The organism is Rhizobium sp. RHZ01, from assembly GCF_014851595.1.
Taxonomy (GTDB): Bacteria; Pseudomonadota; Alphaproteobacteria; order Rhizobiales; family Rhizobiaceae; genus Rhizobium; species Rhizobium altiplani.
Genome location: NZ_JACUZZ010000034.1, coordinates 1 through 56,280 on the forward strand (window position 1 = coordinate 1; position 56,280 = coordinate 56,280).

Annotated in this window: 57 protein-coding genes; 28 read left to right on the forward strand and 29 right to left on the reverse strand. The window is 60.7% G+C overall.

Going from position 1 to position 56,280, the window contains the following annotated elements:
• Positions 1-121: 121 nt before the first annotated feature.
• Complete coding sequence (locus IB248_RS26695) at positions 122-1,369, reverse strand: ubiquinone biosynthesis hydroxylase (protein WP_348648626.1); 1,248 nt, start codon at positions 1,367-1,369, stop codon at positions 122-124.
• Between the two features lie 53 nt (positions 1,370-1,422).
• On the opposite strand from IB248_RS26695, the gene tesB reads away from it, so the two are divergent.
• The 6 genes from tesB (at position 1,423) to IB248_RS26725 (ending at position 8,971) form a co-directional block, all read left to right on the forward strand.
• Positions 1,423-2,307 carry an acyl-CoA thioesterase II gene (tesB, locus tag IB248_RS26700; RefSeq protein WP_018855841.1) on the forward strand — a complete coding sequence of 295 codons (885 nt, stop codon included), beginning with the start codon at positions 1,423-1,425 and terminating at the stop codon, positions 2,305-2,307.
• A gap of 211 nt (positions 2,308-2,518) precedes the next feature.
• A complete protein-coding gene (locus IB248_RS26705) occupies positions 2,519-2,869 on the forward strand; it encodes a P-II family nitrogen regulator (RefSeq protein WP_018855840.1) in 351 nt (116 codons plus the stop codon).
• Between the two features lie 28 nt (positions 2,870-2,897).
• On the forward strand, positions 2,898-4,331 hold the full coding sequence (locus tag IB248_RS26710) for an ammonium transporter (RefSeq protein WP_192241916.1): 1,434 nt from the start codon (positions 2,898-2,900) through the stop codon (positions 4,329-4,331).
• Positions 4,332-4,572: 241 nt separating this feature from the next.
• Complete coding sequence (locus tag IB248_RS26715; RefSeq protein ID WP_192241917.1) at positions 4,573-7,233, forward strand: DNA translocase FtsK; 2,661 nt, start codon at positions 4,573-4,575, stop codon at positions 7,231-7,233.
• 136 nt (positions 7,234-7,369) lie between these two features.
• The gene (locus tag IB248_RS26720) at positions 7,370-8,041 is read left to right on the forward strand and encodes an outer membrane lipoprotein carrier protein LolA (RefSeq protein WP_025658123.1); all 672 of its coding nucleotides are present in this window, start codon (positions 7,370-7,372) and stop codon (positions 8,039-8,041) included.
• Positions 8,042-8,167: 126 nt separating this feature from the next.
• Positions 8,168-8,971, forward strand: coding sequence for an exodeoxyribonuclease III (locus IB248_RS26725; protein WP_192241918.1), 804 nt, complete (start codon positions 8,168-8,170; stop codon positions 8,969-8,971).
• A gap of 4 nt (positions 8,972-8,975) precedes the next feature.
• On the opposite strand, the gene IB248_RS26730 is transcribed toward IB248_RS26725, so the two are convergent.
• Both IB248_RS26730 and IB248_RS26735 read right to left on the reverse strand, forming a co-directional pair.
• A complete protein-coding gene (locus tag IB248_RS26730) occupies positions 8,976-9,431 on the reverse strand; it encodes a cyclic nucleotide-binding domain-containing protein (RefSeq protein WP_112655454.1) in 456 nt (151 codons plus the stop codon).
• A gap of 1 nt (position 9,432) precedes the next feature.
• The gene (locus IB248_RS26735) at positions 9,433-10,116 is read right to left on the reverse strand and encodes a response regulator transcription factor (protein ID WP_018855834.1); all 684 of its coding nucleotides are present in this window, start codon (positions 10,114-10,116) and stop codon (positions 9,433-9,435) included.
• Positions 10,117-10,286: 170 nt separating this feature from the next.
• Here IB248_RS26735 and IB248_RS26740 point away from each other — a divergent pair, with 170 nt between their 5' ends.
• Entirely contained in the window at positions 10,287-10,808 is a 522-nt protein-coding gene (locus IB248_RS26740) for a L,D-transpeptidase family protein (protein ID WP_192241934.1), read from the forward strand.
• 138 nt (positions 10,809-10,946) lie between these two features.
• On the forward strand, positions 10,947-11,777 hold the full coding sequence (locus tag IB248_RS26745) for an aldo/keto reductase (protein WP_169683148.1): 831 nt from the start codon (positions 10,947-10,949) through the stop codon (positions 11,775-11,777).
• Positions 11,778-11,833: 56 nt separating this feature from the next.
• Here IB248_RS26745 and IB248_RS26750 read toward each other — a convergent pair whose 3' ends face one another.
• From IB248_RS26750 to rplS, 6 genes are all read right to left on the reverse strand, one after another.
• Positions 11,834-12,370: a histidine phosphatase family protein gene (locus IB248_RS26750; RefSeq protein WP_018855832.1), complete on the reverse strand. Its 537-nt coding sequence runs from the start codon at positions 12,368-12,370 to the stop codon at positions 11,834-11,836.
• Positions 12,371-12,481: 111 nt separating this feature from the next.
• Positions 12,482-13,891 (reverse strand): 3-isopropylmalate dehydratase large subunit, encoded by a 1,410-nt coding sequence (leuC, locus tag IB248_RS26755; protein WP_018855831.1) that lies wholly within the window; start codon positions 13,889-13,891, stop codon positions 12,482-12,484.
• A gap of 245 nt (positions 13,892-14,136) precedes the next feature.
• On the reverse strand, positions 14,137-14,958 hold the full coding sequence (locus IB248_RS26760) for an amino acid ABC transporter permease (RefSeq protein WP_192241919.1): 822 nt from the start codon (positions 14,956-14,958) through the stop codon (positions 14,137-14,139).
• 22 nt (positions 14,959-14,980) lie between these two features.
• Complete coding sequence (locus IB248_RS26765) at positions 14,981-15,778, reverse strand: transporter substrate-binding domain-containing protein (RefSeq protein WP_018855828.1); 798 nt, start codon at positions 15,776-15,778, stop codon at positions 14,981-14,983.
• Between the two features lie 154 nt (positions 15,779-15,932).
• Positions 15,933-16,802 (reverse strand): aldo/keto reductase family oxidoreductase, encoded by an 870-nt coding sequence (locus IB248_RS26770; RefSeq protein ID WP_169683145.1) that lies wholly within the window; start codon positions 16,800-16,802, stop codon positions 15,933-15,935.
• Between the two features lie 201 nt (positions 16,803-17,003).
• Positions 17,004-17,540, reverse strand: coding sequence for a 50S ribosomal protein L19 (rplS, locus tag IB248_RS26775; protein WP_018855826.1), 537 nt, complete (start codon positions 17,538-17,540; stop codon positions 17,004-17,006).
• Positions 17,541-17,767: 227 nt separating this feature from the next.
• On the opposite strand from rplS, the gene IB248_RS26780 reads away from it, so the two are divergent.
• Positions 17,768-18,625, forward strand: coding sequence for a cytosine permease (locus IB248_RS26780; RefSeq protein WP_348648625.1), 858 nt, complete (start codon positions 17,768-17,770; stop codon positions 18,623-18,625).
• 39 nt (positions 18,626-18,664) lie between these two features.
• Here IB248_RS26780 and trmD read toward each other — a convergent pair whose 3' ends face one another.
• The 5 genes from trmD to ffh form a co-directional block, all read right to left on the reverse strand.
• Positions 18,665-19,345: a tRNA (guanosine(37)-N1)-methyltransferase TrmD gene (gene trmD, locus IB248_RS26785; protein WP_192241921.1), complete on the reverse strand. Its 681-nt coding sequence runs from the start codon at positions 19,343-19,345 to the stop codon at positions 18,665-18,667.
• Between the two features lie 8 nt (positions 19,346-19,353).
• Entirely contained in the window at positions 19,354-19,923 is a 570-nt protein-coding gene (rimM, locus tag IB248_RS26790) for a ribosome maturation factor RimM (protein ID WP_018855823.1), read from the reverse strand.
• Positions 19,924-20,040: 117 nt separating this feature from the next.
• Positions 20,041-20,409, reverse strand: coding sequence for a 30S ribosomal protein S16 (rpsP, locus tag IB248_RS26795; RefSeq protein WP_018855822.1), 369 nt, complete (start codon positions 20,407-20,409; stop codon positions 20,041-20,043).
• A 49-nt stretch (positions 20,410-20,458) separates the two neighbouring features.
• Positions 20,459-20,779 carry a chorismate mutase gene (locus IB248_RS26800; RefSeq protein WP_016556656.1) on the reverse strand — a complete coding sequence of 107 codons (321 nt, stop codon included), beginning with the start codon at positions 20,777-20,779 and terminating at the stop codon, positions 20,459-20,461.
• A gap of 16 nt (positions 20,780-20,795) precedes the next feature.
• Complete coding sequence (gene ffh / locus IB248_RS26805) at positions 20,796-22,364, reverse strand: signal recognition particle protein (protein WP_018855821.1); 1,569 nt, start codon at positions 22,362-22,364, stop codon at positions 20,796-20,798.
• A 303-nt stretch (positions 22,365-22,667) separates the two neighbouring features.
• Here ffh and IB248_RS26810 point away from each other — a divergent pair, with 303 nt between their 5' ends.
• Positions 22,668-23,672, forward strand: a complete 1,005-nt coding sequence (locus IB248_RS26810) for an MBL fold metallo-hydrolase (protein WP_018855820.1) — start codon at positions 22,668-22,670, stop codon at positions 23,670-23,672.
• Here IB248_RS26810 and IB248_RS26815 read toward each other — a convergent pair whose 3' ends face one another.
• On the reverse strand, positions 23,673-25,625 hold the full coding sequence (locus tag IB248_RS26815; RefSeq protein ID WP_018855819.1) for an elongation factor G: 1,953 nt from the start codon (positions 25,623-25,625) through the stop codon (positions 23,673-23,675).
• A 206-nt stretch (positions 25,626-25,831) separates the two neighbouring features.
• Between IB248_RS26815 and dapF the strand changes: the two genes are divergently transcribed.
• The 5 genes from dapF (at position 25,832) to IB248_RS26840 (ending at position 30,909) form a co-directional block, all read left to right on the forward strand.
• Positions 25,832-26,737, forward strand: a complete 906-nt coding sequence (gene dapF / locus IB248_RS26820; protein WP_018855818.1) for a diaminopimelate epimerase — start codon at positions 25,832-25,834, stop codon at positions 26,735-26,737.
• Positions 26,734-28,008 carry a tRNA (N(6)-L-threonylcarbamoyladenosine(37)-C(2))-methylthiotransferase MtaB gene (gene mtaB / locus IB248_RS26825; protein WP_192241922.1) on the forward strand — a complete coding sequence of 425 codons (1,275 nt, stop codon included), beginning with the start codon at positions 26,734-26,736 and terminating at the stop codon, positions 28,006-28,008. The genes dapF and mtaB overlap by 4 nt, the downstream gene beginning before the upstream one ends.
• 15 nt (positions 28,009-28,023) lie before the next feature.
• A complete protein-coding gene (ftsY, locus tag IB248_RS26830; protein WP_018855816.1) occupies positions 28,024-29,616 on the forward strand; it encodes a signal recognition particle-docking protein FtsY in 1,593 nt (530 codons plus the stop codon).
• A gap of 64 nt (positions 29,617-29,680) precedes the next feature.
• Positions 29,681-30,325: a septation protein A gene (locus IB248_RS26835; protein ID WP_018855815.1), complete on the forward strand. Its 645-nt coding sequence runs from the start codon at positions 29,681-29,683 to the stop codon at positions 30,323-30,325.
• Positions 30,322-30,909 (forward strand): DUF2585 domain-containing protein, encoded by a 588-nt coding sequence (locus IB248_RS26840; RefSeq protein WP_169683141.1) that lies wholly within the window; start codon positions 30,322-30,324, stop codon positions 30,907-30,909. The genes IB248_RS26835 and IB248_RS26840 overlap by 4 nt, the downstream gene beginning before the upstream one ends.
• Here the strand turns inward: IB248_RS26840 and IB248_RS26845 are convergent, their stop codons facing one another.
• From IB248_RS26845 to ccmA, 5 genes are read right to left on the reverse strand one after another with little or no spacing between them, the layout of a single operon-like run.
• Positions 30,910-31,515, reverse strand: coding sequence for a DsbE family thiol:disulfide interchange protein (locus IB248_RS26845; protein WP_169683140.1), 606 nt, complete (start codon positions 31,513-31,515; stop codon positions 30,910-30,912).
• Entirely contained in the window at positions 31,512-31,679 is a 168-nt protein-coding gene (ccmD, locus tag IB248_RS26850; protein WP_062374100.1) for a heme exporter protein CcmD, read from the reverse strand. The genes IB248_RS26845 and ccmD overlap by 4 nt, the downstream gene beginning before the upstream one ends.
• 2 nt (positions 31,680-31,681) lie before the next feature.
• Positions 31,682-32,443: a heme ABC transporter permease gene (locus IB248_RS26855; protein WP_169683138.1), complete on the reverse strand. Its 762-nt coding sequence runs from the start codon at positions 32,441-32,443 to the stop codon at positions 31,682-31,684.
• A gap of 48 nt (positions 32,444-32,491) precedes the next feature.
• On the reverse strand, positions 32,492-33,151 hold the full coding sequence (gene ccmB, locus IB248_RS26860) for a heme exporter protein CcmB (RefSeq protein WP_018855810.1): 660 nt from the start codon (positions 33,149-33,151) through the stop codon (positions 32,492-32,494).
• A complete protein-coding gene (gene ccmA / locus IB248_RS26865; protein WP_192241923.1) occupies positions 33,148-33,795 on the reverse strand; it encodes a heme ABC exporter ATP-binding protein CcmA in 648 nt (215 codons plus the stop codon). Before ccmA ends, ccmB begins: the two co-directional genes overlap by 4 nt.
• A 258-nt stretch (positions 33,796-34,053) precedes the next feature.
• Here ccmA and acnA point away from each other — a divergent pair, with 258 nt between their 5' ends.
• The 3 genes from acnA to IB248_RS26880 all read left to right on the forward strand — a co-directional run bounded on the left by acnA (position 34,054) and on the right by IB248_RS26880 (position 38,484).
• Complete coding sequence (acnA, locus tag IB248_RS26870; RefSeq protein ID WP_192241924.1) at positions 34,054-36,744, forward strand: aconitate hydratase AcnA; 2,691 nt, start codon at positions 34,054-34,056, stop codon at positions 36,742-36,744.
• Positions 36,745-36,979: 235 nt separating this feature from the next.
• Positions 36,980-37,717, forward strand: coding sequence for a thioredoxin family protein (locus IB248_RS26875; RefSeq protein WP_018855807.1), 738 nt, complete (start codon positions 36,980-36,982; stop codon positions 37,715-37,717).
• Between the two features lie 365 nt (positions 37,718-38,082).
• A complete protein-coding gene (locus IB248_RS26880) occupies positions 38,083-38,484 on the forward strand; it encodes a DUF2794 domain-containing protein (RefSeq protein ID WP_018855806.1) in 402 nt (133 codons plus the stop codon).
• Positions 38,485-38,491: 7 nt separating this feature from the next.
• On the opposite strand, the gene IB248_RS26885 is transcribed toward IB248_RS26880, so the two are convergent.
• The 4 genes from IB248_RS26885 to IB248_RS26900 all read right to left on the reverse strand — a co-directional run bounded on the left by IB248_RS26885 (position 38,492) and on the right by IB248_RS26900 (position 43,313).
• Positions 38,492-39,049 (reverse strand): GNAT family N-acetyltransferase, encoded by a 558-nt coding sequence (locus tag IB248_RS26885; RefSeq protein ID WP_026371597.1) that lies wholly within the window; start codon positions 39,047-39,049, stop codon positions 38,492-38,494.
• Between the two features lie 109 nt (positions 39,050-39,158).
• Positions 39,159-39,887, reverse strand: coding sequence for a Bax inhibitor-1/YccA family protein (locus IB248_RS26890; protein ID WP_018855804.1), 729 nt, complete (start codon positions 39,885-39,887; stop codon positions 39,159-39,161).
• 178 nt (positions 39,888-40,065) lie between these two features.
• The gene (locus tag IB248_RS26895) at positions 40,066-42,609 is read right to left on the reverse strand and encodes an ABC transporter permease (RefSeq protein WP_192241925.1); all 2,544 of its coding nucleotides are present in this window, start codon (positions 42,607-42,609) and stop codon (positions 40,066-40,068) included.
• On the reverse strand, positions 42,606-43,313 hold the full coding sequence (locus tag IB248_RS26900) for an ABC transporter ATP-binding protein (protein WP_018855802.1): 708 nt from the start codon (positions 43,311-43,313) through the stop codon (positions 42,606-42,608). The genes IB248_RS26895 and IB248_RS26900 overlap by 4 nt, the downstream gene beginning before the upstream one ends.
• Before the next feature lie 53 nt (positions 43,314-43,366).
• Between IB248_RS26900 and IB248_RS26905 the strand changes: the two genes are divergently transcribed.
• Positions 43,367-44,011: an arylesterase gene (locus IB248_RS26905; protein WP_192241926.1), complete on the forward strand. Its 645-nt coding sequence runs from the start codon at positions 43,367-43,369 to the stop codon at positions 44,009-44,011.
• 68 nt (positions 44,012-44,079) lie between these two features.
• The gene (thpR, locus tag IB248_RS26910) at positions 44,080-44,673 is read left to right on the forward strand and encodes an RNA 2',3'-cyclic phosphodiesterase (protein WP_083929825.1); all 594 of its coding nucleotides are present in this window, start codon (positions 44,080-44,082) and stop codon (positions 44,671-44,673) included.
• Here thpR and IB248_RS26915 read toward each other — a convergent pair.
• On the reverse strand, positions 44,580-45,080 hold the full coding sequence (locus IB248_RS26915; protein ID WP_192241927.1) for a low molecular weight protein-tyrosine-phosphatase: 501 nt from the start codon (positions 45,078-45,080) through the stop codon (positions 44,580-44,582). The two genes, thpR and IB248_RS26915, sit on opposite strands and share 94 nt — an antisense overlap.
• A gap of 34 nt (positions 45,081-45,114) precedes the next feature.
• Between IB248_RS26915 and IB248_RS26920 the strand changes: the two genes are divergently transcribed.
• Positions 45,115-45,420, forward strand: coding sequence for a 4a-hydroxytetrahydrobiopterin dehydratase (locus IB248_RS26920; RefSeq protein WP_018855798.1), 306 nt, complete (start codon positions 45,115-45,117; stop codon positions 45,418-45,420).
• Positions 45,421-45,471: 51 nt separating this feature from the next.
• Complete coding sequence (locus IB248_RS26925) at positions 45,472-45,861, forward strand: YkvA family protein (protein WP_018855797.1); 390 nt, start codon at positions 45,472-45,474, stop codon at positions 45,859-45,861.
• Positions 45,862-45,868: 7 nt separating this feature from the next.
• On the opposite strand, the gene IB248_RS26930 is transcribed toward IB248_RS26925, so the two are convergent.
• Entirely contained in the window at positions 45,869-46,429 is a 561-nt protein-coding gene (locus IB248_RS26930) for a sigma-70 family RNA polymerase sigma factor (protein WP_018855796.1), read from the reverse strand.
• Between the two features lie 333 nt (positions 46,430-46,762).
• Between IB248_RS26930 and IB248_RS26935 the strand changes: the two genes are divergently transcribed.
• From IB248_RS26935 to IB248_RS26955, 5 genes are all read left to right on the forward strand, one after another.
• A complete protein-coding gene (locus IB248_RS26935; protein ID WP_018855795.1) occupies positions 46,763-47,332 on the forward strand; it encodes an invasion associated locus B family protein in 570 nt (189 codons plus the stop codon).
• 226 nt (positions 47,333-47,558) lie between these two features.
• Positions 47,559-48,791 carry a 23S rRNA (adenine(2503)-C(2))-methyltransferase RlmN gene (gene rlmN / locus IB248_RS26940; RefSeq protein WP_018855794.1) on the forward strand — a complete coding sequence of 411 codons (1,233 nt, stop codon included), beginning with the start codon at positions 47,559-47,561 and terminating at the stop codon, positions 48,789-48,791.
• Between the two features lie 95 nt (positions 48,792-48,886).
• Positions 48,887-49,840, forward strand: coding sequence for an ABC transporter substrate-binding protein (locus IB248_RS26945; RefSeq protein WP_169683132.1), 954 nt, complete (start codon positions 48,887-48,889; stop codon positions 49,838-49,840).
• 122 nt (positions 49,841-49,962) lie between these two features.
• Complete coding sequence (locus IB248_RS26950) at positions 49,963-50,844, forward strand: ABC transporter permease (protein WP_016556625.1); 882 nt, start codon at positions 49,963-49,965, stop codon at positions 50,842-50,844.
• Entirely contained in the window at positions 50,841-51,635 is a 795-nt protein-coding gene (locus tag IB248_RS26955) for an ABC transporter ATP-binding protein (RefSeq protein ID WP_192241928.1), read from the forward strand. The genes IB248_RS26950 and IB248_RS26955 overlap by 4 nt, the downstream gene beginning before the upstream one ends.
• 42 nt (positions 51,636-51,677) lie before the next feature.
• Here the strand turns inward: IB248_RS26955 and IB248_RS26960 are convergent, their stop codons facing one another.
• Both IB248_RS26960 and IB248_RS26965 read right to left on the reverse strand, forming a co-directional pair.
• The gene (locus IB248_RS26960; protein ID WP_018855791.1) at positions 51,678-52,319 is read right to left on the reverse strand and encodes a LysE family translocator; all 642 of its coding nucleotides are present in this window, start codon (positions 52,317-52,319) and stop codon (positions 51,678-51,680) included.
• 81 nt (positions 52,320-52,400) lie between these two features.
• Positions 52,401-53,255 carry an SDR family NAD(P)-dependent oxidoreductase gene (locus tag IB248_RS26965; RefSeq protein WP_192241929.1) on the reverse strand — a complete coding sequence of 285 codons (855 nt, stop codon included), beginning with the start codon at positions 53,253-53,255 and terminating at the stop codon, positions 52,401-52,403.
• Positions 53,256-53,441: 186 nt separating this feature from the next.
• Here IB248_RS26965 and IB248_RS26970 point away from each other — a divergent pair, with 186 nt between their 5' ends.
• Positions 53,442-54,665, forward strand: a complete 1,224-nt coding sequence (locus IB248_RS26970; protein ID WP_018855789.1) for an argininosuccinate synthase — start codon at positions 53,442-53,444, stop codon at positions 54,663-54,665.
• Positions 54,666-54,926: 261 nt separating this feature from the next.
• Here the strand turns inward: IB248_RS26970 and IB248_RS26975 are convergent, their stop codons facing one another.
• Positions 54,927-56,111, reverse strand: coding sequence for a multidrug effflux MFS transporter (locus IB248_RS26975; RefSeq protein WP_113469734.1), 1,185 nt, complete (start codon positions 56,109-56,111; stop codon positions 54,927-54,929).
• Positions 56,112-56,280 lie beyond the last annotated feature (169 nt).

A 56,280-nucleotide genomic window follows, 5' to 3' on the forward strand; every position in this document is an offset into this window, starting at 1 on the left:
CACGAAGATCATTCGAATAGGGTCGTGTCATGGATGCTGGCCTCCATTCCAGCATCCATGATGAATCACAAATCTGCTGATTTGGGAATCGCGCACCGATTCCGATAAGCAATGATCCGCTCTAGATCGTCTGTCCTGCGAGCAGGCGAGGATTGTCCTTGGCTGTGGTGCCGGCCGCCTGGCCGATGAAGAACGACTTCAGGCCGGGAAGCCGATCGACGATGCCGAGGCCGAAATCGCGGGCGATGCGCAGCGGCGCCAGGTCATTCGAAAAGAGCCGATTGAGTACGTCGGTCGTGACGCCCATACGGAAGGTGTCAAAGCGGCGCCATGCCTGATAGCGCTCGAGAATGTTGATCGAGCCGATATCAAGGCCAAGCCGGTCGGCCTCGACAACGGTTTCGGCAAGGGCTGCGACATCCTTGAAGCCGAGGTTCAGGCCCTGGCCGGAAATCGGATGGATGCCGTGAGCCGCATCGCCGGCGAGCGCCACACGCGGAGCGACGAATGCCCGCGCCAGCGTCAATCCGAGCGGGAAGGCGCGCTTGTCACCGACAGTTCTCAACGTGCCAAGCTTGTGACCGAAGCGGCGCTCCAGTTCCTCTTCAAAGATGAGATCGTCGGACGTGACCAGACGGTTTGCTTCCGGCGTTGGCTCCGTCCAGACGAGCGAAGAGCGGTTTCCTTTCAGCGGCAGGATCGCAAACGGGCCAGACGGAAGGAAATGCTCTTCGGCGCAGCCGTGATGCGGACGCTCATGCTCGACCGTTGTGACAATTCCCGACTGACCATAGTCCCAGGACACGGTCTTGATGCCTGCCAGATCCCTTAAGTGTGAGCGGACGCCGTCGCAGGCGACAACAAGTCGGGCTTCCAACACGCTGCCATCCGAGGCGGTGACGGTTGCGTGCGTATCTTCCACGGAGAGACCGGTTGCGCTGAAGCCGTGGTGAATTTCGATGCCAAGACGCTCGCATGCGCCCCGCAGCGCCCGGACGAGCGTGACATTCGAAATCATGTGCGCGAAGGGCCGTCCATCCTCCACTTCGCCATCGAAGGTTAGGAAAACCGGCCGTACGGGATCTGCGGTTTTCGAATCGGTAACGATCATCTTGGTGATCGGCTGCGCCTCGGGCTCGATCTCATCCCAGATGCCGAAAACCTCGAGCATCCGGGTGGCGGCGGCGATAATCGCCGAGGCACGCATGTCCTTCTGCCAGACGCCCGCAGGTGCTGCCTCGACGACCGCGATATCGAGATGAGGTGCTGCCTGCTTGACCGCTACGGCCGCGGAAAGACCGACATAACCCGCGCCTACAACCAGCATGTCCCGCATGGAGTTCCGTTCCGTTTCTTGTGAATATCGTATTGATCTATATAGATCATCGCTGCCGCACTTCCTACCGTCCGGAGCTATACAAAATGACGCGTGACACCGAAAAACCGACTGCGATGGAGACGCTGCTTTCCACGCTGGACCTTGAACCGATCGAGGTCGACATCTTTCGTGGACGCAGCCCGCAGGTTGGTTGGCAGCGTGTTTTTGGCGGTCAGGTGATCGCGCAGGCGCTGATGGCAGCACAGCGCACGGTGGCGCGCGACCGCATTGTACATTCGCTGCACGCCTATTTCATGCGCCCTGGCGATCCTTCGGTGCCGATCGTCTATCAGGTCGAGCGGATTCGCGATGGGTCGAGTTTCAATACACGCCGCGCCGTCGCCATCCAGCATGGAGAGGCGATATTCGCTCTCTCTGCCTCATTCCAGATCGAGGAGCCCGGCTTCGGCCACCAGATCCTCATGCCGGATGTTCCCGCTCCTGAGAAGCTGCTCGATGAACGGCAGATCGCAGCACAGTTTCTTGCCAACGCGCCGGCACCGATTCGCAAATATTGGGAGCGTGAACGGCCGATCGAGATCCGGCCGATATCGCTGACGCATTATTTCTCGGATGAGAAGCTCGATCCGGTTCAGCATGTCTGGGTGCGGGCGACGGGGCCGGTTCCCGACGATCGCTATTATCAGGCGGCGATCCTGGCTTATCTTTCCGACATGACCCTGCTCGATACATCGCTTTATCCGCATGGAACGTCGATCTTCGATCAGACGATCCAGGTTGCGAGCCTCGATCACTCGATGTGGTTCCATCGGCCAACCAAACTCGACGATTGGCTTCTTTATACGCAGGACAGTCCTTCGGCTTCCGGCGCGAGGGGCCTCACTCGCGGTAGCTTGTTTACGAGGGACGGTACCCTGATTGCGTCGGTGGCGCAGGAGGGGCTGATTCGTAAAAGGGCAAATGAATAAATTGTAGGCACATTTGTTCATTTGGGTATTTTTTGAGCGATTATTGGGCAGTCATTTGCCTGTTTATTAGTGCCGATTTATATAACCATTATATTTCAATGTGTTAGATTCCTCGTGGGAATCTGGCACGCTCCTTGAATGTATATCCCCGGTCGCTGTTCGTGAACGTCAGCGGCAAGGAGAGTCGGCTCCGCGCCGAGGATAACGAAGGATGGGAAACCAGATGAAAATTGTGATGGCCATTATCAAGCCGTTCAAGCTGGACGAGGTGCGCGAAGCCCTCACGGCGATCGGCATCCAGGGCCTGACCGTGACCGAAGTGAAGGGCTACGGGCGCCAGAAGGGGCATACTGAGATTTATCGCGGCACGGAATATGCGGTGAGCTTCCTGCCGAAGCTCAAGATCGAAATCGCGGTTGCTTCCGAACTCGTCGACAAGGCTGTTGAGGCCATCGTGTCATCCGCCAAGACCGGCCAGATCGGCGATGGCAAGATCTTCGTTTATTCGATCGACCATGCCGTGCGCATCCGCACCGGCGAAACCGACACAGAAGCGCTGTAAGAGCGGCAGAGCAAGGGAGCCTCTTTCAATGTCAATCTCGAAATTTTCCTCCACATATGCGCGGCTTGCTGCTGCGCCTGCCGCGCTGCTCGCGCCGGTTGCCGCCTTCGCGCAGGATGCCGCCACGACCGCTGCGCCTGCTGCCGTCGCTGCTGCTCCTGCGATGACGGTCGACAAGGGTGACAATACGTGGATGCTCATCTCCACCGTGCTTGTCCTGCTGATGACAATTCCGGGCCTCGCCCTGTTCTACGGTGGCCTCGTCCGCGCCAAGAACATGCTTTCCGTTCTCATGCAGGTCTTCATGATCACGGCCGTGGTCATGATCATCTGGGTTACCTACGGCTATTCGCTGGCCTTTACGGACGGCGGTTCGCTCAACAGCTTCGTCGGCGGCTTCTCGAAGGCATTCCTTGCAGGCGTCGACACGACCACCCTGTCAGAGACCTTTACGAAGGGCGTTGCAATTCCCGAGCTGACCTTCGTTTGCTTCCAGATGACCTTCGCCTGCATCACGCCAGCCCTGATCGTCGGCGCCTTTGCCGAGCGCATCAAGTTCTCGGCCGTCATGCTGTTCGTGGTTCTGTGGGTCACTTTCGTCTACTTCCCGATGGCACACATGGTCTGGTTCTGGGGTGGCCCAAGCTCCTACACTTCGCCGTCTGGCCTGATCTTCTCCTACGGAGCGCTCGACTTCGCCGGCGGCACGGTCGTCCACATCAATGCCGGTATTGCCGGTCTGATCGGCGCCATCATGCTCGGCAAGCGCACGGGCTATAAGAAGGAAATCATGGCACCGCACTCCATGACCCTCACGATGGTCGGTGCTTCGCTTCTGTGGGTCGGCTGGTTCGGCTTCAATGCCGGATCGAACCTCGAAGCAAATGCCTACGCCTCGCTCGCGATGATCAACACCTTTGTCGCAACGGCTGCTGCCGCTGTGTCCTGGTGCCTCGTTGAAAACTTCACCCGCGGCAAGGCTTCAATGCTCGGTGCAGCTTCGGGCGCTGTCGCTGGTCTCGTTGCCGTTACCCCGGCAGCTGGCTTCGCCGGCCCAATGGGTTCGATCGTTCTCGGCCTCATCGTCTCGCCGGTCTGCTACTTCTTCGTTGACGTCGTGAAGAACAAGTTCAACTACGACGACTCGCTCGATGTCTTCGGTGTTCACTGCATCGGTGGTATCCTCGGCGCCATCGGCACCGGTATCCTGGTCAACCCGGCACTCGGCGGCGCAGGCATTGTCGATTACTCGACGGCCGATTTCGCCGCCGGCTATCCGGGCACGGCGACGCAGGTCTTCGCTCAGCTGAAGGGCGTCCTGACAACGATCGCATGGTCGGGTATCGGTTCCCTGATCCTCTACAAGATCGTTGATGTCGTTATCGGTCTGCGCGTCTCTGTTGAAGCCGAGCGCGAAGGTCTCGACCTTTCGACCCACGGCGAAGCCGCTTACCACGCGTAATCAAGGCATTGCGGCGCTGGCGCAAGCCGGCGCCGCTGAACAGCCCGTCGCGGCCTATTCATCCGAATAGACCGCTCTTGGCCCGGACCTCCATAGGTTCGGGCTTTTTTATTTTCCGCTGCAAGATGTGGGGGCGGCATGGTTAATACCGCTTTAACTGTCCTCTGATTAGGTGGGGCGAAGGTACTGAGCGCAGACGCTTGGCGATTCGAACGCTCTCACGCATTGGACGGGTACACACATGGCAAGAAGCACATCGCCAGCAATGGATGGCCGGCCGGACCGTTTTTCCCTCTCGGGTTTCATGTTCCGGCAGGCGCAGACCCTTTTTGGCTTCGCCATCTTCCTGCTGCTCGCATTGGCGGTCGCAGCGCTCGCGACCTGGAACGTCGCGGACCCGAGCTATTCCTATGCGACCGGGAACCAACCGACGAACATCCTGGGTTATGGCGGCGCCGCGTTCGCCGACATCGCCATGCAATTCTTTGGCCTGGCCAGTGTCGTGGCGCTTCTGCCGGTTGTCGCTTGGGCTCTCGCTCTGATCTCAGGCAGGCGTTTCAGACGCATTCCCGCGCGCGCCGCAGCTTGGGGCTTGGGTTCCGTGCTCTCCTCCGCCGTTATTGGCTGCTTCCCGCCACCACTCACCTGGCCGATCCCGAATGGCATCGGCGGCGTTATTGGCGATATGATCCTGCGGTTTCCTGCCTTGTTCGTCGGGGCCTATCCGACGGGCGCTTTTGCGACCGCCGTCGGTTGCGTGTTCGCTGTCCCGACCGTCTGGATGATGCTGTTTGCTGCCGGCATCGTCGGTCGCAGCGAGGACGATGAAGGGGAGGCCGAGGAAGCCTACGCAAGCACTCGCTCCAAGCTGCGCTCGGTCGGCGACGAAGATGAAGATGACGATGAAGGCGGCTGGCTTGCCTTCGGTGCGCTGACGCACGCCTGGTACATGAGCCAGGCCCGAATGCGCCGGCTGCTCGGCATGGGTCCGCGCAAGCGCCGGCAGGATGATTTCGAGTCGCCGTACGACTTCAACGACGACGAGTTTGGCAAGCTGAACGAACCGGTTCGCGCAAAGGCGCCGGCCGGGCGCGGCGATCGCATGGAGCCATCAATGGAGCCGCGCGCTGCCTCGCAGCGCCGCATTGTTTCTACGCCGTCCATTTCGTTGAACAATGATGACGATGACGACGATCTGCCGTTCGACGACATGCCGCCGCGGCCGGCCGATATCCTGCCTGATGACGATGACTGGATGATTCGCGCGCCGGCCAAGGCGACCGGGCGCGCGGAACCGCGCGTCGTGCAGCCTCCGGCGCGGCCGAAACCTGGTGCGCGTCTCGAACGGGAGCAGCAGGGATCGTTCATTCGTCCCGAGGGCTTCCAGCTTCCGTCGATGCACCTTCTCGCGGAACCGAAGAATGTCGTGCGAGATTCAACACTATCTGCCGACGCGCTGGAACAGAATGCGCGCATGCTCGAGGGCGTGCTCGAGGATTTCGGCGTCAAGGGCGAGATCATCCACGTTCGTCCCGGTCCGGTCGTCACGCTTTACGAACTGGAACCTGCGCCTGGCATCAAGTCGTCTCGCGTCATCGGCCTTGCCGACGATATTGCCCGTTCGATGAGCGCGATCGCTGCCCGCGTCGCCGTCGTGCCGGGTCGCAACGCGATCGGCATCGAACTGCCGAACTCCACGCGCGAAACCGTCTATCTGCGTGAACTCATCGCTTCCCGTGACTTCGAGGGCTCCAAGGCCAAGCTTGCCATGGCGCTCGGCAAGACGATCGGCGGCGAGGCCGTGATTGCTGATCTGGCGAAGATGCCGCACTTGCTGGTTGCCGGTACGACCGGTTCCGGTAAGTCGGTCGCCATCAACACCATGATCCTGTCACTGCTCTACCGCATGACGCCGGAGCAGTGCCGCCTGATCATGATCGATCCGAAGATGCTCGAATTGTCCGTCTACGACGGCATTCCGCACCTTCTCTCGCCTGTTGTGACGGATCCGAAGAAGGCAGTCGTTGCGCTCAAGTGGACCGTCCGCGAGATGGAAGAGCGCTACAAGAAGATGTCGAAGATCGGCGTCCGCAATATCGACGGCTTCAACAGCCGCGTCGAGCAGGCGCTTGCCAAGGGCGAGGTGATCTCGCGCACCGTCCAGACCGGTTTCGACCGCCATACCGGCGAAGCGATGTACGAGACGGAAGAGTTCGACCTGCAGCCCATGCCTTACATCGTCGTCATTATCGACGAGATGGCCGACCTGATGATGGTCGCCGGCAAGGATATCGAAGGTGCTGTGCAGCGCCTGGCGCAGATGGCACGCGCGGCCGGCATCCACGTCATCATGGCGACCCAGCGTCCGTCCGTCGATGTCATCACGGGCACGATCAAGGCAAACTTCCCGACGCGCATTTCCTTCCAGGTGACGTCGAAGATCGACAGCCGCACCATCCTCGGAGAGCAGGGCGCCGAGCAACTCCTCGGCATGGGCGACATGCTCTATATGGCCGGCGGCGGGCGCATTCAGCGCGTCCATGGTCCGTTCGTTGCCGATATGGAAGTGGAGGAGATCGTTTCCTATCTGAAGACTCAAGGCTCGCCGCAATATCTCGACGCCATCACCGCCGATGACGACGAAGACGGCGACTACGGCGGCGGTCCGGCAGGGACGTCCAATCTCTCCGATTCCGACGATCCGTACGACCAGGCTGTCGCCATCGTTCTGCGTGACGGAAAGGCGTCAACGTCGTATATTCAGCGTAGACTTGGCATTGGATACAACCGCGCCGCATCACTGATCGAGCGGATGGAGCAGGAAGGCATCATCGGTCCCGCCAACCATGCTGGAAAGCGCGAGATCCTGGTTCCGACCGAAGACGATATTCTCGACCGTTGAGGTCGACAGCAATCAAAATGATGCCGGGATCACGGAAACCTGATCGCGCTGAAACCGTTAGTTTATGCAGGTCTGCGAACTACGCCATGAAGGCGCCGCGTTTCCGCAGCATTCGAATTGCATAAAGGAGACATAGATGAACAACTCCGATTCCATCTTGGATCGCATCTCGCTGAGCCGGCGCCATCTTCTCGGCTCGCTGGCCGCCGCTGCGGCATCTGCGATTCCGATTGCTGCCTATGCGCAAGCGGCATCCGCTGCTTCAGGTGCCAGCACCGCGCAGGCGATCGCGGATCACTTTTCGAGCGTCGCTACGATGCAGGGCGAATTCGTTCAATTCGGCCCGCGTGGCGAGCAGACCGGCGGAAAGTTCTACATTCAGCGCCCCGGCAAACTGCGCTTCAACTATGACAATCCGTCACCGATCCGTGTCATCGCGGACGGCAAGAACGTTGCTGTTGGAAATATGAAGCTCAAGACGTGGGATCTCTACCCATTGTCGAAGACGCCGCTCAGCCTGCTGCTGGCGCAACGGATCGATCTCTCGGCCGGCTCGGTGAAGAGCGTGAAGCAGGAGTCCGACCTGACGACGATCGCCCTTGGCAACAACACGATCTTCGGTAACTCGACAATTACGATGATGTTCGACCCGAAGACCTACGATCTCCGCCAGTGGACGATTACCGACAACCAAGGCAAGGACACCTCGGTGATGGTGTTCAACGTCAAGACGGGCGTCCAGTTCGACGACAAGGTGTTCAGGGTGCCCTATGAAGTGATCCCGGGAACGGCCGCTTACCGAGATTGATTTCAGCTGTTTTATGAGAAGAACGCCTCGCGATCTCGCGGGGCGTTTTTCTTTGCGCGTATCCGTTCCATCGGCAAAGCCTTTGCTCTAAAGCCAGTTCGTCCGGTTTTGAAAGGCAAAGATGGAATGAGCTTCTCGGTTACGACGTGGAATATCAACTCTCTGCGGCTGCGCATGCCGATCGTCGAGCAATTCGTCCTCAAACATAAGCCGGACATCCTTTGCTTCCAGGAAACGAAGGTTCCGAACGACTTGTTTCCTGCCTCGCCGTTGCGCGCGATTGGCTACGAACACATCATCATCCACGGCCAGAAGGGCTATCATGGCGTTGCGATTGCATCGCGCGTTCCATTGGTCGAGGACCACCGGCAGGACTATTGCAACGTCGGTGACGCGCGGCACATCTCGGCCATCTTCGAGCGCGGTAGCCGGCGCATTCGCCTGCATAACTTCTACGTGCCGGCCGGAGGCGACGAACCGGATCGGGAGATCAATCCGAAGTTCGGCCACAAGCTCGATTTCATCGAGGAAATGAAGCAGCTCAAGGCAAATGGCGAGGCGAATACATCCTCAATCCTTGTCGGCGACCTCAACATCGCTCCGCTTGAGCAGGACGTCTGGTCCCACAAGCAGTTGCTGAAGATCGTCAGCCACACGCCCGTGGAGACGGAAGGCCTTCTCCAGGTGATGCAGCGCGGCGCCTGGCTCGACCTTATGCGGCAGCACGTGCCTGAGAACGAAAAGCTCTATACCTGGTGGAGCTATCGCGCCAAGGACTGGGAAGCGGCCGATCGCGGCCGCCGCCTTGACCACATCTGGAGCTCAAAGGATCTTGGGCCACACCTGCAGCGCATCGACATCCTGAAGGAAGCGCGCGGCTGGGAGCGGCCGTCCGACCACGTGCCTGTCACGGCGCACTTCAATCTCTGATCTGTCAGACAAAGCGGTGAAGCTGGGCCGCGGCTCTGGCCGCAAGCTCGGCAATATTGTCGCGGATACGGCTCTCGATCAACCGGGCTGCATCCGGATACTCCTCGATCAACCGATGGAAGAGTGAGCGCGTGATGCGGATGATGCTCGTGTCTTCCGTTGCAACGGCCGTAAACTTGCGCTCGACCAAGGTGATCAGGGCAAGTTCGGATAGAAGCGTGCCGGGTCCGACGGTGTTCTGGATCTCGGGCTGACCGTCGCGACCGGTGCGGCTGAGTTCGACATTGCCGCTGAGGATCACATAGGCGCTTTCTGCCGGCGAGCCCTCGCGGAAGAGCATCTGGCCGGCCGACATGACGCGGCGATCCGCACCAAAGGCGATCAGACGCAGCTGATCCTCGGACATGCCGTGGAACAGCGGCAGCTGCGACAGTAGCCTGATGTCGTCGTTTAGGGCCATGCTACGGTATGATCTTGTAGCCGCCGTTTTCCGTTACCAGAATCTCGGCGTTGGAGGGATCGCGTTCGATCTTCTGGCGGAGACGGTAAACGTGGGTTTCCAGGGTGTGTGTCGTCACCCCCGAATTGTAACCCCACACCTCTTCCAGCAGCACGTCACGGGTGACGACCTTTTGCTCCGCGCGATAGAGGTAGCGAATGATCGCGGCTTCCTTTTCGGTCAGACGGATCTTCTGCCCGCTGTCCATCGTCAGGAGCTTCTGGCTCGGCTTGAAGACATAGGGGCCGACATTGAAGGTGGCGTCCTCGCTCTGCTCGTGCTGCCGGAGCTGCACGCGGATGCGGGCAAGCAGGACGGCAAAGCGGAAGGGCTTCGCGATGTAGTCGTTAGCGCCAGCCTCCAAGCCCAGGATCGTATCCGAGTCCGTGTCATGGCCGGTCAGCATGATGATCGGGGCTTTCAAGCCGCCCTTGCGCAGCAGCTTCACGGCTTCGCGGCCGTCCATGTCAGGCAGGCCCACATCCATGATCAACAGGTCGATCGGCGTTGATCGCGCGCGCTCGACACCCTTGGCCGCTGTCGTTTCCTGGAGGACCGTGAATTCGTCATAGAGCGAAAGCTGCTCCGTGAGTGTCTCGCGGAGGTCGTCATCATCATCCACCAAGAGAATGGTGCGTGCGGTCATGCGGCTCTTTCCCTCGCCTACGGTCCCTCACTCCTACGCCAATTTTCCGGCATTGGCAAAGATCGGGCGACCGAGCTGTTGTCGTATACGATGCTATGTGATTTCAATCACAATCCTAGCAATCGCAAACACATGTGAGAAAAATGGAGAAAACAAGGCGTCCGACGCGGATAAAGTCGACGACCCTCCTCGTTCGTCCTGCGCCCGGCAAAAAAAGCAGGGCTTTGATCCAGTTCGGCGCCCTCAGGGTGCCTGCAGCGATCGGTCGTTCAGGCCGAACGGTTCTCAAGCGCGAGGGAGATGGCGCCACCCCAATCGCCTCGATGAAGCTGCTTTCCGGCTTCCGCCGTGGCGACCGGCCCACACATCTGCAGACGCCGCTTGCAATTCGCCGCATCCGTGAGGATATGCTCTGGTGCGACCAGCCGGACGACGCCAATTACAATCGCCCGGTCCGGGCGCCCTTCGGCCGCAGCCATGAGGAGATGAAGCGCAAGGACGGCCTCTACGACATCTGCCTCGTGCTCGACTGGAACGTCACGGCTCGGGCGCGCAATCGGGGCTCCGCGATTTTCTTCCATCTGATCGGGCCGGGTTACGAGCCGACCGCCGGCTGCGTCGCCGTTCATCCGCGCGATATGCAGCGTCTTCTGCCCTTCATGCGCAGAGGCAATGTCGTTCGTGTTCTTTGACGCTCGGGGGTGATAAACCAGTCCCGCTTACCTATATGCCCTTTCGACCGGCGCACGGCTGAAATGCGCGCAGGGAAATCCGCAAGAAGCGGATTCAATCATGCCCCGTCCAATTCTTCAAAATTTCGGAGACATATTGTGGCACAGCAACCCATCATCACTTTCCATGACGGACATTCCATTCCCCAGGTCGGTCTCGGCGTGTGGCAGACGCCCCAGGAGATTGCGGCACCGACGGTGCGCACGGCCATTGCCGCCGGCTATCGCCACATCGACACGGCGTCCGGCTACGACAACGAGGAAGGCGTCGGCGAGGGCATCCGCTCGTCCGGCCTCGATCGCAAGGACATTTTCGTCACCACCAAGCTCCGCAACACCGACCAGGGCTACGACGCGACCATGCGCGCCTTCGAAGGCAGCCTGAGGAAGCTCGGTACTGATTATGTCGATCTCTACCTCATCCACTGGCCGTCGCCGCAGCGTGGGCTCTATCGCGAAACCTGGAAGGCCTTCGTGAAGATCCGGGAAGAGGGCCGCGCTCGTTCGATCGGCGTTTCCAACTTCTATCCCGACCATCTCGAACAGATCATCGGCGATACAGGTGTCGTCCCTGTCATCAACCAGATCGAGCTGCATCCGGATTTCCAGCAGCGGGCGGCGCAGGAAGCGCACAAGAAGCTGAACATTGCCACCGAATCCTGGAGCCCGCTCGGTCAGGGCAAGTTGATCGCCGATGCGACGATTGGCGAGATCGCCAGGAAGCACGGAAAGACACCCGCGCAGGTCATCATCCGTTGGCACATCGACAGCGGTCTCGTCGTCATTCCGAAGTCGGTGACGCCGTCGCGCATTGAGGAGAATTTCAAGGTCTTCGATTTCAAGCTGGATGCAGCCGACATGGCGGCGATTGCCAAGCTTGACGACAAGAGCGCCCGCATGGGGCCGGATCCGTACACGGCCAATTTCTGATCTGAACTTTGCGCTCCCTCCTCTTTATGCGGGGAGGAGGGAGACGCAGTTTTCACTCAGGCGAGCGAACGCGGCGTGACGAACCGCTCCAGCGTGCCGCTCTTTGGCTTTAGCCCTTTCCAGCGATCCACATCGAACTCGATGACGGCAAGTGCGGCTGTCGGGAATTTCTCCCTGATGCCAACACATGCCTCCGGGTCGCCTGCACCGATCAGGCCATCCGCAAGATCCTGAAAACCGGGATTGTGTCCGATCAGCATGAGGGTCCGGACCGATGGATCGATCGACTGCACGACGGCAGCGATCTTCGCCGCAGAGGCTTCGTACAAGTCCTCCGAATCCTGCTTTGCGATCGAGGGCGGCAGCTTTTTGGCGACGAGTTTCCAGGTCTGCTGCGTGCGGCGCGCGGACGATACAAGCACGAGATCGGGAATAAGCTTTTCACGCGCGAGGTAGCGGCCCATCAATGGCGCTGTCTTTTCTCCACGGCCGGCCAGCGGGCGGTCGTGGTCGGCCACGTCCTCCGGCCATGCGGATTTGGCGTGACGAAGAAGAAGCAGGCGTCGTTTGGTGGAGGGATTTGCGGCGCTCATATGCTCACCTGAAAGGAGCCAGGGGGTCGAACGCGGCGATTGTCGCACCGAATACGTCCGGTGTCTGCTGAGATAGCCTCCCCCTCGTTTCCGAAGGGGAGGCCCTTATGCTTAGTTCCACTCGCGGATATCGACGAAGTGGCCGGCGATCGCCGCTGCGGCGGCCATCGCTGGAGACACCAGGTGCGTACGACCCTTGAAGCCCTGGCGGCCTTCGAAGTTGCGGTTCGAGGTCGAGGCGCAACGTTCGCCGGGCTTCAGGCGGTCGTCGTTCATGGCGAGGCACATGGAGCAGCCGGGCTCGCGCCAGTCAAAGCCGGCCGCCTTGAAGATCTTGTCGAGGCCTTCCTTCTCCGCTTGCTCCTTCACGAGGCCGGAGCCCGGAACGATCATGGCGTTGACGGTCGAGGCAACGGTCTTGCCCTCGACGACCTTGGCAACAGCGCGCAGGTCTTCGATGCGGCCGTTCGTGCAGGAGCCGATGAAGACGCGGTCGATGTTGATCTCGGTGATCGGGGTGCCGGGCTTCAGGCCCATGTAATCAAGCGCACGCCACTTGGAAGCGCGCTTCGTCTCTTCGGGGATTTCATCAGGGTTCGGAACGACGCCCTGAACGGAAATGACGTCCTCCGGCGAAGAGCCCCAGGATACGATTGGCGGCAGTTCGGCGGCGTTGAGCTTCACGACGCGGTCGAAATGCGCGCCTTCGTCCGACTTCAGGGTCTTCCAGTAAGCGATTGCCTGTTCCAGCGCCTCGCCCTTCGGCGCGCGCGGCTTGCCCTTGATGTACTCGAAGGTGGTCTCATCGGGCGCGATCAGGCCGGCGCGGGCGCCGCCTTCGATCGACATGTTGCAGATCGTCATGCGGCCTTCCATCGACAGCGCGCGAATGGCTTCGCCGGCGTATTCGATGACGTAGCCGGTGCCGCCGGCGGTGCCGATTTCACCGATGATGGCGAGAACGATATCCTTGGCGGTGACGCCAGCCGGCAGTACGCCGTCGACCTGCACCAGCATGTTCTTCGCCTTCTTCTGGATCAGCGTCTGGGTGGCGAGCACGTGCTCGACCTCAGACGTGCCGATGCCATGGGCGAGCGAGCCGAAGGCGCCATGCGTCGAGGTGTGGCTGTCGCCGCAGACAATCGTCATGCCGGGCAGGGTGAAGCCCTGTTCCGGTCCGATGATGTGGACGATGCCCTGGCGCTTGTCGTTTTCCGAGTAGTACTCGACATTGAATTCGGCGGCGTTGATGGCGAGTTGCTCGACCTGGATACGGCTCTCTTCGTTCTTGATGCCGAGATGGCGATCAGGTGACGTCGGGACGTTGTGGTCGACCACAGCCAGCGTCTTTTCCGGCGCGCGAACCTTGCGGCCAGTCATGCGCAGGCCTTCGAAGGCCTGCGGCGAGGTGACTTCGTGGACCAGGTGGCGGTCGATGTAGAGAAGACAGGTGCCGTCGTCCTGCTGATCGACCAGGTGGTCGTCCCAGATCTTGTCGTAAAGGGTACGCGGTGCGCTCATGGCGGTAGGTCCGTTCTTGGATGCGTATGGAAAAATGGAGTTGGTGGCGGTGAGGCCCGCCGGGCCGTCATTCGATCAACGAAGTCGGCTGTTGAGTGCACCGGAAACGGCCGCAAAGAAACGTGCCGGCAGGCGGTAGTGATCCTGCAGCACGAAAATATGCGCCCCAATGCAACTGAACTTGGATTCCATGCGCTGTCACATACCAATTTTTCGCGACGGCGGCAATTCGAATCATTCGGCCGCTAGCGCCGGTCTTTCCCGCGCATCCGTTTCTCCACCTGCCTCAGGGCAAGCGACAAACCGATCGTCAGGATGAGGTAGATATAGGTGACGATCGAATAGGTTTCAAAGAAGCGAAAGGAGCCGGAGGCATAGATCTTGCCCATCTGCGTGATGTCGGAGACACCGAGCACCGACACCAGCGACGAGTCCTTGACCATCGCTACGAAATCGTTCGACAGGGGCGGGAAGATCACCTTGATCGCCTGCGGAAAGACGACGAAGCGGAAGCGGTGATAGCGCGACAGGCCGAGCGCCTTGGCCGCCTCGATCTGGCCGTGGTCGACGGACTGAATGCCGGCGCGGAAGACTTCGGCGATGAAAGAGGAGTAGCCGATCATAAGGGCGATGATCGCTCGCCACATCAGCGAGAAGTCGCGCACCATCACTGGTTCGCTAAAGCCTGCCTGGATCAGCGGACTGGTCAGGAAGTTGTAGGCGGCGACGATGCCGGGGGCGCCGACGAAGGCGACATAGAAGAGCAGCACCAGCATCGGCACGCCGCGGATCACCTCGATGTAACAACGCGAGATCTGGCGGAGCGCGATACTGTCGGACAATCCGAGCAACGCGACGCCGAGGCCGAGAAGGGTCGCCAGCGCAAAGCCCACCAGCGTCACGAAGATGGTAACGCCGACGCCATTGAAGACGGTGCGGAAGACCTGCGCATAGATGTCGTTGGCGATGATGACGACGGCAAGGACGATTCCGATCGCGACAAGGGCGACCAGCCACCAGGGGTAGTCGCCCTTCACATGCCCGCCAGGGGCTGGCTGCGGAGCCATCACGCGTTAACCGAAGACGGGATCATTCGCCCATCTTGTAGTCGAGGAACCACTTCTTGTTCAGCGCGTCGAAGGTGCCGTCGGCCTTCAGGCTTGCGATTGCGGCATTGACCGCGGCGACGAGATCGGAGCCCTTCGGGAAGATGAAACCGAAATCCTCCGTGCCGAGCGGGCCGCCAATGACCTTCAGGCCGCCGTTCGAGGCGTCGACATAGCCCTTGGCAGCGACGCTGTCGGTCAGCACCACGTCGACGTCGCCGGCCTTGAGCGCCTGGACGGTGGCGCCGAAGGTTTCGAAGAGCTTGACGCGCGGGTTTTGCTCGTTGCCGTCAAGGATTTCGTAGACGGCGGTGTAGAAAGGCGACGTGCCCGGCTGCGCGCCGACGAGGCCTTCATTGAAGGCGCCGAAGGTCTTTGCGTCGGTGAAGCGGCTTTCATCGCCGCGCACCAGCATGAACTGCTGCGAACGCATGTAGGGATCGGAAAAATCGACCTTGGCCTTGCGATCATCCTTGATGGTGATACCGGTCATGCCGATGTTGTACTGGTTGTCGGAGACCGCTTGGATCATCGCGTCCCAGCTGGTGTTCTGGTACTCGACCTTGAAATTCAGCCGCTTGGCGATCTCGTTCATCGCATCATATTCCCAGCCGATCGCCTTGCCCGACTTCGGATCGACGAACTGTAACGGCGGATAGGCGTTCTCGGTGACGACGACGACCGACTTGCCCTTGAGGTCGGGAAGGTCGGCGGCGAAGGCGGCCAGCGGCGACAGGACGAGGGCGGTCAGTCCTGCAAGGACAGTGCGACGGAACGGCATTAAATATCTCCCCGAAATATAGCTCGCGAAACCTGTCATAGTTGCGAAGCGGATGGCAAGAGAATTGCCGTATGTCGCCGTTCAAAATCAGAAAAGGCGGTCCAAAGACCGCCCTTCCATGCGAAGATTTTTGCGGGACAGATCGCAAATGTCGTCAGCGAGACGCGATACCATCCAGTTTCTCAATGGCTCCGGTGGGCAAGGTGATATCGGCGACCGCGAGGTTCTCCCTGAGGTGGAGACGTGACGAGGTGCCGGGTATGAGCAAGATATTCGGCGCGCGCTGCAGAAGCCACGCAAGAGCAACCTGCATCGGTGTTGCGTCAAGCTCCGCAGCGACATCCGACAGCGTGGACGATTGCAATGGCGAGAAGCCCCCGAGCGGAAAGAAAGGCACATAGGCTGTTCCTTCCGTCGCGAGCTGGTCGATCAGCGGATCATCCCCGCGATGCACAAGATTGTACTGGTTTTGAACGCAAACGATTTCGGTGATCTTTCTGCCATCCGCGACTTGCTTGGTGGTGACGTTGGAGAGGCCAACGTGTCTGACAAGGCCCTGGCGCTGAAGATCGGCGAGGACGGTGAGGGGTTCTTCCAGAGATCCCTCCGCCGGGCCATGGACATCAAATATGGCTCGCAGATTGACCACATCGATCACCTCGAGGCCCAGATTCTTGAGGTTGTCGTGAATTGCCCGCGTCAGCGCTTCTTTCGAGAAGGCCGGGTTCCACGACGCGTCTGGCCCACGCGTTGCTCCGATCTTCGTGACGATCACAAGATTATCCCGATAAGGATGCAGCGCCTCCCTGATGATCTGGTTGGTGATGTGCGGGCCGTAGAAGTCGCTGGTGTCGATGTGGTTGACGCCGCTTTCGACTGCTTCGCGCAACACAGCGATTGCCTCGGCGCGATCCTTCGGGGGTCCGAAGACGCCCTTGCCAGCAAGTTGCATGGCCCCGTAGCCAAGCCGCGCCACCGTGCTGTCGCCGAGTGTGAATGTGCCCGATTTTTCGAGATTGGACATGATCTGCTCCGTTTAAAGACAGGGCAGAAATAGGTCAGACCGGCTCTTGCGATAACGGCATGCATTCCGCACGGGCTGTTTGGAATTTCGGACAATGGCGCTGGGCGCGGCTGACGCGATCCGACCTGCCAGTGGCGCGCTAGCGAGCAACAAAAAAGGCGACCCGAAGGTCGCCTTCCCACAATCTCGAAGGATTGAAACTTATTCTGCTGCCGGTTCAGCCGCTGCGGCAGCTTCTGCTGCTGCCTTGGCTTCTGCAGCTTCCTGTGCTGCCTTTTCGGCTGCGAGCGCCTGAGCTGCTGCAACCTTTTCGGCTTCCAGGCGCGCCTTTTCCTCGGCAACTGCCTGACGCTCGGCGTCGTTGAGCTTGCGAGCGCGGGTGCCGGTGTTCTCGACGATACGAGCCGACTTGCCGCGACGATCGCGCAGGTAGTAGAGCTTCGCGCGACGGACCTTACCACGGCGAACGACTTCTACGCTTTCGATAGCAGGGGAGCAGACCGGGAATACGCGCTCGACGCCTTCGCCGTAGGAGATTTTGCGAACCGTGAAGTTCTCCTGCAGGCCGCCGCCGGAGCGAGCGATGCAAACGCCTTCGTAGGCCTGTACGCGGGTACGGTTGCCTTCCTTGACGCGGACGTTGACGCGAACGGTGTCGCCCGGGGAGAATTCCGGAAGCGTGCGCTGGGCTTCGATCTTGGCGACCTGTTCGGCCTCAAGCTGCTGAATGATATTCATGACTCAACCTCTTTGTTGGTTCAACAGCCAGAGCGCTCTGAACGATCTATCCTTGGTCGAGCCGCAGATATTTGCCGGTGAGGGCAGGAGCGAATTCGTCTGTTTTTCTTTACGTGGTTGATGGGAGTTTTCCCATTCCGGGCGTGCGCATACCGTATTGCGCAGGCTTTGTCACCCCTTTGGCCCGGAAATTTCGCAGCGCCGACCGCAAAACTGGGCTTTTGCCAGTGCTGCACGATATCAAGCCTGTGACTCGTTTGATTAAATATTTGTCAAATGCACAACAGGGGAGCAGCATCGCCGGCGAGCCAGGCTCGTTTGCGGCTCTTGCCGCGGTTGCCGCGACATGGATCCCCTACTTTGCGGCTCTCTACCTGAATTTCTGCGATTTCTCGCGCTATACGAAGGACACCAAGACCTTGCGCAAGGGCAATCTCTGGGGCCTGCCGATCAACCTGCTCGCCTTCTGCCTCGTCGCGGGTGTCACAACGACGGCGGCATTCACCGTCTACGGCGAAGTACTGCTGCATCCGGAGGCGATCTCCGCGAAGTTCGACAACTGGTTCTTGGCATTGCTTGCGGCGCTGACCTTCGCCGTTGCAACGCTCGGCATCAACGTGGTCGCCAACTTCGTCTCGCCGGCCTTCGATTTCTCGAATGTCTTCCCCCGCCAGATCAGCTTTAAGCGGGGCGGTTGGATTGCCGCCCTGATTGCGTTGGTGCTCTATCCGTTCGCGCCGTGGGAAACGGGTGCCGCGCACTTCGTCAACTTCATCGGTTCGACGATGGGCCCGATCTTCGGGATCATGATGGTCGACTACTATCTGATCCGGAAGGGTGAGCTGAACGTCGCGGATCTTTATCAGGAGTATGGCGAGTTCCGCTTCCAGAATGGCTGGCACACGAATGCCTTCATCGCCTTCGTGGTCGGCTCGCTATTCTCATCGATCCTGCCGACGTTCACGTCGATCTTGCCGGAATGGTGGGGGACCTATGGCTGGTTCTTCGGCGTCGGCATCGGCGGTGATGTCTACTACGCATTGCGCGCGAGCGCACGCGGCTCTGCGGTGGGCGCTACCAACTGACACCCAAAACTCGAATGCCCGGCATCGGCCGGGCATTTTTTATTCTTCCAGCAGATCCGGGCGTCGTTCCCGGGTCAGCTGCAACGCCTGCTCGCGGCGCCATTTCTCGATCGCGCCGTGATTGCCCGATGTGAGGATCGGCGGAATCTCGCGGCCCTCCCATTCCCTGGGACGGGTGTAGTGCGGATGCTCCAGCAGGCCGCCTTCGAAGCTCTCATGCAGTCCGGAAAGATCATTGCCCATGACGCCAGGCAGGATGCGGACGATCGCATCCAGTATGGTGAGTGCAGCCGGTTCGCCGCCCGACAGCACGTAGTCGCCGATCGAGACCTCTTCCAGCTCGCGCGCATCGATAACGCGCTGATCGACACCTTCAAAGCGACCGCAAACGATGATGACGCCATCGCCGGAAGCAAGCTCGCGTACGCGTTCCTGCGTCAGCGGTTTTCCGCGCGGGCTCATCAGCAGCCGGGGGCGGCTGTCGTTCTCGGAGGCGCTGTCGATGGCGCGGGCGAGAACGTCGGGCTTGAGCACCATGCCGGCGCCGCCGCCAGCGGGCGTATCATCGACGGTGCGGTGTTTGTCGGTGGCAAAGTCGCGGATCTGCAGGGTATCGAGCGACCATTGGCCACGCTCCATCGCCTTCCCGGCGAGGGAGTAGCCGAGATGGCCCGGAAACATTTCCGGATAGAGGGTCAGCACGGTCGCGCGAAACGCCATCGACGGCCTCACTTCTTCTTTTTCGGCTTGTCGGGCGTGAAGTTCGGTGCGTCATCCTCACTATCGACGAGGCCAGCGGCGAGCGGATCGATGGTGATCCTGCCGCTTTCAAGGTCGATGTCGAGAACCGAGGCTTCAGAGAAGGGGATCAATACCGGGCGCTTGCCGGGACCCTTGAGCTCCAGCAGATCGCCGGCGCCGAAGTCGAAAACGCCGGTCACGGTGCCATAGCTGACGCCCTGGTCGTCGAGCGCTTCCAGACCCTCGAGATCGGCGTAGAAGAATTCGTCTTCTTCCAGCTCCTCGTCCGGCAGGTTGTCGCGCTCGATGTAGAGCTCCAGTCCGTTCAGCGCCTCGGCGGCATTGCGGTCGTTGATGCCGCGGAATCGGACGACGACGACGTTCTTCATTTCCCGGATATCGAGAATCTCGAAGGTGCGGCCATCAAGGCTGTGCAGGTTGCCGTAGTCGCCGAGCGCGGTCGGATCGGCGGTATAGGCCTTAGCGCGTACTTCGCCGCGCAGGCCTTGGGCGCCACCGATCGTTGCCATCAGAACCGGGTTTTCAAGCTTTGGCATGACGTCCTTCACATGAAGCCGCAAATCTGGGCTTCTCTTAAACGAAGTGCAGCGGAATGGAAACGAAAACGGGCGGCATGTCGCCATGCCGCCCGTTCGATAAGGGAAGGTTCCCGATTATTCTGCGGAAGCAGCAGCTTCAGCAGCGTCGGCGGCCTTCTGAGCCTTTTCAGCAGCGCGCTCCTGAGCCTTCTTGCCCGGCTTTGCCTTTTCCGGGTTGTTCTTGGCATCGCGCTTTGCGAGGCCGGCTTCGTTGAGGAAGCGCAGAACGCGATCGGTCGGCTGTGCGCCCTGATCGAGCCAGTGCTTGATGCGGTCGTTGTTCAGCGTGATGCGAGCGCCGTTGTCCTTGGCGAGCATCGGGTTCCAGGAACCGAGGTTCTCGAGGAAGCGGCCATCGCGCGGCGAACGGGCGTCGGCGAGAACGATGTGGTAGTACGGGCGCTTCTTGGAACCACCGCGTGCGAGACGAATTTTCAGTGCCATTTTCTTTACTCCTTGGACTTTTCTGGACCGCCTGATCCGGCGGTATGGTTCATTTTGCTGCGGCGCCGTTTTCGGCGTGGTCTGCAGCGATCTGCTCATGATGCCGGATGACTTCCTTGATGATGAAGTTCAGGAACTTCTCGGCGAAATCCGGATCCAGATTGGCATCCTTCGCCAGATGGCGGAGACGTTCGATCTGGTATTCTTCGCGCGCCGGATCGGCCGGCGGCAACTTGTACTTGGCCTTGAGAACGCCGACCTCTTTGGTGCAGCGGAAGCGTTCGGCCAGGATATGGACCAGCGCGGCGTCGATGTTGTCGATCGACTGGCGATAGTTCGAAAGTTGGGCTTTGATTTCAGGATCAATCATTGTCTACGCGACCCCTTCACTTCTTCTTGGGCAGGCCGGGAAGGCCTGGGAAACCACCGCCGAGACCCGGCAGCTTGGCGCCGCCCAGACCCGGCAAACCGCCACCGCCGAGGCCGGGCAGCCCGCCGCCCGGCTTTCCTAGACCGGCAGCTTCAGCTTGCTTCTGGAGCGCTTCGAGCTGCTTGGGGTCGATATTCGAAAGATCGGGCATGCCACCGCCAAGGCCACCAAGGCCCATCTTGCCGGCAAGGCCACCCATCATCTGCTTCATCAGGCCGCCCTTACCCTTGCCGCCCATCATCTTCATCATGTCCGCCATCTGGCGATGCATCTTCAGAAGCTTGTTGATGTCGGCGGCATCGGTGCCAGAGCCGGCGGCGATGCGCTTCTTGCGGGAGTGCTTGAGAATATCGGGGTTGGCGCGCTCGGCCTTGGTCATCGAGCCGATGATGGCGAGCTGACGGCCGAACAGGCTGTCGTTCAGACCGGCCGAGGCCATCTTGTCCTTCATCCCAGCCATGCCGGGCATCATGCTCATGATGCCGCCCATGCCACCCATCTTCTGCATCTGGCGCAGCTGGTCGGCGAGGTCGTTGAGATCGAACTTGCCCTTGGCCATCTTGGCGGCCATGGCAGCCGCCTTCTCGGCGTCGATGTTTTCAGCGGCGCGCTCGACGAGCGAAACGATATCGCCCATGCCGAGGATGCGGTCAGCAATACGGCGGGGATGGAACTCTTCGAGTTCGCCCATACGCTCGCCGACACCGATGAGCTTGATCGGCTTGCCTGTCACCGCGCGCATCGAAAGTGCTGCACCGCCACGGCCATCGCCGTCCATGCGGGTGAGCACGAGGCCGGTGATGCCGACGCGCTCGTCGAAGTTGCGCGCCAGGTTGACGGCGTCCTGACCGGTCAGCGAGTCCGCGACCAGCAGGATTTCATGCGGATTCGACTTCTTCTTGATGTCGGCCATTTCGACCATCAAGGGCTCGTCGATATGCGTGCGGCCGGCGGTGTCGAGGATGACGACGTCATGGCCACCGAGCCGGGCTGCTTGCACGGCGCGCGCGGCGATATCGGTCGGCGACTGGCCGGCAATAACGGGCAGCGTGTCGACACCAGTCTGGACACCAAGCTGGCGCAGCTGCTCCTGGGCGGCCGGACGTCGCGTATCAAGCGACGCTATCAGCACCTTCTTCTTCTCGCGGTCGGTGAGCCGTTTGGCGATCTTCGCGGTCGTCGTCGTCTTACCGGAGCCCTGCAGACCGACCATCATGATGACGACGGGGGCGGCCGCATGCAGGTCGACGCCGACGCCTTCGCCGCCGAGCATCTCGATCAGCTCGTCATGGACGATCTTGACGACCATCTGGCCGGGCTTGATCGATTTCAGGATCTCGGCGCCGACGGCCTTTTCGCGGACGCGATCGGTAAAGGAGCGCACGACATCGAGCGCCACGTCAGCCTCCAGAAGCGCGCGGCGAACCTCGCGCAGCGCTGCGGAAACATCGCTTTCCGAAAGCGCGCCACGGCCTGTCAGTCCATTCAGAATGGATCCAAGACGGTCCTGGAGGTTCTCAAACATCGGCTCTTCCTTGTGATTTCCTGAAGACGGAAACCTTGTGCTTTTCCTTGACGAAAACAAGACGCATAGCCAAAAAGCACCCGAGGGCGCATCGCGCTGTCGGGTGTGGACCTCCGGGATCTCTTTATACCTCTACGGGTCCCGGTCGGTGGCTCGAGTCTTGAAGCTCGTCGCAGATTGAGCGGCGGTAAACAGGAAAACGGACCGCGAGTCAAGGGAACGCCGAGAAAAGACGGCGTTTCGACCTTTCAAAAGCGCGCGCCCGATCCCAGATCTGCTTTCCCTGCAACGGAATCGCTTTGTATGCCTACGGCCAAAAGACGCAATCCCTACTATCAAGGGCCTGTCTCCGATCACTTCGACGGCACGCATTTCTTCAATCCGGATGGTATCGAGCCTCTCGGTTTTCGAGATCTGATGCGATGGCAGTTTGGCGGCAACCGCGATCGCTGGCCGAAGTCGGTTCCGAGCCCTTTCGTACCGGCCAAGCCGGATGCGCGCGTTGATGGCGACGATCTGCGGGTAACCATGGTCGGCCACGCGACGATGCTGGTGCAGGTCGCGGGGCTCAATATCCTGACAGATCCCGTATGGTCCGATCGGGCCAGCCCCTTCGCCTTCGCCGGACCGAAGCGCGTCGTGGCACCCGGTATCGCGTTCGACGACCTGCCGCCGATCGACCTCGTTCTCGTTTCGCATAACCACTACGATCATCTCGATGTCGCGACGCTCAGGCGGCTGCAGGCGAGGCATCGGCCGCATGTCGTAACGCCGCTTGGCAACGATACGATCATTCGTCGCGCCGTTCCCACCATGCAGGTGACGGCGATGGATTGGGGCGAGCGCATCCCGCTTGCCGGCATCCGCATCGATGCCGAGCCGGTGCATCATTGGTCGGCACGCGGCACCGGGGATCGTCGCATGGCGCTCTGGGCCGCCTTCGTCCTGTCAACGCCAGCCGGGAAGATCTACCATGTCGGGGATACGGGCTTTCATGGGGGCGTCAACTACAGGGCTGCCCAGCAGAAGCATGGTGCCTTTCGCCTCGCCGTCCTGCCTTTCGGAGCCTATGAACCGCGCTGGTTCATGAAGGGCCAACATCAGAATCCTGATGAAGCGGTGATGGGAATGGAGCTTGCCAATGCTGCCTATGTGGCCGGCCATCACTTTGCGACGTTCCAGCTGACCGACGAGGCAATCGAGACGCCGGTCAAGGCGCTAAAGACAGCCTTGGCCGAGCGCGAAATACCGCAGGAGCGGTTCAGGCCGCTTAGAGCCGGCGAGGTATTCGACGTGCCAGCGGCATGATCAATGCGCGTGGGCTCCGGCACCATGCGCATTGATGATGGTGTCGGCCTCCTTGCCGTAGAGTTCTTCGAAATGATCGAAGGTCTTGGAGAAGTGGCCGATGCCCTGCGTTGCCGATCTGAGCGACCGGGCCAATTCATCAAGCACGCCGCCAGGCACGAGCGCTCGAAATATATCCCAGCCCTTCGCGTTCTCGTCCCGGTCGAAGCCGAGCACCTGTCCCTTGAGCGAGGAGACGAGCGTCACCATTCCGCCGGAATAGACCGAGGGGATATGGATCTCCACCCGCACCACAGGCTGCATGAGAACGGCGGAAGCTTGTGAAAGCGCTTGCTTGACGCCCATTTTCCCAGCGGTCCGGAAGGCGAAATCGGAGCTGTCGACCGAGTGATACTGGCCGTCGGTCAGCACGACGTCGACATCGACGACCTGGAAGCCGAGCGGACCTTTCTCCATGGCTTCGCGGGCGCCGGCTTCAACAGCTGGGATGTAGTTTCGGGGTACGGTCCCGCCCTTGACGCTTTCGCCGAAGGTGAAGCCCTGGCCGCGCTCGTTCGGCCTGACGCTGAGTTGCACGTCTGCGAACTGTCCGGCGCCGCCCGTTTGCTTGCGGTGCCGGTAGCGCACATCCGAAGGTTTGGAAATGGTTTCTCGGTATACGGGGTTTGGTGCGCGTTCGGAAACTTCGACGCGGAAGACCTCCGACAGTGTTTTGCGGAGATCACGCAGATGGACCGGCCCCTGGGCGCAGATCAGCGCCGCGCCTGTGCCTTCCTCCTGCATCACCTTCAAGCCGCGATCGGTTTCCGCCAGTTTCGCCAGCGTCGCGGAAAGCTTGGTTTCGTCCCGTTCGCTGCCGGGAACGAGAATTCTTTCCAGCATCGGTGTCGGCGGTGTCGTCCAATCGGGCGGCTCGACGCTGGCTGTCTGCGTCAGCAGGGCAGTCGCTGGCAGATGGTCGGATTTGAGTGCGGCAAAGACGCTGCCAGCCTCCACGCTGCCACTGATTGGCTTTCCGTTGCCGGCCTCCTGCAGCGGACCCAGCGTGGCGCCGCCCAAGGGAGCGCCCTGCTTCAAGCCGTCGGCGAGCGCCCGCACCAGCACCGTCTTGCCGACATTAGCCTTGTGGTAGGCGTGGAAACTCACGGCAGAAAGGGCCGCTTCTTCCACACTTCCTGCGAGCCTCGACCGCAGTGCCGTTGCCGGCGGCGCTTCGTGGCGAAGGGCCTTCATCAGGCGCATGATGCCGTTGCTGTGCGAGGCTGAGCCGAACAGCACGGGGATAACCCGGTTCTCCTTGAGAATTCGCGAAGAGATCGTAAACAGCGTATCGCTTGCCGGCTCCCGGTCTTCGATGAGCTCCTCGAGAAGCCAGTCATCGAACTCCGAGAGCTGTTCCAGCATTTCGGCCCGCGCCTCGTGCTCCCGCTCGACGGCATCCTGCGGCAGCTCGATCAGCGCGGACGGCTGACCTTCCCGATAGCGCCAGGCGCGTTCGGAAATCAGGTCGCAGCTGCCGACGATCCGGTCGCCTTCGCGGATGGGTACTTGCCGCAGGACAAGCGGATGGTTGGAATAGGTCTGAAGTGCGGCAATGACATCGCGCAACCGGCCGCGCGGCTCGTCCATCCTGTTGATGAAAATCAGGCAGGGCGTGCCGGAGGCCTCGATGGCGCGCAGATAGGGTGCTGCCAGCACGGCTTCATCAGGCGTCGGCGATATGCAGAGGATACAGGCGTCGCTGACGAGCAGGGCATCCTGCGCCAGGGCCAGTGCCTCATTTGCCCCGGGAGTGTCGATCGCACACCACGCTTCGTCCTTGAAGTCAAATTCCGTCAGGCTTGATCCATATGGAGAGGCTGACTTTCTGGGCGTTCCCTCGAGCGAGGCCAGCTTTGCGACGAGTGTCGTTTTTCCCGTCTGCGAGGGCCCAAGTACGGTGACGCAGCGCATCGGCGATCCTCCCTGCCAAAAGCACCATCCCAGAGCAAGAATGCCCCGAAGCGGCGAAAAGCGCTAGATATCTGCACTCATTCTTAAATATGAGGTCACGGCATTTGCTCTTTGGCAATGTGTGGCTCATCCACCGCCAGTCAAGCCACTGGTAATTCCCCCGCATTTCCGCCATATACAGCCCAAACAGAGACGGACATGACACTATGAGCGCAACGGTCGAATTCGCGAAGATGAACGGGCTTGGCAACAAGATCCTGGTCGTCGACATGCGCGGCCGCACAGACAAGGTAGCGCCTGCGGCGGCAATCGCGCTGAATGCCGCTGACGACACACAGTTCGACCAGATCATGGCGATCCATGATCCAAAGGCAGCTGGCACAGATGCCTGGATCGATATTCTGAACTCCGACGGCTCGAAGGCGCAGGCCTGTGGCAACGGCACGCGCTGCGTTGTGCAGGCGCTTGCCTCGGAAACCGGCAAGAAGGTTTTCACATTCCAGACGGTGGCCGGCATCCTCAATGCCACCGAGCATGAAGACGGGACGATCTCCGTCGATATGGGCAAGCCGGTCTTCGACTGGGACAAGATCCCGCTTGCGGAAGAATTCCACGATACCAGCCGCATCGAGCTGCAAATCGGGCCGATCGACAATCCCGTGCTGCATTCGCCCTCGGTCGCTTCCATGGGCAATCCGCATGCGATCTTCTGGGTTGACCGTGATCCGATGTCGTTCGATCTCGGCCGCTTCGGGCCGCTGCTCGAAAACCATCCGATGTTTCCGGAGCGCGCCAATATCACGCTGGCGCAGGTGACTTCTCCGAACTCGATCACGACGCGCACCTGGGAACGGGGCGCGGGACTGACGCTCGCCTGCGGTTCGGCCGCTTGTGCGACGGCCGTTTCCGCCGCCCGCACTGGTCGGACAGGGCGCGAAGTCGCGGTGAAGGTTGCAAGCAGCCCCAATCAGGGCGTTCTGACGATCGAATGGCGCGAACGCGATGCTCACGTCATCATGACGGGCCCGGCTGAATGGGAATGGTCGGGCACGCTCGATCCGTCGACGGGTGCGTGGTCGCGCGATGCGGCGCCGGGAGCCGAAGCGCGGTGAGCGGCGTCGAGGTCATCACCTTCGGCTGTCGTCTCAATACCTACGAATCCGAAGTGATGCGGGCGGAGGCCGAGAAGGCCGGGCTCAATAATGCCATCCTCGTCAATACCTGTGCGGTTACCGGCGAAGCTGTGCGTCAGGCACGCCAGGCGATCCGACGTGCGCGGCGCGACAATCCTCACGCCCGCATCATCGTCACTGGCTGCGCGGCCCAGACGGAAAAAGAAACCTTCGCCGATATGGCCGAGGTCGATGCTGTCCTCGGCAACGAGGAGAAACTGAAGAGCGCTTCCTATCGCTCCCTGCCGGATTTCGGCGTTTCGGCGGAAGAGAAGCTGCGCGTCAACGACATTATGAGCGTGCGCCAGACGGCGCCGCAGATGGTCAAGCATATCGATGGTCATGTGCGGGCTTTCATCCAGGTCCAGAACGGCTGCGACCACCGCTGCACTTTCTGCATCATTCCCTATGGCCGCGGCAATTCGCGCTCCGTGCCGATGGGGGCGGTCGTCGACCAGGCGCGAAAGCTCGTCGAAACCGGCTACCGGGAGATCGTGCTGACCGGGGTCGATGCGACCAGCTATGGCGCTGACCTGCCCGGTGAGCCGACGCTCGGGCTGCTTGCCAAGACGCTGTTGAAGCAGGTGCCGGATATTCGCCGCCTGCGGCTTTCGTCGATCGACAGCATCGAAGCGGACAAGCATCTGTTGGACCTCATTGCCGACGAAGCGCGGTTCATGCCGCATCTCCACCTTTCGCTGCAGCATGGCGACGACATGATCCTGAAGCGGATGAAGCGTCGCCATTCGAGCGCGGATGCCCTAGCTTTCGTCAACGACGTGCGCCGTCTGCGGCCGCAGATGAGCTTCGGCGCGGACATGATCGCCGGCTTTCCAACCGAGAGCGAAGAAATGTTCGCCAATGCGGTGCGGCTGGCGGAAGAGGCCAATATCGCTCATCTCCACGTGTTCCCTTACAGCCCGCGGCCGGGGACACCTGCCGCGCGTATGCCGCAGCTCGATCGCGCGCTGGTCAAGGAGCGGGCAGCGCGACTGCGCGCCACTGGACATCGCCTGAATCAGTCCCATCTCGACGGAATGGTCGGAACGCAGCAATGGCTGCTGGTGGAAAACAACGGTTTGGCGCATACCGAGAACTTCACGCTTGTCGCAGCGGCGGGACTTGCGCCCCGAAGCTTCGTGCAGGCTGTCATCACCGGACACAACGGCAAACACCTCGACATGCAATTGACGGCCGCCGACGCGGCCTGAGTTTACGGAATCCTCATGGCGTTCAATTTCATCAAAAAGGTCTTCACCTTCGGCCCCAAGCCGGAGGAAGAGCAGGCGCCGGGGGCGGTCGAGACGAAAGCGCTCGAAACCGAGCTGGAGCCGCATTCGCGCGAGGAGAACCTTCCGGTTGCCGCAGACCTGGTTCTGGCGGAAGAGGTGGATACGGCCGGCGGGCCTGCCGATGACGTAGCTGAGGACGCCTCGATCGAGGAGCTTGCCGAGCAGGCCGAAGCGTTCACACCCGTTGAGGACGACGTTTCCGAGGTCTTGCCGCCTGAGATGCAGGTAGGCGATGTGGGTCTTGTGCCGCTCTCGTTGCTTGAAGACGAAGCGGAGCTCGATACTCCTGCTGGAAGCACGCTGGGAGAGACGGTTCCTGTTGCGCCTTCCCTGCAGCCGGAAATCGGCGATGAGGCAGAGGATGATAGTGTCGCGGAACTAGCATCTCTCGGCGAAACCGAAGAGACGTCGGCTGCAGAGCTTACAGCTGAAGCCGATGTGGAACAGCAGCCTATCGCCGATCGGGCCTCTCCCGCCGAGCATGAGGTATCTACGCCGGCGGAGGATGATAGCGTTTCCGGAGATATCTCCGTAACTCCCGTTCTTCCAAAGGGATTTGCCACCGGTCCCGCGGCTTCCGAGTCCGCGCCTCTGGTGCCGGCCTCAAGACTTTCCTGGTTCCAGCGCCTGCGCGCCGGCCTTGCCCGCACCTCGTCGCAACTTACCGGCCAGATCGCGGCCCTTTTTACCAAACGCAAGCTCGATGACGACACGCTGCAGGATCTCGAGGATCTGCTGATCCAGGCCGATCTTGGCGTCGAGACGGCCATGCGCGTCACCGATACGCTGGCCTCCGAGCGCTACGGCAAGGACGTCACCGGCGAGGACGTGAGCCGCATCATGGCAAGCGAGATCGCCAAGGTGCTGAAGCCGGTCGCCAAACCATTGCAGCTCGATCTCACCCACAAGCCGCACGTCATCCTCGTCGTCGGCGTCAACGGAACAGGCAAGACCACGACGATTGGCAAGCTGGCGGCCAAGCTCTCGGGCGCTGGCCTCAAGGTGATGGTTGCCGCCGGCGATACCTTCCGCGCCGCTGCCATCGAGCAGCTGAAGATCTGGGCCGACCGCACCAAGTCTGAATTCATCGGCACCAAGCTCGGTGCCGATGCGGCGGGTCTCGCCTACGATGCCTTCGAGCAGGCCAAGGCGAAGAAGTGCGATGTGTTGATCATCGATACCGCCGGCCGCCTGCAGAACAAGGCGGAGCTGATGGCAGAGCTCGAGAAGATCGTTCGGGTTCTCGGCAAGCTCGATCCGGATGCGCCGCATACGGTGCTGCAGACGCTCGATGCGACGACGGGGCAGAACGCCCTGTCGCAGGTGGAAATCTTCAGGAACGTTGCCGGCGTGAACGGACTGATCATGACGAAGCTCGACGGCACGGCGCGTGGCGGCATTCTCGTGGCGATCTCTGCCAAGCACAAGCTGCCGGTCTATTTCATCGGCGTCGGCGAAGGCGTCGATGATCTCGAGCCTTTCGAGGCCGAGGATTTCGCGCATGCCATTGCCGGGCTCGGCCAATAATGCCACAGATATGCCGACAAACACGGGCAAGCGTCTCGTGTGGCACAAACGGATTTGAGATAGAATGACGACAGAGAGCGATATCACCCCAAGCGCGGCCGACCGGCATCACCCGATGCTGAAGCTGGCGCTGGAGCTGGGCCCGCTGCTGATCTTCTTCTTCGCCAACCTGCGCGGCGCCTGGCTGGTCGAAAGGTTTCCGGCTCTGTCGGAGCTTGGCGGACCACTGTTCGTGGCGACGGCCCTCTTCATGGCGGCGACGGTGACCTCGCTGGTGGTCTCGAAGATCATTCTCGGGCATCTGCCGATCATGCCTTTCGTGTCGGGCATCGTGGTCGTCATCTTCGGATCGCTGTCGATCTACTTGCAGAACGAGACCTTCATCAAGATGAAGCCGACCATCGTCAACGCGCTCTTCGGCGTTGCGCTGCTGGGCGGCCTGGCTTTCGGCAAGTCGCTGCTCGGCTACGTCTTCAATGCGGCCTTTCAGCTCGATGCCGAGGGATGGCGCAAGCTGACGATCCGCTGGGGGATCTTCTTCCTCTTCCTGGCGGTGCTGAACGAGGTCGTCTGGCGCAACTTCTCCGATGACTTCTGGATCGCCTTCAAGGTCTGGGGCACGATGCCGATCACCATCATCTTCACCATGGCGCAGATGCCGCTCATCATGAAGCACACTGTGACCTCGGCGGGAGAGACCGAGAAGTGACGACACTGGATACGGCAGAGAGAGCCAAGCACCAGACCTTCTGGTTCGCCGCATGCGGTGCGGTCCTGCTGATCCAGATCATCGCCGAATATATGATGGGCCGCACCCCCATCTGCACCTGCGGATACATCAAGCTTTGGGAAGGCACCGTCAATTCCAGCGGTAACTCTCAGCATATTTCCGACTGGTACACGCCGTCTCACATCATTCACGGCTTCATATTCTACGGCGTTACGCACCTTCTTTTGCGCGGCAAGCCGATTGCGATGCGGCTGCTTCTGGCGCTCGTCATCGAATCCGGCTGGGAACTGCTGGAAAATTCGCCTGTCATCATCGACCGCTATCGAACGGCGACGATCTCGCTCGACTATTACGGCGACAGCATCGTGAACTCGGCAATGGACACGGTCTTCATGGTGATCGGGTTCTTCTTCGCCTCGCGGGCGCCGGTCGCACTGACGATCGCAATCGCGATCTTCTTCGAGCTTCTGACCGGCTACCTGATCCGTGACAACCTGACGCTCAACGTGCTGATGCTGATCTGGCCGGTCGAGGCGATCAAGACCTGGCAGAGTGCGCTCTGATCAGGAGGCCGGCTTGCCGAGCGCCGTCTCCACGGCGTGGAAGAGGCCTTCCCTGAGACTGACATCGTCGAACGGGCCGACCCGCTTGTAGAGGATCGTGCCATCGGGGGCGACGAGATAGCTTTCGGGGATGCCATAGACACCCCAATCGATGGCCGCCTGCCCTTTGGGATCGACGCCGATGGCGGCGAAGGGATTGCCGAGTTCGCCGAGGAAGCGAAGCGCGTTGTCGTTCTTGTCCTTGTAGTTGATGGCAACCACATTGAGCCGGCTGTCCTTTGCCAGTTGCATCAGGATCGGATGCTCGTCGCGACAGGGAATGCACCAGGAGGCAAAGACGTTGACGAGCGTCAGTTTTCCCTTGATGGCACTGTCGGTCAGCGCCGGCAGGTTGGCGCCTTCGAGCGGCGCAAGGTTCAGCGCCGGCGCCTTCGTGCCGATCAGTGCGGAGGGGATTTCCGAGATATTCTTGCCGTGGACGTCCTGATCATAGAGCATCTTTGCTGCGGTGGCTGCGATGCCGGCGAAGACTACCAAGGGGATCAAGGCGACGGCATAGCGTCCAAATCCGCGCTTGGCGGAGTTCGTTTCAGGGGTGGTGCTCATTTGCCATCCGTTGTTCGCGCCGAGCGGCGGCGGATGCCGGAGGCTTCAAGGGCTGCCAGTTCCTTCCGGCGAGCGCGGCCATCGGCCCAGGTCCAAAGGGTAACCGCGGCCGCGACAAGGGCGGCAAAGCCGTAGGCGCCATAGACATAGAAAGCGTGTGTCATGACTATCCCTCGCGGCTTGCCAGGCGGGCGGCCAGTCGACGCTGAGCGGCGACGCGGCGACGCCAGATCTCGTTGCGGATCGCCATGATATGCAGCGTGAGGAAGAGCGCGGTGAATGCAACGGCCATCGCCAGCAGCGGCCGCAGGAACTCGGGATCGATGGCCGGACCATCGAGGCGCAGCACACTCGCGGATTGATGCAGCGTATTCCACCATTCGACCGAAAACTTGATGATCGGGATGTTGACGAAGCCAACGAGAATGAGGACGGCGCTGACGCGGGCGGCCTTTGAAGGGTCGTCGATCGCGCGATTGAGGGCGATGAGCCCGAGATACATCAGGAACAGAACGAAGACGGAGGTGAGCCGGGCGTCCCAGACCCACCAGGTGCCCCACATCGGCTTGCCCCAGAGGGACCCAGTAACCAGGGCAATCAGCGTGAAGGCGGCGCCGAGCGGGGCTGCGGCCTTCGCCGACACATCCGCCAGCGGATGGCGCCAGACCAGCGTGCCGATCGCCGAGAGGCTCATGATCGTGTAGCCCATCATCGCCAGCCAGGCGGCCGGAACATGGACATACATGATGCGAACCGTTTCACCCTGCTGGTAGTCGCCTTCTGTCGTGAAGCTGAGATACAGCCCCACGATAAAACAGAGGGCCGTGAAACCGGCCATCCACGGGAGGATGCGCGCGGCCAGCGCCAGAAACCGCGTCGGGTTGGCGAGATCGCTGAATTTCGTGATGGCTAGGCTCGTTTCGCTCATGCCGTTTTCCTTACCGCGATATGCCTGACGCCGCAATCGAGTGCCCGATCAATCCGACGTGTGACGCAGCGCAAGCGCGGCAGCCACCGGTCCGATCACCGCGAAGAAGAGGGTCAGCGCCATCAGGATGAGGAAGGGCGGCAGAAAGGGCGATGGCCCCTCGACCGCCGCGTAAGTGGCACTGACGCCGAAGATCAGCACGGGGATCGTCAGCGGCAGCACCAGAATCGACACCAGCAGACCGCCACGCGGCAAGGCGACAGCAACGGCCGCGCCGACGGCACCGATGAAGGTAATCGCGGGAGAACCGACGAGCAGCGTCAGCATGGTCGCGCCGATGGCGGTCTCGCTCATATTCATGAAGAGGCCAAGCAACGGCGAGGCGATAACCAGCGGCAGGCTGGTGGCGACCCAGTGCGCAAGGCATTTGACGAGCACCGTCAGCACCAGCGGCGTTTCCTGCATCAGCATCAGATCGAGTGAGCCATCATCGCGCTCGGCTTGAAACAGGCGGTCAAGACCGAGCAGCGCCGCAAGCAGCGCACCGATCCAGACGATTGCCGGGCCGATGCGGGACAACAGTGCGAGATCGGGCCCGACACCGAAGGGGATGACCGCGACAATGGTCAAGAAAAAGAGAACGCCGATCAGCGCGCCGCCGCCGGCGCGTATCGAAAGCTTGAGGTCTCGCAGAAGCAGGGCAGTCATTCCCACACTCCCGGTCCGGCGTGGGCAAATCCCGCCATCCGCAATTCCTGCGCGCCTTCCAGTCCTAGCGGCTGGTGGGTTGCCGCGAGCACGATGCCGCCGTTGCAGCGATGCGCTTCAACAAGCTCGGCAAACAGACGGTCGCCGCTTTTATCCAGCGCAGCAGTCGGCTCATCAAGGATCCAGACCGGCCGGTGGGCGATAATCAGCTTGGCGAACGCGAAGCGGCGCTGCTGCCCGGCGGAGAGGTAGCCGAACGGAAGGTGCGTGATGCCCTCGAGACCGACCGCCTCGGCTGCCTCGTCGATCGAGACGGTGGAAGCGCCATGGCTATCGCCAAGAAAGCACCGCCAGAAATCGAGGTTTTCGGCGACCGTCAACTCGCTCTTCATTGCATTGCGGTGACCGAGATAGTGGCTGACTTCCCCGACGCGCCGGTGAGTGTTGCCGAGCGAATCGGTGAAGCTGACCGAGCCCTTTTCCTGATGCAGCAGACCGGCGACGACGCGCAGCAAAGTCGACTTTCCCGATCCATTTTTGCCTGTCAAAACCAGTGCTTCGCCCGATTCCAGGCGAAAGGAGAGGCCTTCGAAAATCAGGTCTTCGCCCCGGCGCGCAGCCAGATTGGCGGCCTCGAGAGACATGACTTTTCCGTGGTTTAATTTTTCAGTCATCGCAACGCAAAAAAATCCGAAATGGGTCACGCACTCTCTGGCACCTTTCATAGAAATTATCTATAAGACCCGCAACCACGCCAGCGGTCGGCGTGAATATCATCCTTGCGCCGAACATGGGCTTCGCTCCACGTGCGGACAGCGGAAATGGCCGTACCCGCATCCTGATGTGCATTACGTGCATAGGCGTCCGCACGATTGTGTTCGCTATCAGAAACGGGGTCTCTCGTGTCTAAATCTCTTGACAGCTTCAATTGTCGTTCCACGCTTTCCGTGAATGGTAAGGACTACGTCTATTACAGCCTGCCCAAGGCTGAGGCGAATGGCCTGCCGGGTGTTTCGAAGCTCCCTTACTCGATGAAGGTTCTGCTTGAGAACCTGCTGCGCTTCGAAGACGGTCAGTCCGTGACGAAGGACCACATCCTTGCTGTTGCCGAATGGCTGAACAACAAGGGCGCTGTCGAAAACGAAATCGCTTATCGCCCGGCGCGCGTGCTGATGCAGGACTTCACCGGCGTTCCCGCCGTGGTCGACCTCGCTGCAATGCGCGACGCGATGGTGTCGCTCGGCGGCGATGCGGAAAAGATCAACCCGCTGGTTCCCGTCGACCTCGTCATCGACCACTCGGTTATCGTCGACGAATTCGGTACGCCGCAGGCGTTCGCCAAGAACGTCGAGCTGGAATACCAGCGCAACGGCGAGCGCTACCGCTTCCTGAAGTGGGGCCAGCAGGCATTCAAGAACTTCCGCGTCGTTCCTCCGGGCACCGGCATCTGTCACCAGGTCAACCTCGAATATCTCGGCCAGACCGTCTGGACGAAGGAAGAGGACGGCGAGACGATTGCTTATCCGGACACCTGCGTCGGTACGGACTCGCACACCACGATGATCAACGGTCTCGGCGTTCTTGGCTGGGGCGTCGGCGGCATCGAAGCGGAAGCGGCCATGCTCGGTCAGCCGGTCTCGATGCTCCTGCCTGAAGTCATCGGCTTCAAACTCACCGGCAAGCTCAAGGAAGGCGTCACCGCGACCGATCTCGTGCTGATGGTCGTGCAGATGCTGCGCAAGAAGGGCGTTGTCTCGAAGTTTGTTGAATTCTTCGGCCCTGGCATGGACAACATGCCGCTCGCCGACCGCGCGACCATCGGCAACATGGGTCCGGAATACGGCGCGACCTGCGGCTTCTTCCCGGTTGACGGCGAAACCATCAACTACCTCAACATGTCCGGCCGCAGTAAGGACCGTATCGCTCTCGTCGAAGCCTACTCAAAGGCACAGGGCATGTGGCGCGAAGGCGATGGTTCGGACCTCGTCTTCACAGATACGCTGGAACTCGACCTCGGCGACGTTGTGCCTGCCATGGCCGGCCCGAAGCGTCCTGAAGGCCGTATCCCGCTCGAAAACATCGCTTCCGGTTTCGCCGGCTCGATGGACACCGATTACAAGAAGCCCGGTCAGCTCTCCAACCGCTACGCGGTCGAAGGCACCGACTTCGATCTCGGCCATGGCGACGTGGCGATTGCCGCCATCACTTCCTGCACCAACACCTCCAACCCGTCGGTTCTGATCGCTGCCGGTCTTCTTGCCCGCAACGCCGTTGCCAAGGGCCTGAAGTCCAAGCCGTGGGTCAAGACCTCGCTGGCACCGGGATCGCAGGTCGTTGGTGAGTATCTGGCGAAGTCCGGCCTGCAGGCCGACCTCGACAAGCTCGGCTTCAACCTCGTCGGCTTCGGTTGCACGACCTGCATCGGCAACTCCGGTCCGCTGCCGGCGCCGATCTCGAAGACGATCAACGACAAGGGCCTGATCGTTTCAGGCGTGCTCTCGGGCAACCGCAACTTCGAAGGCCGTATTTCTCCGGATGTTCAGGCGAACTACCTGGCTTCGCCGCCGCTCGTCGTTGCCTACGCTCTGGCCGGCACGGTCCAGAAGGATCTGACCAAGGAGCCGATCGGTGAAGACCAGAACGGCAACCCTGTTTATCTCAAGGACATTTGGCCGACCTCGCACGAAGTGCAGGACTTCATCCAGAAGTACGTCACCCGCGAACTTTACGAAACGAAGTACGCCGACGTCTTCAAGGGTGATGAAAACTGGCAAGCCGTCAACGTTCCGGCCGGACAGACCTACGCCTGGGATGACAAGTCGACCTACGTGCAGAACCCGCCCTACTTTGTGGGCATGGGCAAGACCGGCACCGGCATCTCCGATATCAAGGGTGCGCGCGTTCTCGGCCTTTTCGGCGACAAGATCACCACCGACCACATTTCGCCTGCCGGTTCGATCAAGGCTGCGTCTCCGGCTGGTGCTTACCTGCTTGAGAACCACGTCGGTGTTGCCGACTTCAACCAGTACGGCACGCGTCGCGGCAACCATGAAGTCATGATGCGTGGCACGTTCGCCAATATCCGTATCCGCAACCACATGCTCGGCCCGAACGGCAAGGAAGGTGGCTACACCATCCACTATCCGTCGAAGGAAGAGGAATCGATCTATGACGCGGCTATGCAGTATAAGGCCGAGGGCGTTCCGCTCGTCATCTTTGCTGGCGTCGAGTACGGCAACGGCTCGTCCCGCGACTGGGCAGCGAAGGGCACCAACCTGCTCGGCGTGAAGGCGGTCATTGCACAGTCCTTCGAGCGTATTCACCGATCGAACCTGGTCGGAATGGGCGTCATCCCATTCGTCTTCGAAGAGGGCACGACGTGGCAGAGCCTCGGCCTGAAGGGCGACGAAATCGTCAGCATCGAGGGCCTTGAGAACATCAAGCCGCGCGAAAAGAAGATTGCCAAGATTACCTACGGGGACGGCACCGTGAAGGAAGTTCCGCTGTTGTCGCGCGTCGATACGCTCGACGAAGTGATCTACCTCAACAACGGCGGCATCCTGCAGACGGTTCTGCGCGATCTCGCTGCCTGATTGTTAACAGACTTGCATGACAATGACCGCCGGAGAGAGATTTCCGGCGGTTTTTTGTTTGAGTACGAGGTATTTAGATGCCCGGTCACGCTGATGTGTTTCAGCTTGGCTTCTCCGAAGCTTGGTCTCACCCCTTCGTGACTTTCCGTTTAGATCGGGAACCATTATCTCTACGTTCAGACATCGGAACCTATGGCGAAGGGTGGCGGTGGTTGCTGAAGAAAAGGTGCAGTGAATGTCCCCGCGGTTTCTGATTTCTCTGGTTGCAGGTGTGGCGCTTGCCGGCCCACTGTTTGCCCAGGACGCGCCAAAAGGCGTGGTCGAACTCTTCACCTCGCAGGGATGTTCTTCTTGTCCTCCAGCCGATGCGGCTTTCCGCAAGATTGTCGAGGCTGGCGGCGTTATTGCCCTCGCTTATCACGTCGACTACTGGAACTACATGGGCTGGGCCGACACGCTGAGTTCGAAAGAAAACACCGAGCGCCAGTATGGCTACGCGCAGACCATGGGCCGCGCCAATGTCTATACGCCGCAGGTGATCGTCAATGGTCGTGATCATGTGGCAGGGGCCGACCTGGGCGCGATCAATAAGAAAATCGATAGCTATGCAGCCGAAGGCAAGGGATTGTCGGTGCCGGTCACCGCACAGATGCGCGACGACCAACTCGAGATCAAGATTGGCGCGGGCCAGGGCAAAGCCAATGTCGTCATGGTCTATTTCAACCGCGAGAAGACCATCGAGGTCGAGAAGGGCGAAAACAGCGGTCAGAAGATTGCTTATCTGAACAGCGTTGCCGATGTCGAAACCGTCGGCATGTGGGAGGGCAAGGAAACGAGCTTGACGCTGCCGGCCAGCGTGATGCAGAAGCCGGATCTTGAGGGCTGCGCGATTCTACTTCAATCCTCCACCGCCGACGGCAATCCATCGGCGATTCTCGGAGCGACGGTCGTCATGGCTGGGAAGAATATCTGACCGTTTCATCTGCTTTGCGGATGGAAAACGGGGCGGCCCGGCTGATCGTATTCGGGGCTGGGGTTAAGGTCGATACGGTCAGCCGGGCCCTTTGGCGCGCTGGCGCCAAACTCGCACAAAACCTTTTCAGCAGACCAAATCCGGCAAAAAGATCATGCGCAAATCAGGTGCGACGCGGGTCCGAACGGCCCCGCGGCGCAGTCGTGAGGGAATTTCTCCTCCAAATGAGGCGCTGTTTTGACTGAATTGCGGCGCTCGGGAGATTGCACAGACTATGATTAATGTGACTGATCGCCCGCTTGCAATTTGTAAACGCTAAGGCAAACTGTCATGTACCCGTCACAAGCGGAGGCACAGGGAGACTGATGACAGATCAGCCGGATTTGCGGCGCGGCGAGAGCCGGTCAGCCGACAACAGTTCCTCAGTCGTCGTAGATCTCAAGGAATACAAGCAGAGCAAGGATCCAGCGCCGGTTACATTCCACCGACGCGAGCTCGACGCGATTTTATGGATTTATGGCCGCATGGTCGGCGAGGGCGAGTGGCGGGACTATGCGATCGATCATCTGAAGGATCGTGCCGTCTTCTCCGTTTTCAAGCGATCAGGTGAAATGCCACTCTTTCGCATCGAGAAGAATCCGAAGCTCACTGCCAAGCAGGGTGCTTATTCCGTTATCAATACGCACGGCGTTATCCTGAAGCGTGGGCACGAACTCCCCCAGGTTCTGAAGGTCTTCAACAAGGCGTTGAAGCTGGTCGAGAAGTAGCTCGAGCTCAGGCCTTGAACAGCGTGCCTGGATAGGTCGAGGCATCGGGGTCGGTCGCCGCCCCATCACCCAGGGCACGCTGCATGATCATCGTGTCGAGCCAGCGACCGTGCTTGTAGCCTGTTGCCTTGAGTCGGCCGGTTTCTGCAAAGCCCAGTGTCTGATGCAGGGCAATGGATGCCGGATGCGCGCCGCCGATCACGGCCACCATCTGGCGAAAGCCGAGATCGGTGCAGCGTTGGATCAGTTCGGCGAGCAGCAGCCTTCCAATTCCCTTGCCGCGCGCTTCCGGCCCCAGGTAGATCGAATCCTCGACCATCCAGCGATAGGCCGGCCGCGTGCGGAAGGCCGAGGCGTAGGCGTAACCAAGCAGCCCGCCATTCTCATCGATCGCGGCGATGTAGGGGTAGCTCTGGCCCGTGATTGCGGAAAATCGTGCCGCCATCTCGCTCTCGTCCGGTGGGACGATCTCGTAGCTTGCGACACCGTTCAGTACGGATTCGCGATAGATGGCCGTGATGGCAGGGAGGTCGGATGAGGAAGCGTCGCGGAGGAAGATGGGCATTCGGTCGGCCGGCAGATATGACGATGGACTCTTCCAGAAATCATCCTCGGCATGACCAGGCAACAAAAAAGGCGGCCGAAGCCGCCTTTTTCGATAACGTTCCTGTTCCTTATTTGCGGTCGCCCATGAACTGCAGGAGGAACATGAAGAGGTTGATGAAGTCCAGATACAGGGTCAGTGCGCCCATGATTGCCTTGCGGCCGGCAACATCCGCGCCGTCTGCTGCGTAGTACATTTCCTTGATGCGCTGCGTGTCGTAGGCGGTAAGGCCTGCGAAGATCAGCACGCCGATCGCGGAGACCGCGAACTGCAGGGCAGACGATGCCAGGAAGATGTTCACGATCGACGCGATGATCAGGCCGAAGAGACCCATGATCAGGAACGAGCCCATCGCGGAGAGATCACGCTTGGTCGTGTAGCCGTAAAGCGACAGCGCACCAAAGGAGGCGGCCGTCACGAAGAACGTCTGCGTGATGCTCGACTGCGTGTAGACCAGGAAGATCGACGAAAGCGACAGGCCCACCAGCGCGGCGTAGACCCAGAAGGTCGTCTGCGCGGCGGCAACGCTCATCCGGTTAATCCTGAAGCTCAGGAAGAACACGGCAGCCAGCGGTGCAAGGATGATCACCCAACGGAGCGGCGACTGGAAAAGCAATACGCCAAACTGCGTCAGCTGGCCGTCCTGGACGGCGAAATTGAAGCCCAGATAGGCGGCTACACCCGTGATCGCCAAACCCAGCGCCATCAGGTTGTAGACCTTGAGCATATAGCTGCGCAGGCCCTGGTCGATCATCTCGCCAGTCTGTACGCGGCCTTGGTAATTACGAAGGTCAGCCATAGTTTCCTCTTATAAGCTCCGGTGTGGACACGGTGGCGGGTCAACGACCCGGGCGCCGCTGCGGAGCCCAGCATGCCTGCACACAATATGAGCCTTTCGGCTTTCGCAAACAAGGCCCTTGCAACCCGCGATCGGGTTAAATCGCCGTAAGGTGAAGGAAATTTCTCCGTTTGATCAATCAGAGTTCGCGCAAAACGGGTGCCGCTTTCTGGCCGAGGATGCGCCAGGTGCCGATGAGTCCGATACCAACGGTCAGGACCAGAGCCGTCACAAGTGTCAGGCCGGCAACATCGGGCAGGAAGTGCGAGGGGATGCGCATGATCCGGGCGGTGATGAACCAGGCCGCAACGCCGCCGGCAAAAAGGGCGAAGACTGCGGTCGCCGCCCCAAGGATCAAATATTCGTAGCAGAAGGCACGGATCAGCATTCGCCTCGTCGCGCCGAGTGTCTTGAGGACGACCGCGTCATGGGTACGGGCGCGGTTACCGGCGGCCAGCGCGCCGGCCAGAACCAGGACCGAGGCGATCAGCGCAACGGAGGCGGCGGCGCGGATCGCCGTCGCCAACTGCGCCACCAGCGTGTTGACGATGTCGATCGCGTCCTTGACCCGCACGCTTGTGATGGTCGGATACGTGTTTGTAACGGACTTCAAGATCGCGGCCTCCTGGCCAGAGGTCGCCGTCGGGTCGGTGAGCGTCGCGAGCCAGGCGTGCGGGGCGCCGCGAAATGTATTCGGCGAGAAGATCATCACGAAGTTGATGGTAAGCGACTCCCACTCGACCTTGCGCAGGCTCGCAATCCTCGCGGTGATGTTGCGGCCGAGCACGTTGACGGTGACGGTGTCACCGATCGTCAGGCCGAGTTCATTTGCCTCCTCGGCAGAGAAGGAGACGAGCGGTTCGCCGCTATAGTCCTTCGGCCACCATGATCCCTCGGTCAGCGATGCATTTTCCGGCAGCGTCTCCGAATAAGTGACGCCACGATCGCCACGCAGCACCCACTGGCCACCCGGCGGAACCTTGCGCTTGGTGACATCCTCGCCGTTGAAGGCGAGGATCCGGCCGCGCAGCATCGGCACTTCGACCAGTTTGCCGTCCGGCGAACCGGCTTTGACGACGCTGCGAAATGTCTCGAGTTCCGACCCCTGAATGTCCACGAAGAAAAAATTCGGCGCGCCGGCGGACATGCGCCCGGTCAGTTGCTGGCGCATGTTGCCGTCGATGAGGGTGAGTGTCACGAGCAGTGCGAGGCCAAGACCGAGAGACAGGACGACGGAGGGCGTCAGTGCGCCAGGCCGGTGGATGTTGCCGATTGCGAGCCGCAAGGCTGGCGAATTCACCCGCGGGCTGCGGCGCGCCAGCCAAGCAATGCCGGCTGCGACAAGCCGCAGGATCACGAAAGCGAAGGCGATCGCGCCGACAAAGACGATCGCGATGAAACGATCATACGCGGTTACGACGGCAAGGCCGGCAAGGGCAACAAGAAAGGTCGCAGCGAGAAGGATGTAGGGCCAGGAAGGCAAGCCCCGCGCCTCGAAGCCCTGCTCGCGGAACAGGGCCGTTGCCGGAACCTTTCGTGAATGCCCAAGCGGCATGATGGCAAAGGCCAGCGTTGTCAAAATACCGAAAAGGACTGCGAGGGCCAGAGCGCCGGGGTAGAACGTCAGAGCCGTGGAGACCGGCAGGAACTGCGCCAGAAATTGCGACGCTACGATTGGCGCCAGCGCCCCGATGACGAGGCCGATCACCATCCCGCCCAAGGCAATGATGGCGATCTGGAAAAGATAGATCAACACGACGGTCGCGGCGGGCGCCCCAAGGCATTTGAATGTCGCAATGGTCGTGCGCTTGGAATCGAGGAAGGCACGCACGGCATTCGCGACGCCGACACCACCGACGATCAGGGCCGTTAATCCGACCAGCGTCAGGAACTGCGAGAAACGCTCAATGTTCTCCGTCAGTGCAGGGGCCGCCCGGTCGCTGGTGCGGATAGACCAGCCGGCCGACGGAAATTCCTTCGCGGCGCGATCGCGCAGCGTGGATCTTTCGGCCGGGTTGTCCATGCGAATCTTGTAGGCATGCTCGACCAGGCTACCGGTCTGGATGAGGCCGGACGCCTTCAGTGCTTCCCTGCTCACAAGGAGTCGGGGCGCGAAACCAAAACCTTCCGAAACCGCGTCCGGCTCCGTCTTGACCGTACCGGTGATGTTCAGAATGACATTGCCGAGGAGGATCTCATCTCCGATGGAGAGGCCGAGCCGATCCAGCAGAAGCGGAGCGGCTACCGCGCCATAGGTGCCGCTCTGCCCCGACAGAAGCCCGTGCAGCGGATAATTCGGTTCGGCCGCGAAGGTGCCGTAGAGCGGATAGGCGCCATCGACTGCCTTGACCTCGACCAGCGCCTGATCCGAGCCGTCGGGCTTGCGTGCCATCGAGCGCAGGCCCGTCGACACCGATACTTTGCCGAAGCCGCGCAAGAAGTCCATTTCGGCTTCCGTCGCCTCGCGATTGTTGAGCTCGAAGCGTGCGTCGCCGGCCAGAATCTCCTGACCTTGCGTGGCGATCGTGTTGGTGATGGACTGCGAAACCGAGTTGACGGCTGCAATGGCGCCGGTGCCGAGAGCGATGCAGGCCAGAAAGATGTAGAAGCCGCGAAGGCCGCCGCGCAGCTCGCGGAGCGCGAGACGAAAGGCGAGGGAGACGCGCGGGGTCAGCAATGTCATGCAATCGCCGCCTCAGGCTGGACAGGCGCACTATCGCTCTCAATCTGGCCCGAACGAACCCGAATCTGCCTGGAGCAGCGTTTGGCGAGCGCGGTGTCGTGGGTGACGAGCAGCAGCGTCATGCCGCGCTCGGCCTGTTTGGAAAACAGGAGATCCGCAATCTGCCGGCCGGTGTCGGTGTCGAGGTTGCCGGTCGGTTCGTCGGCGATCAGCAGCGCCGGTGACGGTGCGAGCGCGCGTGCAATCGCCACCCGTTGCTGTTCGCCGCCGGAAAGTTGGCCGGGATAGTGGTTCAACCGATCGCCAAGCCCGACGGATTTCAGTTCGCGGCGGGCGATTTCGAACGGATTGGGAAGGTTAGCGAGCTCCAGCGGCACAGCGACGTTTTCCAGGGCCGTCATGTTGGCGATCAGGTGGAAGGATTGGAAAACGATACCGATATTGCGGCCGCGGAAGTCGGCCATCTCGTCTTCACTCAGGGCATGCAGCGGTGTGCCGCTGACATTGATTTCGCCACTATCGAGCCTTTCCAGCCCTGCGAGCACCATCAGCAACGTCGATTTTCCGGAACCCGATGGTCCGACGATGCCGACCGACTCTCCGGTGCCGATCGTGAGGTCGATGCCCTTCAAAACATGGACGGAGGCGGCGGCGCTGCCAAGCGTCAAATCGGCGCGCTTCAACTCGATGATGGTTTTTGCCAACAGTATTCGCCCTATATAGATGCCGATTGTCTTGCCAATCTAGGGAAAGCGGAATGAGTTTTAAAGTTGCCGGCCTTCACATCGCCGTCATTGTTGCGTCGATGGCCTTTGCGGTCGTAGCCAATGCAAAGACAATCAGCCTGGTCGGTTTTGGCGACAGCCTGATGGCGGGCTACCAACTCCCTCCCGGTGATGGCTTTCCAGAAAAGTTGCAAGCAGCCCTGACAGCCAAGGGTGTCGAGGTATCGATCGCGAACGCGGGCGTGTCCGGCGACACGACGGCCGGTGGTCTTGCGCGAATCGATTGGTCGGTCCCCGACGGCACCGATGGCGTGATTCTCGAACTGGGCGGCAATGATGCCCTGCGCGGCATCCCTCCCGAGGAAAGTGAAAAGAACCTCGATCAGATGATTGCTCGGCTAAAGGAACGTGGTGTTGCGGTCCTTCTCGTCGGTATGCTGGCACCGCCGAACATGGGCGGCGACTATGCGGCGCGCTTCAACTCGATCTATGAGAAACTCGCGCAAAAACATGGCGTTGCGCTCTATCCCTTCTTTCTCGACGGTGTCGCCCTCGATGCCGGTCTGAAGCTTGAGGATGGGATGCACCCGAACAGCAAAGGGATCGATGTGATGGTCGAAAAGATGGAGCCGGCTATCACGCAATTCTTAGGAACGATTTCTACTGTGAAGAATTAGGGACTTGCGCAGGTGTTCAATGCGTGATTCCGTGTGAGCACCTGCAAAAGATTCGGGGAGTGCTCGTTATGCCGAGACTGTTTACCGCCCTCGAAATTCCGCGCAATGCCGCGATGAGCCTCTCATTGCTGCGCGGTGGTCTCCCTGGTGCAAGATGGATCGATGTGGAAAACTACCACATCACTTTGCGCTTCATCGGCGATGTCGATGGACGCACGGCAGACGAAATTGTCGATCGGCTCGACCGCATCGACCGGCCCGAATTCCAGATACGTCTCGATGGTATCGGCGCATTCGGGTCCAAAAAACCGCATTCGGTGTGGGCCGGCGTCTCGCCTTCACCCGAGATGTACGCCCTCCAGGCGGAAATCGAGCGGATCTGCCAGCGCATCGGATTGCCGCCGGATCCCCGCAAGTTCACGCCGCATGTCACGCTGGCGCGGTTGAAGTCGTCGCGGGTCGACGATGTCGTGCACTATCTCGCCGGGCGTGGAAACTTCCAGACGTCGGCCTTCACCGTTCCGCGCTTCGTTCTCTTGTCGTCGAGGGAATCGGTCGGCGGTGGGCCTTATTTGACGGAAGAGATCTTCCCTCTCCATGAGGCATTGTCGGTGCCCAGCGTCTCGAGCAGCTTCCTGCAGCCGGCAAAGAGCCTGGCGTAGACGCGTTCGAAGCCGTCGCTGTCGCCGAAATAGGGGTCGGGTATATCCTCGCCGCTCGCCAAAGCGAAGTCGCCGAACAGGCGGATATTTGCGGCTCCCGGGCTCATGCGATGCAGTTCGGCGACATTTGCGCGATCCATCGCGAGGATCAGGTCGAAGCCGCTGAAATCCTTCATCCTGATCTGACGGGCGCGTTGCCGGGAAATGTCGATCCCGTGGCCTCTCGCGGTGGCGATCGAGCGCCGATCCGGATGCTCGCCCTCATGCCAGCGGCCGGTGCCGGCCGAGTCGATCTCAAAACGATCGGCAAAGCCGGCCACATCGACGAGGTGCGAGAGGATCCCCTCGGCAAGAGGCGAGCGGCAGATATTGCCCATGCAAACAAACAGGATGCTAATGCGTTTCATCTGTGGTCCATGACGGAAGAGAAGGGACAATCGCATGAAACGGGAAAAACTGGAACGGCAAGCCATCGCTGCCGAGCTCGCCAAGCTCGACGGCTGGTCGCTCGACGCCGCCGGCACGGCGATATCGCGAAGCTTCAAGTTTCGCAATTTCGTTGAGGCGTTTGGCTTTATGACCGAAGCGGCACTTGCTGCGGAACGGCTCAATCACCATCCCGAATGGTTCAACGTCTATTCGCGCGTCGATGTAAAGCTTAACACCCATGATGCTGGCGGCTTGACGGAACTCGATTTCAAGCTGGCGGCAGCGATGGAGAAGGCGGCGGCGCGCCGACTTGATTGAATCCGGTGCCGCCGTCACCATATGTGCGCGTGAAAGAGAGGACCAATCGGAATGGACGACGTCAAATTCGGTGAGATCCTGCTGCCGGGCGACGATGATACGCAAAGCCGGCGCGAAGAGACAGTGCGCAAGAAATTCTGGCCGACCTTCAAGAAGGCCGTACGGCAGATCCCGTTCGCGCGCGATGTCGTCGCTGCATTCTACTGCGCGATGGATCCCCAGACGCCGACAAGGGTGCGCGGCGTTCTGCTGGCGGCACTCGCCTATTTCGTCATGCCGGTTGACATGATCCCTGATGTTTTTGCCGTGATCGGGTTTTCGGATGACGTAGCGGTCCTTTCCGCGGCCTTCGCCATGGTCAGCAGGCATCTGAAACCGAAGCACTATGAAGCAGCGGACCGTGCGCTCGCCGATAAGCCTGAAGGCATGAAGACGATCTAGCGTTACCTCAGGCGCCCTCGGCCTCCAGAACCTTTCTGAGCTTTCCGAAGGCAAGCCGGATGCGGGATTTTACCGTCCCGAGCGGCAAGCCGGTCGCCTCGGCGATTTGCGAATGGGACTGGCCGAGAAAGAAGGCGGCGCGGAGCATTTCTCGCTGTTCTTCGGGGAGTTGGCTGACAGCGGCGCGAATATGGGCATCGCGATCGTCGTTTACGAGGATCTCGTCTGCGCCGCTTTCGGCGACCGGCTGCAATGCCGGGTCTGCCTGATCCAGTGTGCGTGCTTTGGCCCGGCGCTGGAGATCGATCCGACGGTTGCGGGCGATGCGAAAAAGCCAGGTCGACAGAGAGGATCGCGCTGCATCGTAAAGCTCGGCTTTGTGCCAGAGCACGATCATCACTTCCTGAACAAGCTCCTCTGCCTCGCCGCTCGACATTCTTTGGCGAAGTAACCACGATTTAAGGCGCGGTGCGAAGTAATCGAACAGCACGGTGAATGCCTCCTGGTCGCGGCGTTCCGCAACAGCCCTTGCGAGGGCGGCGAAGCGCTGTTTCTCTTCGGCATCCATGTCCGGCCTAAAGCCCCCTGGCTCAGCGAGTTCTCCAGCGGATTTCTAATACTTATTGACGTACAACGGTTTCTGAAAAGGTCAAACTCTTGCCTGAATCTTTATGTCTTAGATTCATCCGTGACGTTGAGCCGTGTGCGCACGCGGCATCACTTCGTTACGGGCGAGGCGCCGCGTCCGATGTTGACACTTGGGTGAGAATGGAACAGGCAGGGACTTCTCGCAGTCCCCGTTGACGCTTTGGTAACCTGAATTAAGTCAAAATAAAGCAGATCGTGATTATGCGCCGCCCGTTCGCTTCGGGCTCGAATCGCAAGAACCGGCAGGATATCCATGTTTCTTAGAAGTACCGCAATCGCCATTTCCCTCGTTCTCGCCGGCGCCGGCATTGCATCCGCTCAGACCAAGAAGTCGCAGCCCGCGGCGCAGCCACAGGCAGCGCAGCCCCAGGCTACTCAGGCTTCGACAGCGCCGACCCGGATCCAGCAGTTCCAGGCTTGGGGCGCCTATTCCTACAAGTCCGGCGCGAGCACTGTCTGCTACGTTCTGTCCGTGCCGACGGAAAAGAAGCCGGCCGGCATCGATCACGGCGACAACTTCTTCATCGTCTCGCAGCGCCCCGGCCAGAACATTTCCTACGAGCCGCAGGCAATGATGGGCTACACCGTCAAGGAGAACTCGAAGATCGATGTCGTGATCGACAACAAGACCTTCGTGATGTTCACCAAGGACAAGGCCGGCTGGGTCGAGAACGCAGCCCAGGAGCCGGCGCTCGTCGCGGCGATGAAGGGTGGCCACTCGATGACGGTCAACGCGACATCCCGCAAGGGCACACCGACCTCCTACAGCTACTCGCTGTCCGGCATTTCCGCTGCACTGAAGCAGGTTGAGGGCTGCAAGTAAGCCTTCGGTTACGGTGACGAAATTTCAGGAGGCCGGCCTTGTGCCGGCCTTCGTCGTTTCCATCTATAGTGACGCGCGGCGAAAATGATGCTAAAGGCCCGCGCAACAGCGGATAGATTGCGGCTTTGCCGCCCGGTCCGCATTCAATTTCTGCCATCATGCCTGTCGTGCCCGCAAGTCATCCGGCTTACCGGGCGATTGCATGTTGAATTCGGGATAAGAGACTATGTCCGTCATGGATGCGATGACTGTTACCAAGCCTGCCGGCGTGTTGCCGCAGCTCGACGCCGGCCAGAAGCCCTCGCTGATCGGCCTGAGCCGCGAAGAGATGGGGGCTGCGCTGCGCGAAAAGGGCGTGCCGGACAAGCAGATTAAGATGCGCGTTGCCCAGCTCTGGAACTGGATCTACGTGCGCGGCGTCTCCGATTTCGATCACATGACGAATGTCGCCAAGGACATGCGCGAGATGCTGAAGCAGCATTTCACCATCGCGCGTCCCGAGATCGTCGAGGAGCAGGTGTCGAACGACGGCACCCGCAAGTGGCTGCTGCGTTTCCCGCCGCGCGGGGCGGGGCGACCGGTCGAGATCGAGGCCGTCTACATCCCGGAAGAGGGTCGCGGTACGCTTTGCATCTCCAGCCAGGTGGGCTGCACGTTGACCTGTTCCTTCTGTCATACCGGAACGCAGCGGCTGGTCCGCAACCTCACCGCTGAAGAAATACTCTCCCAGCTTTTGCTTGCCCGCGATCGGCTCGGCGATTTCCCGGACCGCGAAGCGCCGCAAGGAACGATCATGCCTGCCGAGGGCCGCAAGGTCAGCAACATCGTGATGATGGGCATGGGTGAGCCGCTCTACAATTTCGATGCGGTGAAGCAGGCGCTGCTGATCGCCACCGACGGCGACGGACTGTCGCTCTCCAAGCGCCGCGTGACGCTGTCGACGTCAGGCGTGGTGCCGGAGATCTTCCGCACCGGCGACGAGATCGGCGTGATGCTGGCGATCTCGTTGCACGCGGTGCGCGACGACCTGCGCGACATTCTGGTGCCGATCAACAAGAAGTATCCGCTGAAGGAACTGATCGACGCCTGCCGCAAATATCCCGGCCTGTCGAATGCCCGCCGCATCACCTTCGAATATGTGATGCTGAAGGACGTCAACGACAGCCTGGAGGATGCCAAGGGCCTCGTTCAGCTGCTGAAGGGTGTGCCGGCGAAGATCAACCTCATTCCGTTCAACCCGTGGCCGGGCACCAACTACCAGTGTTCCGACTGGGCGCAGATCGAGAAGTTCGCCGATTTCATCAATTCGGCCGGCTATGCCTCGCCGATCCGCACGCCGCGCGGCCGCGACATTCTCGCAGCCTGCGGTCAGCTGAAGTCGGAATCGGAGCGCATGCGCAAGACCGAGCGGCTGGCCTTCGAGGCGATGATGATCGCCAACCATGGCGCCGACGACTGATCAGCAAGTTTGATCCGTTCAGTGTTTTCTAATGATTGATTTCATGGCCTGCTTTTCCTAGAAGCAGGCCAAAATCATGTCTGGAGGATACCCCAATGCGTTCAATTCTGCTTGCTGTTGCGGCCACGTTGGCCCTGACCCTGCCTGCCAAGGCCGAAGACGTGACCGTCGCGGTCACCGCGATCGTCGAGCATCCGGCGCTTGACGCCGCACGCAAGGGTGTCCTCGATGTGCTGACGGCCGCAGGCTACAAGGAAGGCGAGAACCTGAAGTTCATGTTCGAGTCTGCGCAAGGCAACCCGGCAACGGCTGCGCAGATTGCCCGCCAGTTTGCCGGCGAGGGCCCGAACGTTATCGTGCCGATCTCCACGCCATCCGCTCAGGCGGTCGTTTCCGCAACACGCGACATTCCGGTTGTCTTCACGGCCGTTTCCGATCCGCTCGGTGCCCAGCTCGTCAAGAACATGGACAAGCCCGGCGGCAACGTCACCGGCCTGTCCGACATGTCGCCGGTTGCCGAACATGTCGCGCTCATCAAGGAAATTCTGCCGAACGCCAAGACGATCGGCTATCTCTACAACTCCGGTGAGGCAAACTCCGTGTCTCTGCTCGCCGTTCTGAAGACGGAAGCCGAGAAGGCAGGCATGAAGGTCGTCGAGTCTGCGGCCACCAAGTCCGCGGAAGTGCAGGGTGCCGCCCGTGCCCTCGTCGGCCGTGCCGATGCCATCTATGTCCCGACCGACAACACGATCATCTCCGCACTTGAAGGCGCGGTTGCCGTTGCCGAAGAGAGCAAGCTGCCGCTCTTCACCGCCGACACGGATTCCGTCTCGCGCGGTTCGGTCGCCGCCCTCGGTTTCAACTACTACGATGTTGGCAAGCAGACCGGCGAAATCGTCGTTCGCATCCTCAAGGGCGAAAACCCGGGCGATATCCCGGTGAAGGTTGCTGCCGGCAGCGATCTGGTCGTCAACAAGGGTGCAGCCGCCAAGATGGGCGTCACGCTGCCGGAAAGCGTCTTGAAGCGCGCGACGAAGACGATCGACTGATCGCCGCATATTTTGGAGAAACCAGCCATCCAGCCGCTCCCGTTTAACGCGGGGGCGGCTGATGGTATTAAAAGCTTGGGTCCGGTAACAGGCGGACCGAGTCAGAAGAAAGGGCATGAGCCTTGAGTCAGATCGCATTCTGGGGAGCCGTGGAGCTGGGGCTGGTTTATGCCTTCGTGGCGCTCGGCGTTTACCTCGCATTTCGTGTGCTGGATTTTCCGGATCTGACGGTTGACGGCTCCTTCCCTCTCGGGGCTGCCGTAACGGCGGTGTTGATCATCGCTGGCGTCAATGCCTGGCTTGCTGCGCTTATCGCCATGGTCGCGGGTGCTGCGGCAGGTCTCGTTACCGCGATGCTCAACGTGCGCTTCAAGATCCTCAACCTGCTGGCCTCGATCCTGACGATGATCGCGCTCTTCTCGGTCAACCTGCGCGTCATGGGCAAGCCGAACGTCGCGCTGATCAATGCGGATACGATGATCAGTCCGTTCTTCGGTCACGGCCTGCGGGATTTCTATGTTCGACCGCTGTTCGTCGGCGTCCTTGTCGTGGTTGCCGTGATCGTCGTTTGGCGCTTCCTTGAAAGCGACTCGGGTCTGGCGATGCGCGCGACCGGTGCGAATGCCCGAATGGCCCGCGCGCAGGGCGTCGACACCAGCCGCCAGATCTATCTCGGCATGGCGATCTCGAATGCGCTGGTTGCCTTCGGCGGCGCGCTCTTCGCGCAAACCAACGGCTTTGCGGACGTCACCTCGGGCGTCGGAACGATCGTCGTCGGGCTTGCGGCCGTCATCATCGGCGAAACGCTGCTTGGCCGTCGTGGCCTGCTGATCGCGCTGGTCGGCTGCGTGCTCGGTTCGATCCTCTACCGTATCGCCATCCAATTGGCGCTCTCCACCGATGTCATCGGGCTGCAAGCCTCGGACCTTAATTTCGTGACGGCCGTTCTGGTGACAATAGCGCTCATTCTTCCCCGTCTTCGCCGCGGAGGTGCCGCATCGTGATCACGCTCAAGGACATCAAGGTCGTCTTCGGCAAGGGCACGCCGCTGCAGAAGCAGGCGCTGAACGGCGTCAGCCTGACGATCGAGGAAGGTTCGTTCGTCACCGTTATCGGTTCGAACGGCGCCGGCAAATCGACGCTGCTCGGCGTTCTTGCCGGTGATGTTCTCGCCAGCGAAGGCCAAGTCCTGATTGGCCATACCGATGTCACGCGCAAATCGACGGCCGCTCGCGCGGGCCTCGTTGCCCGTGTCTTCCAGGATCCGTTGACGGGAAGCTGTGGCTCGCTGTCGATCGAGGAAAATCTTGCGCTTGCGGCGCGTCGTGGTGAAAGGCGCGGGCTCGTATCAGCGCTTGGTCCGAAGCGGCGCGAACATTTCCGCGATCGGATTGCCGAGCTCAATCTCGGTCTCGAGAATCGGATGCGGGACCGCATGGACCTGCTATCGGGTGGTCAGCGTCAGGCGGTGTCGCTTGTGATGGCGACGCTTGCCGGCTCCGAAGTGCTGCTGCTCGACGAGCATACGGCAGCGCTCGATCCAGGGATGGCAGAGTTCGTCATGGGCCTCACGCAGAAGATCGTCTCGGAGCGCAAGCTGACGACGCTGATGGTCACGCACTCCATGCGGCAGGCGCTCGATTATGGCCACCGCACGATCATGCTGCATGGCGGCGAGGTCGTTCTCGACGTCAGCGGCGATAGCCGCAAGACGCTGCAGGTCGAAGACCTGATCGCGATGTTCCGCAAGATGCGCGGCCAGACCCTGGACGATGACGCGCTGCTGATCGGCTGAGGATAGACAGCTTCCGGGAAGCCAGAGCTTCCCGGCGATCGCTTAGCGCGCCTGCGTCAGCAGGATTTTTGCCGCGAAGACGGAGAAGACGCCGGCGAAGGTAAAGTCCATGCCGCGCAAAACTTTCTTGTTGGTCTGCAGCCAGCTGGCGAGCCAGTCGGCCGCGAAGACCACGGCTGCGTTGACAGGCATGCCGATCAGGATGAAGCAGAAGCCGAGGAAGAGCAGCTTCTGCGTCACCGTCGGATCGCCGGCGCTGACGAACTGCGGCAGGAAGGTCATGAAGAAGATAATGACCTTCGGGTTCAGGAGGTTGACCCAGAAGCCCGAGGAAACGTTGGCGAGTGGCGTGCCCTTTGCCGTTTCGACCTTGTTGACCGAAAACTTCGAGCCGAAGCGGATCGCCTGGACGGCGAGCCACAGGAGATAGGCAGCACCTCCGGTCTTCAGGATCAGGAAGGCTGTCGGCGACGCGGTGATCAGTGCCGAAACGCCAAAGGCGACCAGCATGGTGTGAACGACGATACCGAGGCTCGTACCGAGAACGACGAACAGCGCAGCCTTCTTGCCCTGCGCCAGTGCGCGGCTGATGGACAGCGTCATGTCGGGGCCGGGCGTCGCAGCGAGCAGCAGGGTCGCGGCTGCGAAGGCGAGAAGGGTCGGAAAGCTGGGCAGGAAGCTCATGGTACACTCTGAAAGCCGGATGAAAGCTTAGCCGTCATATCCGGCTTTCAGAAAATGTCTAATCAAACCTTCTAATACGACCTATTCCTTGCGTTCGAGATAGGCCTTGAACTTGTCGGCATAATCCTTGTGCCAGCGCGACAGCGGTGGGCGGTTCTCGATGATGTCGCCCATCGCCCAGGCCATGCGGCGTTCGTCCACCGGACGGGCGACGTCGTTGTCGGGGCAGAGGATGTAGAAGTCGCCGCGTTCCAGGCTTTCGATCATGAAATCGACCGTCTGTTCCGGCGTCCATGCGGCAGCCGGCTTTTCGGCGCGATCGCCCTTGGTGAGGCCGGTATAGACGAAGCCGGGGATCAATAGATGAGCGGAGATCTTCGAGCCTTCGGTATTGCGCAATTCATGCTCGAGCGCTTCGGTGAATACCTTCACGCCGGCTTTCGAGACGTTATACGCCGGGTTGCCAGGTGGCGTGGTGATGCCCTGCTTGGAGCCGGTATTGATGATCAGGCCCGGTTCGCCATGCGAGAGCATGTGCTGGCCGAAGGTCCGCGTGCCGTTGATGACGCCGAGCAGGTTGACGCCGAGAATCCCGTCCCAATTGGCCTGGGCGCTGAAGATCGATGTCTCTGGGCCGACGCCGGCGTTGTTCATGAGAATGTGCACTCGGCCGAAGCGCTGGATCACGGTCCGTTCGAGCGCTTCGAGGGACTCCTTCTGTGCGACGTCGGTTTCGACGGCGATCACATGCTCCTCTCCCGAGATCGCTTTCAGTTCCTCTGCGGCGGCTGCCAGCCGATTGCCGCCGAGATCGGCAATGGCGACGCTCATGCCCGATCGGGCAAAGTGTTTCGCGGCGGCAAGTCCGATGCCCGAGGCGCCACCGGTGATGACAGCGACGTTTGATTTCTTGATGATGTCTTGGATTCTCGTCACGGCCAGCTCTCCTCCGCATTGTCAGGACGCTGGCAGATATGGGCTGCGCTTTCGGCCTGTCAAACATTATCTGGGTCGCCGATAGCCGCCGTTGCCCTTGCGTCGTCCGCCAATCTCGCTAAAAGTGCCCAGCCATACCGGGCCTGGCGGGTTTGCCGCTGCCCTCTTGCAACGGACCTCATCATCATGGCATCGCACAAAGACGTAAAGAAAGTTGTCCTCGCCTATTCCGGCGGCCTCGACACCTCGATCATCCTGAAGTGGCTGCAGACCGAACTCGGCGCAGAAGTCGTGACCTTCACCGCCGACCTCGGCCAGGGCGAAGAGCTGGAGCCAGCCCGCAAGAAGGCCGAGATGCTCGGCATCAAGGAAATCTACATCGAGGACGTGCGCGAAGAGTTCGTCAAGGACTTCGTGTTCCCGATGTTCCGCGCCAACGCCGTCTACGAGGGCGTCTACCTGCTCGGCACCTCGATCGCCCGTCCGCTGATCTCCAAGCACCTGATCGACATCGCCCGCAAGACCGGCGCCGATGCGATCGCGCATGGCGCCACCGGCAAGGGCAACGACCAGGTTCGTTTCGAACTTTCCGCATATGCCCTGAACCCCGATATCAAGATCATTGCGCCGTGGCGCGACTGGTCGTTCAAGAGCCGGACCGACCTGCTGGCCTTTGCCGAAGCGCACCAGATCCCGGTTGCCAAGGACAAGAAGGGCGAGGCGCCGTTCTCCGTCGACGCCAACCTGCTGCACTCCTCGTCCGAGGGCAAGGTTCTCGAAGATCCGGCACAGGAAGCGCCTGAGTACGTGCACATGCGCACGATTTCTCCGGAAGCGGCTCCCGACAAGGCGACCACCATCAAGGTCGGCTTCGAAAAGGGTGATGCCGTTTCGATCAACGGCGTACGCATGAGCCCGGCAACGCTGCTCGCAGCGCTCAACAATTACGGTCGCGACAACGGCATCGGTCGCCTCGACCTCGTGGAAAACCGCTTCGTCGGCATGAAGTCGCGCGGCGTTTACGAGACGCCCGGCGGCACGATCCTGCTTGCCGCGCATCGCGCCATCGAATCCATCACGCTCGACCGCGGCGCCGCGCATCTCAAGGACGAGATCATGCCGCGTTACGCCGAGCTGATCTACTACGGCTTCTGGTTCTCGCCGGAGCGCGAAATGCTGCAGGCGCTGATCGACAAGAGCCAGGAGCATGTCGAAGGCGAAGTGACGCTGAAGCTCTACAAGGGCAATGTCATGGTTACCGGCCGCGAGAGCCCGAAGTCGCTCTATTCCGACAAGCTGGTTACTTTCGAAGATGACCAGGGTGCTTACGACCAGAAGGATGCAGCCGGCTTCATCAAGCTCAACGCGCTGCGCCTGCGCACGCTCGCCAAGCGCAATCTCTCGAAGTAATCGCGAGCAGCTTGCACGAGATCGAAGGCCCGCCTCGTGCGGGCCTTCCGCTTGTTGACAAAGCCTTATGCCCCACCCGTCGTCACCCCGGCCGACGAGCCGGGGTGCAGCACGCGCAAGTCTTTGCGCGCAACAGACCTTTCGCACCGCAGACGCGGTGCCGCTGGATGCCGGCTCAAGGCCGGCATGACGGATAAAACGATCGTTCCGCAAAAAGGAACACGTCCTCATCAGTCTGAGGGCCCGTCGTACGGACACTTTTCATTCGCACGACGTGGCGTGAGGGAGCTTTGCTGCGTGCCGCGACGCGCGAACGAACCAGACGTAGCTGATGATCGAAATCAGCGCCATGATCGGGATGACCGTTCCGAAGGCGAGAAGCGGCATGCCGATCAGTGAACCGGCGACGCCGCCGGCAAAGCCGCCACCCATCTGGATGAAGCCCATCATCGCGGATGCCGAGCCGGCGATATGCGGGAAGGGGTAGAGGCCCGAGGTCGTCATATGCGGCGTCAGGAACGCCAGTCCGAAGGCCAGGAACGCGATTGGCCCCATGATCGAAAGATAGGATGGCGTGACGAAATGGACTGACAGCGCGATCATGATGCCGGCGAAGCCGAGCAGGCCAAGCCCGACACGCACGGAACCGTCGCCGCCCAAGCGTGGCGCCGCGTAACGCAGGCAGACGGAGCCCAAGAAGTAGGAACCCGACTGCATCAGCATTCCCAAGCCGAAGGCTGTCGGTGACAGGCCGACGACCTTGATCAGGATGAATGGGAGGAGCGTCGCCTGCGCATAGAGTGCGCCGATCGAGCCGCCGAGGACGAGCGAGGCGGAGACGAAGCGAGTTTCGCGCGCAAGCTCCAGGTAGGCGCGAAGCAGCGGAACCGGGAGCGCGCGGCGTGGATCCGGCACGCTCGTCTCGAACATGAAGACGATCACTCCAAAACAGATCAGGAGTCCGAAGCCGATCAGCAGGAAGAAGACCGACTGCCAGCCGAAGGCAGCGAGTGCCAATCCGCCGATCGTTGGTGCGGCGGCCGGTCCGATGGCAATCATGATGCCGATGAGGTTCATGATGCGGGAGGCTTCGGTCCCGGTGAACTGGTCGCGCACGATGGCGCGCGCCACCGTAATCCCGACGGAAGCGCCGACGCCCTGTATCAGGCGGCCGGCGAGCAACCACTCGATGCCGGGCGCAAAGGCGGCAAGCAGGCTTCCGACGACATAGATGCCGATGAAGAGGAGTGTCGCGGTGCGGCGGCCGAAGGCGTCCGAGAGTGGACCGGCAAGGAGCTGTGCCACCGAGAAGCCGGCGAAATAGACGGAGAGCGTCATCTTGATCGCCGAGTCCGAGGTTTGGAACGCATGGACGAGTTCCGGCATAGCCGGCGTGTAGATCGACATCGAGATCGGGCCGATGGTTGCGAGAAGCGCGCCGAGCATGCTCGTTCGCCGTTCGCTCATCCGGAATGGGGGCATGGGGATACTCGATCTCTGGTAACGTGCGCGATCCGCGCGAGGCGGCACTTTCTTCTGTCGGAAGCGGCGTGATCCGGCAATTCAAAAATCTCATGGATTGCCATCATGGCTTGACGCCCTTCGATTGGCGCAT

Excerpts from the sequence above, each read along its gene's own strand:
- rpsP (WP_018855822.1), bottom strand. The coding sequence starts at position 20,409 with ATGGCACTGAAAATTCGTCTCGCACGCGGTGGTTCCAAGAAGCGCCCG.
- trmD (WP_192241921.1), bottom strand. The coding sequence starts at position 19,345 with ATGGCGTTTCGCGCGACCGTGCTGACCCTCTATCCGGAAATGTTTCCG.
- thpR (WP_083929825.1), top strand. The coding sequence starts at position 44,080 with ATGCCGAGACTGTTTACCGCCCTCGAAATTCCGCGCAATGCCGCGATG.
- IB248_RS26810 (WP_018855820.1), top strand. The coding sequence starts at position 22,668 with ATGCCTACGGCCAAAAGACGCAATCCCTACTATCAAGGGCCTGTCTCC.
- IB248_RS26970 (WP_018855789.1), top strand. The coding sequence starts at position 53,442 with ATGGCATCGCACAAAGACGTAAAGAAAGTTGTCCTCGCCTATTCCGGC.
- rlmN (WP_018855794.1), top strand. The coding sequence starts at position 47,559 with ATGTCCGTCATGGATGCGATGACTGTTACCAAGCCTGCCGGCGTGTTG.
- IB248_RS26880 (WP_018855806.1), top strand. The coding sequence starts at position 38,083 with ATGACAGATCAGCCGGATTTGCGGCGCGGCGAGAGCCGGTCAGCCGAC.
- ftsY (WP_018855816.1), top strand. The coding sequence starts at position 28,024 with ATGGCGTTCAATTTCATCAAAAAGGTCTTCACCTTCGGCCCCAAGCCG.
- IB248_RS26920 (WP_018855798.1), top strand. The coding sequence starts at position 45,115 with ATGAAACGGGAAAAACTGGAACGGCAAGCCATCGCTGCCGAGCTCGCC.
- IB248_RS26725 (WP_192241918.1), top strand. The coding sequence starts at position 8,168 with ATGAGCTTCTCGGTTACGACGTGGAATATCAACTCTCTGCGGCTGCGC.
- IB248_RS26710 (WP_192241916.1), top strand. The coding sequence starts at position 2,898 with ATGTCAATCTCGAAATTTTCCTCCACATATGCGCGGCTTGCTGCTGCG.
- IB248_RS26750 (WP_018855832.1), bottom strand. The coding sequence starts at position 12,370 with ATGAGCGCCGCAAATCCCTCCACCAAACGACGCCTGCTTCTTCTTCGT.
- IB248_RS26890 (WP_018855804.1), bottom strand. The coding sequence starts at position 39,887 with ATGGCTGACCTTCGTAATTACCAAGGCCGCGTACAGACTGGCGAGATG.
- IB248_RS26895 (WP_192241925.1), bottom strand. The coding sequence starts at position 42,609 with ATGACATTGCTGACCCCGCGCGTCTCCCTCGCCTTTCGTCTCGCGCTC.
- IB248_RS26960 (WP_018855791.1), bottom strand. The coding sequence starts at position 52,319 with ATGAGCTTCCTGCCCAGCTTTCCGACCCTTCTCGCCTTCGCAGCCGCG.
- IB248_RS26975 (WP_113469734.1), bottom strand. The coding sequence starts at position 56,111 with ATGCTCGGCGCGCTTCTCGCAACCATCGGCCCGATCTCGATGTCGATC.
- ccmA (WP_192241923.1), bottom strand. The coding sequence starts at position 33,795 with ATGTCTCTCGAGGCCGCCAATCTGGCTGCGCGCCGGGGCGAAGACCTG.
- tesB (WP_018855841.1), top strand. The coding sequence starts at position 1,423 with ATGACGCGTGACACCGAAAAACCGACTGCGATGGAGACGCTGCTTTCC.
- IB248_RS26885 (WP_026371597.1), bottom strand. The coding sequence starts at position 39,049 with ATGCCCATCTTCCTCCGCGACGCTTCCTCATCCGACCTCCCTGCCATC.
- IB248_RS26815 (WP_018855819.1), bottom strand. The coding sequence starts at position 25,625 with ATGCGCTGCGTCACCGTACTTGGGCCCTCGCAGACGGGAAAAACGACA.
- IB248_RS26735 (WP_018855834.1), bottom strand. The coding sequence starts at position 10,116 with ATGACCGCACGCACCATTCTCTTGGTGGATGATGATGACGACCTCCGC.
- IB248_RS26715 (WP_192241917.1), top strand. The coding sequence starts at position 4,573 with ATGGCAAGAAGCACATCGCCAGCAATGGATGGCCGGCCGGACCGTTTT.
- ffh (WP_018855821.1), bottom strand. The coding sequence starts at position 22,364 with ATGTTTGAGAACCTCCAGGACCGTCTTGGATCCATTCTGAATGGACTG.
- dapF (WP_018855818.1), top strand. The coding sequence starts at position 25,832 with ATGAGCGCAACGGTCGAATTCGCGAAGATGAACGGGCTTGGCAACAAG.
- leuC (WP_018855831.1), bottom strand. The coding sequence starts at position 13,891 with ATGAGCGCACCGCGTACCCTTTACGACAAGATCTGGGACGACCACCTG.
- IB248_RS26720 (WP_025658123.1), top strand. The coding sequence starts at position 7,370 with ATGAACAACTCCGATTCCATCTTGGATCGCATCTCGCTGAGCCGGCGC.
- rimM (WP_018855823.1), bottom strand. The coding sequence starts at position 19,923 with ATGCCAAAGCTTGAAAACCCGGTTCTGATGGCAACGATCGGTGGCGCC.
- IB248_RS26905 (WP_192241926.1), top strand. The coding sequence starts at position 43,367 with ATGAGTTTTAAAGTTGCCGGCCTTCACATCGCCGTCATTGTTGCGTCG.
- rplS (WP_018855826.1), bottom strand. The coding sequence starts at position 17,540 with ATGAATATCATTCAGCAGCTTGAGGCCGAACAGGTCGCCAAGATCGAA.
- IB248_RS26800 (WP_016556656.1), bottom strand. The coding sequence starts at position 20,779 with ATGATTGATCCTGAAATCAAAGCCCAACTTTCGAACTATCGCCAGTCG.
- IB248_RS26915 (WP_192241927.1), bottom strand. The coding sequence starts at position 45,080 with ATGAAACGCATTAGCATCCTGTTTGTTTGCATGGGCAATATCTGCCGC.
- IB248_RS26835 (WP_018855815.1), top strand. The coding sequence starts at position 29,681 with ATGACGACAGAGAGCGATATCACCCCAAGCGCGGCCGACCGGCATCAC.
- IB248_RS26845 (WP_169683140.1), bottom strand. The coding sequence starts at position 31,515 with ATGAGCACCACCCCTGAAACGAACTCCGCCAAGCGCGGATTTGGACGC.
- ccmB (WP_018855810.1), bottom strand. The coding sequence starts at position 33,151 with ATGACTGCCCTGCTTCTGCGAGACCTCAAGCTTTCGATACGCGCCGGC.
- IB248_RS26765 (WP_018855828.1), bottom strand. The coding sequence starts at position 15,778 with ATGCCGTTCCGTCGCACTGTCCTTGCAGGACTGACCGCCCTCGTCCTG.
- IB248_RS26760 (WP_192241919.1), bottom strand. The coding sequence starts at position 14,958 with ATGGCTCCGCAGCCAGCCCCTGGCGGGCATGTGAAGGGCGACTACCCC.
- IB248_RS26770 (WP_169683145.1), bottom strand. The coding sequence starts at position 16,802 with ATGTCCAATCTCGAAAAATCGGGCACATTCACACTCGGCGACAGCACG.
- IB248_RS26930 (WP_018855796.1), bottom strand. The coding sequence starts at position 46,429 with ATGGATGCCGAAGAGAAACAGCGCTTCGCCGCCCTCGCAAGGGCTGTT.
- IB248_RS26875 (WP_018855807.1), top strand. The coding sequence starts at position 36,980 with ATGTCCCCGCGGTTTCTGATTTCTCTGGTTGCAGGTGTGGCGCTTGCC.
- IB248_RS26705 (WP_018855840.1), top strand. The coding sequence starts at position 2,519 with ATGGGAAACCAGATGAAAATTGTGATGGCCATTATCAAGCCGTTCAAG.
- IB248_RS26925 (WP_018855797.1), top strand. The coding sequence starts at position 45,472 with ATGGACGACGTCAAATTCGGTGAGATCCTGCTGCCGGGCGACGATGAT.
- IB248_RS26730 (WP_112655454.1), bottom strand. The coding sequence starts at position 9,431 with ATGGCCCTAAACGACGACATCAGGCTACTGTCGCAGCTGCCGCTGTTC.
- ccmD (WP_062374100.1), bottom strand. The coding sequence starts at position 31,679 with ATGACACACGCTTTCTATGTCTATGGCGCCTACGGCTTTGCCGCCCTT.
- IB248_RS26855 (WP_169683138.1), bottom strand. The coding sequence starts at position 32,443 with ATGAGCGAAACGAGCCTAGCCATCACGAAATTCAGCGATCTCGCCAAC.
- IB248_RS26935 (WP_018855795.1), top strand. The coding sequence starts at position 46,763 with ATGTTTCTTAGAAGTACCGCAATCGCCATTTCCCTCGTTCTCGCCGGC.
- IB248_RS26945 (WP_169683132.1), top strand. The coding sequence starts at position 48,887 with ATGCGTTCAATTCTGCTTGCTGTTGCGGCCACGTTGGCCCTGACCCTG.